General features: G+C 39.1%; 54 protein-coding genes (1 of these 54 running past the window's edge). 30 read left to right on the forward strand and 24 right to left on the reverse strand.

Annotated elements, in window-relative coordinates; translation table 11 throughout:
• Positions 1-200 precede the first annotated feature (200 nt).
• The 8 genes from I6F48_RS17070 (at position 201) to I6F48_RS17105 (ending at position 10,425) form a co-directional block, all read left to right on the forward strand.
• Positions 201-4,964, forward strand: coding sequence for a PAS domain-containing protein (locus I6F48_RS17070; protein ID WP_197119906.1), 4,764 nt, complete (start codon positions 201-203; stop codon positions 4,962-4,964).
• A 12-nt stretch (positions 4,965-4,976) separates the two neighbouring features.
• On the forward strand, positions 4,977-5,459 hold the full coding sequence (locus I6F48_RS17075) for a GNAT family N-acetyltransferase (protein WP_197119907.1): 483 nt from the start codon (positions 4,977-4,979) through the stop codon (positions 5,457-5,459).
• A gap of 80 nt (positions 5,460-5,539) precedes the next feature.
• Complete coding sequence (locus tag I6F48_RS17080; protein WP_197119908.1) at positions 5,540-6,046, forward strand: hypothetical protein; 507 nt, start codon at positions 5,540-5,542, stop codon at positions 6,044-6,046.
• Between the two features lie 16 nt (positions 6,047-6,062).
• Positions 6,063-6,713, forward strand: a complete 651-nt coding sequence (locus tag I6F48_RS17085) for a superoxide dismutase (protein ID WP_197119909.1) — start codon at positions 6,063-6,065, stop codon at positions 6,711-6,713.
• A gap of 35 nt (positions 6,714-6,748) precedes the next feature.
• Entirely contained in the window at positions 6,749-8,101 is a 1,353-nt protein-coding gene (locus I6F48_RS17090) for a DNA-3-methyladenine glycosylase 2 family protein (RefSeq protein WP_197119910.1), read from the forward strand.
• The gene (locus I6F48_RS17095) at positions 8,101-8,571 is read left to right on the forward strand and encodes a methylated-DNA--[protein]-cysteine S-methyltransferase (protein ID WP_197119911.1); all 471 of its coding nucleotides are present in this window, start codon (positions 8,101-8,103) and stop codon (positions 8,569-8,571) included. The genes I6F48_RS17090 and I6F48_RS17095 overlap by 1 nt, the downstream gene beginning before the upstream one ends.
• Positions 8,572-8,646: 75 nt before the next feature.
• A complete protein-coding gene (locus I6F48_RS17100; protein ID WP_197119912.1) occupies positions 8,647-9,489 on the forward strand; it encodes an amino acid ABC transporter substrate-binding protein in 843 nt (280 codons plus the stop codon).
• 342 nt (positions 9,490-9,831) lie between these two features.
• Complete coding sequence (locus tag I6F48_RS17105; protein ID WP_007582344.1) at positions 9,832-10,425, forward strand: thymidine kinase; 594 nt, start codon at positions 9,832-9,834, stop codon at positions 10,423-10,425.
• On the opposite strand, the gene ltaE is transcribed toward I6F48_RS17105, so the two are convergent.
• Both ltaE and rlmF read right to left on the reverse strand, forming a co-directional pair.
• Positions 10,399-11,403: a low-specificity L-threonine aldolase gene (ltaE, locus tag I6F48_RS17110; RefSeq protein ID WP_024608839.1), complete on the reverse strand. Its 1,005-nt coding sequence runs from the start codon at positions 11,401-11,403 to the stop codon at positions 10,399-10,401. The two genes, I6F48_RS17105 and ltaE, sit on opposite strands and share 27 nt — an antisense overlap.
• A 40-nt stretch (positions 11,404-11,443) precedes the next feature.
• Positions 11,444-12,376: a 23S rRNA (adenine(1618)-N(6))-methyltransferase RlmF gene (gene rlmF, locus I6F48_RS17115; RefSeq protein ID WP_165741400.1), complete on the reverse strand. Its 933-nt coding sequence runs from the start codon at positions 12,374-12,376 to the stop codon at positions 11,444-11,446.
• Between the two features lie 128 nt (positions 12,377-12,504).
• Between rlmF and I6F48_RS17120 the strand changes: the two genes are divergently transcribed.
• Positions 12,505-13,407, forward strand: a complete 903-nt coding sequence (locus I6F48_RS17120) for an alpha/beta fold hydrolase (RefSeq protein ID WP_197119913.1) — start codon at positions 12,505-12,507, stop codon at positions 13,405-13,407.
• A gap of 165 nt (positions 13,408-13,572) precedes the next feature.
• On the opposite strand, the gene I6F48_RS17125 is transcribed toward I6F48_RS17120, so the two are convergent.
• The 3 genes from I6F48_RS17125 to I6F48_RS17135 all read right to left on the reverse strand — a co-directional run bounded on the left by I6F48_RS17125 (position 13,573) and on the right by I6F48_RS17135 (position 18,161).
• Complete coding sequence (locus I6F48_RS17125; protein ID WP_197119914.1) at positions 13,573-15,006, reverse strand: tetratricopeptide repeat-containing sulfotransferase family protein; 1,434 nt, start codon at positions 15,004-15,006, stop codon at positions 13,573-13,575.
• Between the two features lie 90 nt (positions 15,007-15,096).
• Positions 15,097-17,679: a TonB-dependent receptor plug domain-containing protein gene (locus I6F48_RS17130; protein ID WP_010553992.1), complete on the reverse strand. Its 2,583-nt coding sequence runs from the start codon at positions 17,677-17,679 to the stop codon at positions 15,097-15,099.
• A gap of 311 nt (positions 17,680-17,990) precedes the next feature.
• Positions 17,991-18,161, reverse strand: coding sequence for an oxidoreductase-like domain-containing protein (locus I6F48_RS17135; RefSeq protein ID WP_010553991.1), 171 nt, complete (start codon positions 18,159-18,161; stop codon positions 17,991-17,993).
• Positions 18,162-18,273: 112 nt separating this feature from the next.
• Here I6F48_RS17135 and I6F48_RS17140 point away from each other — a divergent pair, with 112 nt between their 5' ends.
• Both I6F48_RS17140 and I6F48_RS17145 read left to right on the forward strand, forming a co-directional pair.
• On the forward strand, positions 18,274-18,696 hold the full coding sequence (locus I6F48_RS17140; RefSeq protein WP_007582356.1) for a hypothetical protein: 423 nt from the start codon (positions 18,274-18,276) through the stop codon (positions 18,694-18,696).
• A gap of 87 nt (positions 18,697-18,783) precedes the next feature.
• Complete coding sequence (locus I6F48_RS17145) at positions 18,784-20,148, forward strand: leucyl aminopeptidase family protein (protein ID WP_024605692.1); 1,365 nt, start codon at positions 18,784-18,786, stop codon at positions 20,146-20,148.
• 38 nt (positions 20,149-20,186) lie between these two features.
• On the opposite strand, the gene gloA2 is transcribed toward I6F48_RS17145, so the two are convergent.
• A complete protein-coding gene (gene gloA2 / locus I6F48_RS17150; RefSeq protein ID WP_197119915.1) occupies positions 20,187-20,573 on the reverse strand; it encodes an SMU1112c/YaeR family gloxylase I-like metalloprotein in 387 nt (128 codons plus the stop codon).
• 70 nt (positions 20,574-20,643) lie between these two features.
• Entirely contained in the window at positions 20,644-21,723 is a 1,080-nt protein-coding gene (locus I6F48_RS17155; protein ID WP_008133848.1) for a ketoacyl-ACP synthase III, read from the reverse strand.
• Positions 21,724-21,876: 153 nt separating this feature from the next.
• On the opposite strand from I6F48_RS17155, the gene I6F48_RS17160 reads away from it, so the two are divergent.
• The 8 genes from I6F48_RS17160 to I6F48_RS17195 all read left to right on the forward strand — a co-directional run bounded on the left by I6F48_RS17160 (position 21,877) and on the right by I6F48_RS17195 (position 27,432).
• Positions 21,877-23,184: a metal-dependent hydrolase family protein gene (locus tag I6F48_RS17160; protein ID WP_197119916.1), complete on the forward strand. Its 1,308-nt coding sequence runs from the start codon at positions 21,877-21,879 to the stop codon at positions 23,182-23,184.
• Between the two features lie 8 nt (positions 23,185-23,192).
• Entirely contained in the window at positions 23,193-23,597 is a 405-nt protein-coding gene (locus tag I6F48_RS17165) for a nuclear transport factor 2 family protein (RefSeq protein WP_197119917.1), read from the forward strand.
• A gap of 61 nt (positions 23,598-23,658) precedes the next feature.
• Complete coding sequence (locus tag I6F48_RS17170) at positions 23,659-24,900, forward strand: sensor histidine kinase (RefSeq protein WP_197119946.1); 1,242 nt, start codon at positions 23,659-23,661, stop codon at positions 24,898-24,900.
• Positions 24,897-25,424 (forward strand): response regulator transcription factor, encoded by a 528-nt coding sequence (locus tag I6F48_RS17175; RefSeq protein ID WP_197119918.1) that lies wholly within the window; start codon positions 24,897-24,899, stop codon positions 25,422-25,424. The genes I6F48_RS17170 and I6F48_RS17175 overlap by 4 nt, the downstream gene beginning before the upstream one ends.
• Positions 25,425-25,451: 27 nt before the next feature.
• Positions 25,452-25,874, forward strand: a complete 423-nt coding sequence (locus I6F48_RS17180) for a thiol-disulfide oxidoreductase DCC family protein (protein ID WP_197119919.1) — start codon at positions 25,452-25,454, stop codon at positions 25,872-25,874.
• A 102-nt stretch (positions 25,875-25,976) separates the two neighbouring features.
• On the forward strand, positions 25,977-26,255 hold the full coding sequence (locus I6F48_RS17185) for a peptidylprolyl isomerase (RefSeq protein ID WP_008171402.1): 279 nt from the start codon (positions 25,977-25,979) through the stop codon (positions 26,253-26,255).
• A 157-nt stretch (positions 26,256-26,412) separates the two neighbouring features.
• Positions 26,413-26,919, forward strand: a complete 507-nt coding sequence (locus I6F48_RS17190; protein ID WP_101164276.1) for a hypothetical protein — start codon at positions 26,413-26,415, stop codon at positions 26,917-26,919.
• Between the two features lie 309 nt (positions 26,920-27,228).
• Positions 27,229-27,432 carry a hypothetical protein gene (locus I6F48_RS17195; RefSeq protein WP_101226490.1) on the forward strand — a complete coding sequence of 68 codons (204 nt, stop codon included), beginning with the start codon at positions 27,229-27,231 and terminating at the stop codon, positions 27,430-27,432.
• 62 nt (positions 27,433-27,494) lie between these two features.
• On the opposite strand, the gene I6F48_RS17200 is transcribed toward I6F48_RS17195, so the two are convergent.
• The 6 genes from I6F48_RS17200 to I6F48_RS17225 form a co-directional block, all read right to left on the reverse strand.
• Positions 27,495-27,842 carry an energy transducer TonB gene (locus I6F48_RS17200; protein ID WP_197119920.1) on the reverse strand — a complete coding sequence of 116 codons (348 nt, stop codon included), beginning with the start codon at positions 27,840-27,842 and terminating at the stop codon, positions 27,495-27,497.
• Positions 27,843-28,009: 167 nt separating this feature from the next.
• Positions 28,010-28,669 carry a DsbA family oxidoreductase gene (locus tag I6F48_RS17205; protein ID WP_197119921.1) on the reverse strand — a complete coding sequence of 220 codons (660 nt, stop codon included), beginning with the start codon at positions 28,667-28,669 and terminating at the stop codon, positions 28,010-28,012.
• Between the two features lie 120 nt (positions 28,670-28,789).
• The gene (locus I6F48_RS17210) at positions 28,790-30,010 is read right to left on the reverse strand and encodes a M24 family metallopeptidase (RefSeq protein ID WP_197119922.1); all 1,221 of its coding nucleotides are present in this window, start codon (positions 30,008-30,010) and stop codon (positions 28,790-28,792) included.
• A 73-nt stretch (positions 30,011-30,083) separates the two neighbouring features.
• A complete protein-coding gene (locus tag I6F48_RS17215; RefSeq protein ID WP_197119923.1) occupies positions 30,084-30,695 on the reverse strand; it encodes a flavin reductase family protein in 612 nt (203 codons plus the stop codon).
• Positions 30,696-30,704: 9 nt separating this feature from the next.
• Positions 30,705-31,433 (reverse strand): SDR family NAD(P)-dependent oxidoreductase, encoded by a 729-nt coding sequence (locus I6F48_RS17220; protein ID WP_197119924.1) that lies wholly within the window; start codon positions 31,431-31,433, stop codon positions 30,705-30,707.
• Positions 31,430-31,828 (reverse strand): thiol-disulfide oxidoreductase DCC family protein, encoded by a 399-nt coding sequence (locus I6F48_RS17225; RefSeq protein WP_197119925.1) that lies wholly within the window; start codon positions 31,826-31,828, stop codon positions 31,430-31,432. The genes I6F48_RS17220 and I6F48_RS17225 overlap by 4 nt, the downstream gene beginning before the upstream one ends.
• A 120-nt stretch (positions 31,829-31,948) precedes the next feature.
• Between I6F48_RS17225 and ppc the strand changes: the two genes are divergently transcribed.
• Both ppc and cdd read left to right on the forward strand, forming a co-directional pair.
• Positions 31,949-34,594: a phosphoenolpyruvate carboxylase gene (gene ppc / locus I6F48_RS17230; RefSeq protein WP_197119926.1), complete on the forward strand. Its 2,646-nt coding sequence runs from the start codon at positions 31,949-31,951 to the stop codon at positions 34,592-34,594.
• A 160-nt stretch (positions 34,595-34,754) separates the two neighbouring features.
• On the forward strand, positions 34,755-35,681 hold the full coding sequence (gene cdd, locus I6F48_RS17235) for a cytidine deaminase (RefSeq protein WP_197119927.1): 927 nt from the start codon (positions 34,755-34,757) through the stop codon (positions 35,679-35,681).
• A 67-nt stretch (positions 35,682-35,748) separates the two neighbouring features.
• On the opposite strand, the gene udp is transcribed toward cdd, so the two are convergent.
• Positions 35,749-36,504, reverse strand: a complete 756-nt coding sequence (udp, locus tag I6F48_RS17240; RefSeq protein ID WP_007582384.1) for a uridine phosphorylase — start codon at positions 36,502-36,504, stop codon at positions 35,749-35,751.
• Between the two features lie 454 nt (positions 36,505-36,958).
• On the opposite strand from udp, the gene I6F48_RS17245 reads away from it, so the two are divergent.
• The 7 genes from I6F48_RS17245 to I6F48_RS17275 all read left to right on the forward strand — a co-directional run bounded on the left by I6F48_RS17245 (position 36,959) and on the right by I6F48_RS17275 (position 47,078).
• Positions 36,959-38,068: an arginase family protein gene (locus I6F48_RS17245; RefSeq protein WP_007582386.1), complete on the forward strand. Its 1,110-nt coding sequence runs from the start codon at positions 36,959-36,961 to the stop codon at positions 38,066-38,068.
• A 129-nt stretch (positions 38,069-38,197) separates the two neighbouring features.
• Positions 38,198-38,887 (forward strand): amino acid ABC transporter substrate-binding protein, encoded by a 690-nt coding sequence (locus I6F48_RS17250; RefSeq protein ID WP_169045147.1) that lies wholly within the window; start codon positions 38,198-38,200, stop codon positions 38,885-38,887.
• 147 nt (positions 38,888-39,034) lie between these two features.
• Positions 39,035-40,336, forward strand: coding sequence for a hemolysin family protein (locus tag I6F48_RS17255; RefSeq protein ID WP_007582388.1), 1,302 nt, complete (start codon positions 39,035-39,037; stop codon positions 40,334-40,336).
• Between the two features lie 289 nt (positions 40,337-40,625).
• Positions 40,626-41,795, forward strand: a complete 1,170-nt coding sequence (locus I6F48_RS17260) for an efflux RND transporter periplasmic adaptor subunit (protein ID WP_010553970.1) — start codon at positions 40,626-40,628, stop codon at positions 41,793-41,795.
• A 12-nt stretch (positions 41,796-41,807) separates the two neighbouring features.
• Positions 41,808-44,942, forward strand: a complete 3,135-nt coding sequence (locus I6F48_RS17265; protein WP_007582390.1) for an efflux RND transporter permease subunit — start codon at positions 41,808-41,810, stop codon at positions 44,940-44,942.
• Positions 44,939-46,357, forward strand: coding sequence for an efflux transporter outer membrane subunit (locus I6F48_RS17270; protein WP_197119928.1), 1,419 nt, complete (start codon positions 44,939-44,941; stop codon positions 46,355-46,357). The genes I6F48_RS17265 and I6F48_RS17270 overlap by 4 nt, the downstream gene beginning before the upstream one ends.
• Positions 46,358-46,454: 97 nt before the next feature.
• On the forward strand, positions 46,455-47,078 hold the full coding sequence (locus tag I6F48_RS17275) for a TetR/AcrR family transcriptional regulator (RefSeq protein ID WP_197119929.1): 624 nt from the start codon (positions 46,455-46,457) through the stop codon (positions 47,076-47,078).
• A gap of 64 nt (positions 47,079-47,142) precedes the next feature.
• On the opposite strand, the gene I6F48_RS17280 is transcribed toward I6F48_RS17275, so the two are convergent.
• From I6F48_RS17280 to I6F48_RS17305, 6 genes are all read right to left on the reverse strand, one after another.
• Positions 47,143-48,255: a HupE/UreJ family protein gene (locus I6F48_RS17280; RefSeq protein WP_197119930.1), complete on the reverse strand. Its 1,113-nt coding sequence runs from the start codon at positions 48,253-48,255 to the stop codon at positions 47,143-47,145.
• Entirely contained in the window at positions 48,252-49,277 is a 1,026-nt protein-coding gene (locus I6F48_RS17285) for a hypothetical protein (protein ID WP_197119931.1), read from the reverse strand. Before I6F48_RS17285 ends, I6F48_RS17280 begins: the two co-directional genes overlap by 4 nt.
• A 65-nt stretch (positions 49,278-49,342) precedes the next feature.
• Positions 49,343-49,852 (reverse strand): Ig-like domain-containing protein, encoded by a 510-nt coding sequence (locus I6F48_RS17290; RefSeq protein ID WP_197119932.1) that lies wholly within the window; start codon positions 49,850-49,852, stop codon positions 49,343-49,345.
• 11 nt (positions 49,853-49,863) lie between these two features.
• Complete coding sequence (locus I6F48_RS17295; RefSeq protein WP_197119933.1) at positions 49,864-51,456, reverse strand: DUF4331 domain-containing protein; 1,593 nt, start codon at positions 51,454-51,456, stop codon at positions 49,864-49,866.
• A 158-nt stretch (positions 51,457-51,614) separates the two neighbouring features.
• Positions 51,615-52,295 (reverse strand): anti-sigma factor, encoded by a 681-nt coding sequence (locus I6F48_RS17300; protein ID WP_197119934.1) that lies wholly within the window; start codon positions 52,293-52,295, stop codon positions 51,615-51,617.
• On the reverse strand, positions 52,292-52,816 hold the full coding sequence (locus I6F48_RS17305; RefSeq protein ID WP_197119935.1) for a sigma-70 family RNA polymerase sigma factor: 525 nt from the start codon (positions 52,814-52,816) through the stop codon (positions 52,292-52,294). The genes I6F48_RS17300 and I6F48_RS17305 overlap by 4 nt, the downstream gene beginning before the upstream one ends.
• A gap of 349 nt (positions 52,817-53,165) precedes the next feature.
• On the opposite strand from I6F48_RS17305, the gene I6F48_RS17310 reads away from it, so the two are divergent.
• Positions 53,166-54,785 carry a diacylglycerol kinase family protein gene (locus I6F48_RS17310; RefSeq protein ID WP_197119936.1) on the forward strand — a complete coding sequence of 540 codons (1,620 nt, stop codon included), beginning with the start codon at positions 53,166-53,168 and terminating at the stop codon, positions 54,783-54,785.
• A 50-nt stretch (positions 54,786-54,835) separates the two neighbouring features.
• Here the strand turns inward: I6F48_RS17310 and I6F48_RS17315 are convergent, their stop codons facing one another.
• Together I6F48_RS17315 and I6F48_RS17320 are read right to left on the reverse strand one after the other, a co-directional pair.
• Positions 54,836-55,144, reverse strand: coding sequence for a VF530 family DNA-binding protein (locus I6F48_RS17315; protein WP_010553962.1), 309 nt, complete (start codon positions 55,142-55,144; stop codon positions 54,836-54,838).
• A gap of 54 nt (positions 55,145-55,198) precedes the next feature.
• Positions 55,199-55,501 (reverse strand): DUF1496 domain-containing protein, encoded by a 303-nt coding sequence (locus tag I6F48_RS17320; RefSeq protein ID WP_165728355.1) that lies wholly within the window; start codon positions 55,499-55,501, stop codon positions 55,199-55,201.
• A 137-nt stretch (positions 55,502-55,638) separates the two neighbouring features.
• Between I6F48_RS17320 and I6F48_RS17325 the strand changes: the two genes are divergently transcribed.
• Positions 55,639-55,872: a TIGR02647 family protein gene (locus tag I6F48_RS17325; RefSeq protein WP_007582405.1), complete on the forward strand. Its 234-nt coding sequence runs from the start codon at positions 55,639-55,641 to the stop codon at positions 55,870-55,872.
• A gap of 33 nt (positions 55,873-55,905) precedes the next feature.
• On the opposite strand, the gene maiA is transcribed toward I6F48_RS17325, so the two are convergent.
• Positions 55,906-56,535 (reverse strand): maleylacetoacetate isomerase, encoded by a 630-nt coding sequence (maiA, locus tag I6F48_RS17330; protein ID WP_024593138.1) that lies wholly within the window; start codon positions 56,533-56,535, stop codon positions 55,906-55,908.
• A 2-nt stretch (positions 56,536-56,537) separates the two neighbouring features.
• A protein-coding gene (gene hmgA, locus I6F48_RS17335) for a homogentisate 1,2-dioxygenase (protein WP_197119937.1) crosses the window boundary here: on the reverse strand, positions 56,538-57,671 show its 3' portion. Its footprint extends 168 nt past the window's final position; the window shows 1,134 of its 1,302 coding nt (coding positions 169-1,302); its start codon lies beyond the right edge, outside the window; its stop codon occupies positions 56,538-56,540.

Genomic DNA, 57,671 nt, shown 5'->3' on the forward strand with positions numbered 1-57,671 from the left:
GAAACTTGAAAAAAGCTGTAAAAAAGGTCTGAAAGCTAAGCGTTTCAAAGCTGCACTCGATACTGATTATGCAGATAAAGTTTTACAGCTTATTTATTGAGCTTACGTAATCTTACCCTGAGCTCAAAACTTGCGTCTTTATATATTTAGTGCATTAATGTAAGTAATATTAAATGATTAAAAGCTGCTGGGTATTAAGCATGGACAAAGGTTTAAACTTTGGTGAATTAACAGGTAAAGGACAATCTGTTCGAAGTAAGTTAATTATAACCTTTATAATTATAGCCTTAGGGCCACTTTGTATACTTACGTGGTTTAGTCTTGAACACGTAAATCGCACCCTTAAACAAAATGCAGACACTGAACTAAACGAGCTCAATAATATAGGTAAGCAATTTGCTGATATTTGGTTTGCGGACCATGTTAAAGACTTATATTTGCTCAGGACACAATTTGATATTAGCCCTGCTAAAAAGCAAAAATTAATCAGTCAATTTGTTGAGCAGTACGACTTTGTTAATAATGTAGAGCTTATTGATGTAGACCTCGTTAATTCACTCCCCACATCCCCCTTTTTTAATGTTATTAAAGATCAACGCTTTAACGACATTCGTTCTGGTATTAAAAATACAGGAGAAATTCAATTTCAGTCAATGACTGTCTCAGGGCGTGAGTATCATATTATTGGTTTACCGGTATTAAATGACGAAAATAAGTTACAAACCATATTGCTCGCAGATATAAATTTAAACGGCTTATTGAATAATCTAAGTAAAATACACACAGCTAATAAAGACATAACATTTTATGTTATGCACAATAATAAAATTCAAAAGAGTAATAATACAGACGATGCCCAACCACTATTTTTCTCTCAGAATGGCTCACCAACACAACGTGTTTTTTCTTATAGTAATAAAGATGAAGCCACTTTATATGGGTATATTAATTCTTTAGAGTTTTTAAATGAATCTGGTTGGCAATTACTTGTATCAAAACCAAAAGACGTTGCATTGCAAGGGTCTAATTATTATAAGCAGCTCGCTATATTAACAAATATGGGGGCGTTACTACTTATATTAACGTCGTCGTGGTGGTTTGGTCGTCGGCTTTCTCGTCCTTTAATTAACTTAGCTAAAATTGTTGAAAACATCACCAAAGGTGATGTGGTTAAAGTGCCAATAATAAACGACAGCATAGAGTTTAATCAGCTTTCATTAGGCCTGCGTAAGTTAGTGGCCGTAAAAGCAGAACAGCAAAGCATACTGCAAAAACAACGCTCTGCACTTCAAATTGCATTAAAACAATTAGCTGAGCAAAAAAGCGCATTAGATGAACATGCCATTGTTGCAGTAACTGATCTGCATGGCACCATTACTTTTGTAAATAAGAAATTTTGCGAAATTAGTGGCTATGATGAATATGAATTAATAGGTCAAAACCATCGTATTTTAAATTCAGGAAAGCACGAAAAAGAATTTTTTAAAAATATGTATAAAACCCTCAAACGCGGAGATGTATGGAACGGGCAAATATGCAATAAAGCGAAGCATGGTGGTTTTTATTGGGTAGATACGACCATTGCGCCATTTTTAGATGAAAGCGGTAAACCGCAAAGCTATATTGCTATTCGTACCGATATGACATTTCTTAAACTGCAAGAACTAGAACTTGAGCAGCATAAAACACAGTTGCAGTTAGTGATAGATACAACTGCTGTAGGTATTTGGGATTGGTATATTGATACTAACGTAGCTGTTTTAAATAACCGTTGGGCTGAAATTATAGGGTATAAACTGAGTGAAATAGAGCCTTGTACAATACAAACTTGGTATAAATTTATTCACCCAGAGGATTTAATTGAATCAGACTTAAAGCTAAAAGCGCACTTTGCTGGTGAAACAGATTACTACGAAAGTGAAGCGCGTATGAAGCATAAAAATGGCCACTGGGTGTGGGTGCTTGATACAGCTAAAGTGGTTGAATGGAATAGTGATGGTTCGCCTAAGCGAATGATAGGTACTCACTTAGATATCTCAGATAAAAAAGCAACTGAACTTGAACTGCAAGGAAGCCGAGATAGATTTGCATCTTTGGTATCAAATATACCGGGTATTATTTATCGGTGTAAATTTGATGATAAATTAAGCACACTTTATATGAGTGAGCAAGCAAGTGAGATAACAGGCTATTCACCTGATGAGTTGATAGGCAATGATGCTCTAAGCTTTTTTGATTTAATATGCGAAGACGATTCTAAAAAAATAAAAGCTGAAATTTTACGCTGTGCCAGTGCTAAGCAGTCATGGTCTGTTGAGTATAGAATTACAGCTCGCGATGGCTCTTTGCATTGGGTAAATGAAAAAGGCCAAGCAATTTACGATGAAACTGGTAACGTTTTGTATTTAGATGGATTTATTTTAGATATTACAGAGCGATACAATACGCAATTAAAAATAAATCGTCAGCAAAGCTTGCTAGAGTCAATGAGTAAGCAAGGGCAGATTGGTGCATGGGAAATTGACTTAGAAGCACATACTCTTTATTGGTCTGATGAAGTTAAAGTTATCCACGAAGTACCAGAGGGATTTGAGCCGAGGATAGATACCGCAATTGATTTTTATAAACCAGGAGTGCACCGAGATACTATAAATACTTTGTTTGAATGCGCAGTAACATTAGGTGAAAGCTGGAGTGTTGAACTTATTATTTTAACCTATGCTGGGCAAGAACGCTGGGTTAAATCGATGGGGCAAACAGAGTTTAAAGATGGTAAATGTGTGCGTGTTTTTGGCTCATTTCAAAGTATTGACGCACATAAACGCCTTGAACTCGAAAGCGAAAAAGCAAACCGCTATAACAAAAATTTAGCCGCGCTTACAGTCGCACCTGAAGTGCAAAATAGTGATGTAGAGCAAGTTAAAAAGCTAGCGGTTAAATCTATGTGTGAAGTGCTAAATATTGCACGTGCGTCGGTATGGATTTTTAACGAACAACGAGACGTGATGGCGTGTCATAGCTTATATATAGATGGGCAAGGGTTTGTAGATACAGATGCTGTTTTAACTGCTAAAGACTATCCTGCATATTATAACGCCATTTATGAGCAAAACTTAGTGGCTATTGATGATGTTTATACTCATCCGGCAACTGTTGATTTTATAGAAGCGTATGCAAAACCACTCAATATTAAATCAATACTTGATGCAGTTATAGCAACAGGCGATGGTAATTTAGGTATTTTATGTGCTGAAACTGTTGGCGAGCACCACTATTGGACGCAAAGTGAAGAAACCTATCTTCGATCATTAGCTACTTTAGTGGGCAGTACGTTGGTTTCTCAAAAACGAAAAGTAATTAGTGAAGAGCTTAAAGTTGCGCTTGTAAAAGCAGAGGATGCAGCTATTGCTAAGAGCCAGTTTTTAGCAACGATGAGTCACGAAATAAGAACGCCAATGAATGGTGTACTCGGTATGCTAGAGCTTGTTCAATTAGAGTCATTACCTAAACCAATAGAAACTAAAGTCGATATAGCCAAAACAAGTGCACATTCTTTATTGGGTGTCATTAACGATATTTTAGATTTTTCTAAAGCTGAAGCGGGTAAAATTGAGCTTGAAGAAATTAACTTTAATGCCCGCGATTTAATTGGTGAAGTTGCTGCCGCGCAAGCATTTACAGCTCAAGACAAAGGGATTGAAATAATTTTAGATTTGGTTGCACTTGAACCTTCGCAGTTATGCGGTGATCCTGGGCGAATTCGCCAAGTACTTACTAATTTACTAAGTAACGCCGTTAAGTTTACGAGTAAAGGCGAGGTTGTTGTAAGTGCGAAAGTTAATAAAGTGGCTCAAGGCTTAGAATTTATTGTCAGTATAAAAGACTCAGGTATAGGGATCAGTTTAGAAAAACAGCAGCAATTATTTACTCCGTTTTCTCAAGTAGATGCATCAACAACGCGTGAATACGGGGGCAGTGGCTTAGGGCTGGCTATTTGTAAGCAGCTTTGTGAGCTAATGGGTGGGGCAATTTCTCTTAGTAGTGAAGCCGGCGAAGGAAGTACCTTTACTGCCACTATAATGCTGACCCCTGGCGATCAAAAAGAGCGTTATATTCCTAATATTAATATGAAAGAGTTAACGGTTTTAGTTGTTGATGATAACGAAACAAATCGGATAGTAATTTTACAACAGCTTGAGCATTGGGGCGCTAAGGTTGCGCTTGCATGCGATGCACATCAAGCACTTGATATGTGCGCGCAGCAATATGAAAGCAAAAATTGTATGTACGATATTGCAGTGCTTGATATGCAAATGCCAGGAATGGACGGCATAGAGCTTTGTAAAGCACTAAAAGCACATGCACATTATAAATCAATGCCACTTGTAATGATGACTAGTATTGCTGGTATGGAAGGCGCTCAGCGTTATTCTGACGCTGGCTTTCAGGCATATTTTCCTAAACCTGTGACCACTGCCGATTTAATTTCTGCACTGTCGGTTATAACGAGTAATGATGCAGGCGAGACACTTCCACTTGTTACGTCAGGCTATATTTCGTCACTTAAAAAAGAAAAGGTGCAGGAATCTGCCCAAATACTACTTGTAGAAGATAATCCCATTAACCAACAGGTGGCTAAATTAATGCTCAAAAAGCTTAATTGTGACGTTACGATTGCCGGGAATGGTCAATTGGCAATTGATATATTAAAAGCGCATGATTCAGGATTCTTTAAGCTTGTACTTATGGATTGCCAAATGCCAGTTTTGGATGGCTTTGGGGCAACTGCAGCTATACGCGAAGGGGTCGCGGGTGAGCAGCACAAAAATATAAAAATTATTGCCATCACTGCTAATGCAATGGACTCCGATAAAGAGCGCTGTATAACTGCTGGAATGGATGATTACTTGAGTAAACCTATTCAATTAGATATTTTAAAAGATAAATTAGAGCTGTATATTTAAGGTCAAAATACAATGAGTAAACCCGTTATAATACGTGATGCAAAACCAAGTGACGCAAAAACAATTTTGCACTTTATTACCGAACTTGCCACATACGAAAAAGAACCTGATGCGGTAAAAACAGATGAACAAGCAATTCTAGATACTTTGTTTAGCGAAGGATCAACCGCGCACAGCATAATTTGTTTAGAAGGCGATGAGCCAATTGGTTTTGCAGTATATTTTTATAATTACTCTACCTGGTTAGGTAAAAATGGCCTGTACCTAGAAGATTTATATGTAAGCCCTGATAGTCGTGGCAATGGTGCAGGCAAAGCCATTATGAAGCACTTAGCTAATAATGCGATTAGTAATAACTGTGGCCGTTTTGAATGGGTGGTCCTTGATTGGAATAAACCCGCTATCGATTTTTACAATAGCATTGGTGCAAAGCCACAAAACGAATGGATTATATATCGCTTAACAGGGCAGGAATTATTAGATTTCGCTAAATAGTTAATGAAAATCATTTGCATTTGCGTTGTTGGGTGTGTAAGTTAAATACACACTCAATAATTAAATGTGCAGATGATTATATGATCTCAAGTCAAAAACAGCCCCAGCCAGATCTACTCTATCTTGAACAAGCATTAAGCCCTTGGCAGTCGAACATAATGCAAGGTAATTATGCATTTGAACAAGGTGCTTTACTCGAAGCACGCGATAAATACTTATTAGCCAAAACACTCGCAGATCATCTCCTTCAGCAGTTTTTATACGCTCAGATTAATAATAATGCCATTCATGCTATTGAGCATTGTATACCCGCACTTGTTGTTGCTTCACATAATTTAGCTGATACCTATATTGCTATGCAACAGCCTGAAAATGCATGTAAATGGTTATGCGAAGTACACTTAACACTCTCTTCATTAATTAAGCATACTCATTACGATATACAAAAAGTGAGTAAGCATCATTACATTAAAACTTCCTCTGAACTTGTATCATTTGTACAGCGTTATCCTTCTTTTCCAGAACTGATTGAGCAAGTGAATTTTTGCTTATGCTCTAAAGACTCAACAAACAGCCTGCTACATTAAAATAAAGGAGTAATTTATGGCGTTTACCTTGCCAGCACTTTATTATGAATACGATGCGCTTGAGCCTCATATAGACAGTAAAACAATGTATATTCATCATACTTTACATCATCAAACCTACATAAATAAGGCTAATATAGCATTAGAGAACACTGAATATGCCAACGTAAATGCTGAGGAGTTACTTATTAATATAAGTAAGCTGCCCACTCAATTGCAAAAAGCGGTTCAAGAACACGTAGGTGGGCACTTTAATCACAGTTTGTTTTGGCAAGTAATGAGCCCGCAAGGAGGTGGTAAACCTGAAGGTATTGTGGCCCAAGCTATAAATGAGCAACTCGGCGGTTTTGATGAATTTAAAGAGGAATTTACAGCCGCTGCAATTAGCCAATTTGGTAGTGGCTGGGCGTGGTTATGCGTCATGCCAGATGAAAAGCTGATTGTACAAAATAGCGCTAATCAAGATTGCCCTTTAATGCAAGGGAATATCCCTATTTTGGGACTTGATGTATGGGAACATGCCTATTACTTGAAGTATCAAAATAAGCGCCCTGAGTATATCGCTGCTTTTTATAATGTAATTAATTGGACTGAAGTTGAAAAGCGCTACTTAGCTGCTATTAGTAGAGTTCCGAATATGGCTAGTAAAGTGAGTTTTTTTCTATAAGCTAGACTCTATTAGGTTATTTTACAGAGCCGCTTATGGACAATTCACATTGGCAAAAAGCACGTCAGAGCCGCGATCCACGTTTTGACGGGCTTTTTTATGTTGCTGTTAAAAGTACGGGCATATATTGCAGACCAATATGCCCAGCTCCTACCGCACACGAAAAAAACGTCACGTATTATCAGTTTGCACATAATGCAGCCCAAGCTGGGTTTAGGCCATGTATACGATGCAGACCCGATAGCGCACCAGGCAGCGCTGCTTGGCAGGGTACAAAAACCACAGCTCTGAGAGCTAAGCAATTAATTGATCAGCACGATGAGCACGACTGCGAAAAATTAGCAGCTCGTTTAGGTGTAAGTAGTCGTTATTTAAGACAGTTGTTTAAGCAGTATTTTGGCGTGTCGATTACGCAATACCGATTATTTAACCAGTGTCACTTTGCTAAAAAGCTGATTCAAGAAACACATTTACCTCTTACCGAAATAGCATTTGCCGCTGGCTTTAAAAGCATTAGGCGCTTTAATGATGCTTTTTTACAGCAGTTAAATATAGCTCCCTCAAAGCTGCGCAGTGGCGATAAAAAACCAACATCAACACTCACTTTAACGCTACCATTTAGGCCGCCTTATAATTGGCCTGCTTTGCAGGGCTTTTTACAACGGCGCTTGATAAAACCAATGGAGTGGATAACACAAACGAGCTACGGACGTACTTTTGCAAGTGAGGAATATAAAGGAAGCTTTACCGCTGAATTTATAGCGAGTAAAAACCACTTTAGTGTATCTATCAATATAGACAATACGGTGTACTTACAACCCGTTATAAATAATATACGCCGTGTGCTTGATTTAGATGCCGATATTAATTTAATTGAAACGCATTTAAGCGCCAATATTAACAATGCGTTTACAGTGTGTGAAGGGCTCAGACTTCCAGGGATTTGGTCAAGTTTTGAAGCCGGTATAAGGGCGGTACTCGGACAACAAGTGAGTGTTACTGCGGCGCATAATTTAGTAACAAAGTTAGTTGATGAATTAGGCGAAAAAGAGGGCGGTGTTATTTACTTCCCTACGGCTAAAATTGTCGCTAATAGTGATTTTGCATTTTTTAAAATGCCACAAGCACGCAAAAATGCGCTACACAACTTAGCCCAGTTTTGTGCACTAAATCCTGAAAATGACGATTTAGACGAATGGCTTAATTTAAAGGGAATTGGTCCTTGGACAGTAAATTATGCAAAGTTGCGAGGGCAAAGCCAGCCCGATATATTACTTGATGGCGACTTAGGTGTTAAAAAAGCTCAAGCGGCGGCAAACCCTTTCGTACCTGCTAACAGCGCTCCTTTTCGCTCTTACTTAACTTTTCAACTTTGGCAGCAATTATAATGATCATTCAAACATCCATTTCGAGCCCTATAGACGACATAATTATTCAAGCGACCGAGAAAGGCGTGAGTTACGTTGGGTTTTATCCACCAGTTGAACACCCTCATACGCCATTTGAGCAAGTCGCTAACAAGGCGGTGCTTATTTGTGCTGCGCAGTTAAATGAGTACTTTGCAAAAAAACGCACTACTTTTGATGTACCACTTGATACAAACGGTACAGCATTTCAACAAAGCGTATGGCAAGCACTATTAACGGTGCCTTTTGGGCAATCACAAACATACGGCTATATTGCAAACCAACTCAATAACCCAAAAGCAGTGAGGGCAGTAGGTGCTGCGAATGGTAAAAATCCGATTAGCATTATAGTGCCTTGCCACCGAATTATTGGCGCAAATGCAAAGTTAACGGGCTATGCTGGTGGGCTTGATAGGAAACTTTGGTTGCTGAAACACGAAGGATTAATGTAAATTAATTTAACGAATATTTTGTATGTTTAGTTCTACATACTACACTGTAGATTTAGTTTATAAATAAAAATCACTATGAAAATTAGAACGTTACTTTATATTTTTGTTTTGAAGTGTATTGTTTTTTGCGATGGCGTTACGGCCAAAGAATTACTTTTTTGTTATGAAGATAAAAATGCAGCACCACTATTTTTAGGTGTTGATAAGGCTATACCTATTGATCAACCTGATGCCTCAGTTGAGGTTTTAAGTTTATTAGATAAAGCGATTGATGGTGTTGAGATTAAGTTTGTTAGAAAACCATGGCGTAGATGCTTAAGCGATTTAGAATTTAATCGAGTTAATGCTGTTATTGCCAGTTACCGCAAAGAACGAGAAAACCTTGCTGTTTACCCTGTTGATCAGCAAGGTAAGTTACAAGATGACTATGCAGTAAGTGAATTTAGTAGCTGCCTTATAGGGCGTTATAAATTTCATAAAGAATGGGAGACTCGCGAAGTATTTCAAAATAAAGCATTTACGATAGCTATTCCTAATGGCTATGGACTAAATAGCGCGTTGAAAGAAGAACCATTTTTTATTCATAATACGTTTTCTAAAAGCAAAGCTTTTGAGTTGCTAGATAAGGGCGTGGTGCAGGCGAGCGTTGATATATGCCAAGTTGATGGTTTAAAAGTGTCGAGTTATCCGTATAAAGGTAATAACGTTAAACCGATTTACCCACCGTACGAAACAAGCCATGGTTATCTTATTTTTTCAAAACAATTCTACGAAGAAAATAACGCTCTAAGCTTGCAAATGTGGCAGTGGTTATCAAAATTTGAAAGTGCACCTATCTATATTAAATATTTACAAACACTTAGGGCCTGTTTATCTTTCGAGGTTGAATTTGCAGCAGACTGTTTGGTATTTAGGTAAGGCAGAGCCTATATATGTGGTTATTCCCCATAAATAGGCGATAACGCAGCATAAATGCCAAACATGCGCTGCCCGAAGGGTTCTGCCTAGGGGCAATTTACTCTTTGTTGCCTACATGGATGTAGGTAAGGGGCGTGAGCAGGACGCGGAAGCTTTGCTCGGTTTTTACTTAGCCCGCTAGGTTACAAACCTCACGCCGCGATTAAATAGCCCCTAGGTTGAACAAATTTTAATCCTGAAAGGTCAGCAGGCCCTAATAACCTCGTTAAATTCGCGTTTGTAAATTGGTATTAATTTAATATTAAGGTAGCATAAGCGCACTTTTTATAAAATGGCACTGCAATGGCTCAATTATACTTTTACTACTCTGCAATGAATGCAGGTAAATCAACCACGTTATTACAATCTGCATTTAATTATAAAGAACGTGGCATGGAACCTGTGATCCTTACTGCTGCCATTGATGATAGACAAGGCGTGGGTAAAGTATCGTCTCGTATTGGCTTGCAAGCAGATGCGCATGTATTTGATGCTAGCAAAGATGTTTTTGATCTTATTCAATCACTCAACAATGATAAAAAACGCCATTGTGTATTAGTTGACGAGTGCCAATTTTTATCAAAAGAACAAGTAATGCAATTAACCGATGTGGTTGATGAATTAGGTATACCGGTATTGTGTTATGGCTTGCGTAACGACTTTAGAGGCGAGCTATTTATAGGGTCGCAATATTTGCTTGCGTGGGCTGATAAGTTAGTTGAGCTTAAAACTGTATGCCACTGTGGACGTAAAGCAAACCATGTACTGCGTACCGATGAAAATGGTGAAGCAATAGCCGATGGTAACCAAGTAGAAATTGGCGGCAATGACCGATATGTTTCGGTATGCCGCAAACATTATAAAGCCGCGTTAAATATGGGCCGACAAAGCATTTAAAAATGTATCAATATCTTCGCGCGTAATATCTAAATGCGTTACTAGCCTAAGCTGCTTGCTTGGGCTAAATAGTATACCTTGTTGTTTAAGTGCCTCAGCAATCTCTTCAATGTTTATACTGCTAGTGTATGTTGCGTAAACCATATTAGTGGTGTTACTCATATCTACAGTAAAGCCACTGATTTCACTTAATTGTTGAGCCAAATAACGTGCATTTGCATGATCGTCTTTTAAGCGCTCTACATTGTGCTCAAGTGCAAACTGCCCGGCAGCTGCAAGCATTCCGGCTTGGCGCATACCGCCACCAAGTACTTTTCTCCATCGTCTTGCTTTATTAATAAGTGCTGGTGAGCCTAATAATAAAGAGCCTACGGGCGCCCCCAAACCTTTAGATAAACAAATAGAAATTGAGTCAAAGTGCTTTGTGATTTCAGTGATATCAATATTTAGCTCAACAGCGGCATTAAAAGCACGTGCGCCGTCTAAGTGCAGCGCTAAATTATGCGTATTAACAAAGTCACGAGCTTGGGCTAAGTACTCAAGCGGGAGCACTTTTCCGCCTATGGTATTTTCTAAGCTAAGTAATCGCGTGTTTGCAAAATGGCAATCGTCTGGTTTTATTGCTGCAGCTATTTTACTGAAGGGGATGCTACCATCGGCTTCATTTTCAATAGGCTGTGGTTGCACAGACCCTAAAACAGCTGCTCCGCCACCCTCAAACTTATAATTGTGAGCATTTTGGCCACAAATGTATTCGTCACCTCGCTCACAATGCGCCATTATTGCAAGTAAGTTGGCTTGTGTACCTGAGCTACAATAAAGTGCGGCTTTAAAGTTAAAACGCTTACACGCATAGGCTTCTAGTTGGTTAACGCTTTCATCATCACCGTATACATCGTCACCAACCGGTGCGCTGTACATAATATCGCGCATTGTGTTTGTTGGTTTTGTAACTGTATCAGAGCGAAAATCTATCATGATTGCCTTATCCTTTTTATTGTTTTTAATAAAATTGGTATTAATCAAGCTCGCTACAAATTTGCTCACGAGTGTCTTTATCAAAGTAAGTCCATGCAATAAAGCGGCTGATTTTTTGACCTTGTGCCATATCAACTATTTTATATTGTGCTATTGGGTGGGCTTTTAATACTTCTTCAAGAGCTGCAATATTATCTTTTTTGGATACTAACGACGTAAACCACAGTACTTGCTCTGCAAAGTCTTCGCTCTCTTTAATCATGTTAGAGATAAACTGTACTTCACCGCCTTCACACCATAATTCATTATTATGACCACCAAAATTAAGTGCGCTACTGGGTGTTTTTCCTAGGTTTTTCCACTTACGTTCACTGCCTTTACTTGCCTCTTCTTCGCTTGCATGAAACGGAGGGTTACAGAGCGTTAAATGATATAGATCTTTTTGATTTACAACGCCTTTAAAAATATGTGATGCGTTTTTTTGTTGTTTTAGGGTTATTTTTAAACTATTAAACTGAGCAATTTGCTTTGCTATTTTTACCGAAGCTGCATCAATATCAGTCCCTGTAAAATGCCACTTATATTCACTTGTACCAGTAAGCGGATAAACTAAGTTAGCGCCAGTGCCAATATCAAGCACTTTAATTTGCTTACCTAAAGGTATTTGTTGTTGATTATCATCACTTAATAAGTCAGCTAAGTAATGAATGTAGTCAACACGCCCAGGTATAGGTGGACATAAATTGTGCTCAGGAATATCCCAAAAATCAATATTATAATGTGCTTTTAAAAGAGCTTGATTGAGTGTTTTAACGGCTTTGTTATCACTAAAATCAATACTTTTAGTACCTGCAGGTGTGGTTATAACAAAAGGCAGTAGAGCAGGGTGCTCTGTTGTTAATAAATCGAAGTCGTACCCATTTTTATGTAGGTTACGAGGGTGTAATTTTGAACGTGCTTTATTTTCTTTCATGGCTTCATTTTAACAACAGATATGATGTGGTGATTGTAACAAATGCTGATGAGTAAAGTGCAGACATTTCCTTTGGTATATTTAATATTGCTGGTAGGATGAGTTGAAAATAATAAAAAGGAATAACTGTGGCGATTTCTCAGCAATCAATAATTATCAATTTAGACGCTCACCAAACACTTCATTTACGTCGAATCAGCGATGATAATCAGCAAGGGCCTGTCGTATTTTTTATGCATGGAGCTGTAGAAAACGGTAAAATTTTTTACACCCATTCTAATAAAGGGCTTGCCCCTTTTTTGGCTGAGCATGGGTACCGATGCTATGTGGCTGATTTACGTGGACGAGGTGATAGTAAGCCAATTATTTCGAGCGAGTCCGAATATGGACAAACTGAGTCTATCCTAGAAGACATCCCTACCTTTATTAAGCAAATAGAGTTGATTGAAGGCAAGAAGCCTGACTACTGGGTCGCTCACTCTTGGGGCGGGGTATTGATGAACAGCGCGTTTGCACGTTTTCCAGAGTATATTAATGATGTAAAAGCGTGTGTGTATTTTGGCTCTAAGCGTTCTTTATTTAATAACCATCCTCAAAAATTATTACAAGCCAATTTAATTTGGTATTTTATGGCACCTTTACTTGCTAAAAAACACGGCTATTTAAATGCTAAAGGTTATAAGTTGGGAAGCGATAACGAAACTCAAAAGTCGCATTATCAAAGTATGCAATGGGCTAAAAAGAAGCCATGGATAGATTCTGATGATAATTTTGATTATGCAAAAGCTCTAAACAACCTGCATTTACCGCCAACGCTTCATATTGCTGCGGTAAAAGATAAAGCATTAGCGCAACCAATCGATATTCAAAAGTTTATGGACGAATCAGGGCCTGGCATTCAACAAATGCGAATTTACGGTCGTAAACACGGGCATAATTTTGATTACGATCATATTAATATGCTTACCCACCCAAGTGCGCGTGATGATCAATTTAAAGATTTACTTAATTGGTTTAAAGCACATCTGTAGGATCTGTTGACCTTTCAGGGTTGAACCCAAAAGGCAGCGCATGTTTGGTCTTTATGCTACGTTATCGCCTATTTATGGGGAACAACCACACTACATAGGCTCTGCCTTGCCTAAATACCAAACAGCCTACTGCAAATTTAACCTCGAAAGATAAACAGGCCCTAATTAATTCTCATCAAGTAACTTTAAAAGCGGTGTTTTGTAACGCTCCCACTTAGCGATTGCGGCGTTATTAATAGGTTGGCGAATAGCATGTTTACTCAACGTGGTTACCGGTGTTTTTTGTTTATAAAACGCTAAGCAACGCTGTTCAAAATGACAGTTTAAAAAACCAAGTAACTGCGTTAGCTGCTCTTTTGGGTTGCTCACTAAATCTTCGTAACTGACATCATAAATTGGCATACTTTTAAAGGAGTACCAATGGCTCATCAGTTTTTCATACACACTATGGTAAAGCTTAAACTCAGGTAGTGAGCAAAAATAAGGCTCGTTTTCGGCAAAGTAATTAGTGAAAATAGAAAACGCAGTAGCATTAAAGTTGCGACTTAAGTTTATAAATTTGGCATTTGGAAATAGGATATATATTAGTCCGAGCGACTGATAATTACTCGGCAGTTTATTTATTATAAAAGGTCTGATGGGCGATGCTGTTTTTAATGTTGCGATATAAAGCTCGCGGGCTTTTTTGATTAAGTCAGGCGTTAAATGCGCTAAACATTGCGGGTAAGCAACTCCCGTTTTTTGCTCGATAAAAGCAACCGCGTTATTACTAATACTCGTACTTTCTCCTAGGCTCGAAAACTGACTATGGCTTGCCAACATTTGCTCCAGGAGGGTAGAGCCACTACGAGGCATACCAATAATAAATACAGGTGTAATATTACCTGTAAATTTTTTATCGGCAGAGGCAATAAATTCCTCGGTGTTGTATTTTATTATTTCATCGTAAAAAGGGATTAAACCTTTAGTGTTAAATTCACTTAATTTTCTTTGTAATTTATTTGCCAATATAAAATAATTAAATGCTTGCTCGGTATCTTCAAGTGCATCGTAACTGTTTGCTAATGCGTAGTAACACACCATTTTTAAACGTAAATTGCTCGTTTGAGTTAGTAAGTGGTGCAAATTACTTACATAATTATGCTCTTTATCAAACCGGCCTAACTGCACAAGTTCAAATAAAATATAAGCTGTTACAGGGTATACCCCAATACTGAGTGCATGAGCAAAGGTTGTATGGGCTTTATCTAACTCGCCATGTGTTAAATAGTGCTGTGCTAAGTAATAATGAGGCTCTGGGTTATGACTTGCTAATTTTTTTGCGTATTCGAGCACCGTTAACGCATCGTTTGGCGAATTAACACCGTTAAATGCATCAGCAAGGGCATGTAATGGTTCAAGCATATGAGGCATGCGCTCACACGCTTTTTGGAGTAAGTACACGGCAGCGTCATAACGCTCTAATCGTAGGGCAATTCTGCCTAAGCCAAATAAAGCTTCACCATTTTCGGGATTACTATTTAATAGCGTTTTAAAATGAAACTCAGCTTCTTTGAGTTTATTTTGTTGAAATAATTGGTTGGCTTTATTAAGTAACATAGTTAGACATTATTATTATTTTTATTAACTATAAAATTAAAAAGGCGAAATGTCTTTAACATTTCGCCTTTGGTTCTTCATGAAAATAGTTTAAAAAGTATATGTTGCTTTAGCGTAGTAAAAGCCACCGTTAATACCAAACGGAGATGTTTCGTAGAACTGACCACCCCAGTTGTTATTAGGGATACCCGTTGCATCTGCAAAATCAAGTTTTTCAGCATCTTGGTCGAATAAGTTTTGAGCGCCTACAGAGAAGCTAACTGATTCATTTAAGAAGTAAGTTACTTCAGCATCAATAGTGACTGCAGCATCTGCTGTTTTAGCTGTTGCATCATAATCAACGTGAACACCTTGGTATTCGCCGTAGTAGTTTGCACGAGCAAATGCAGAAACTGATTCCCATTGTTGAGACAATGTGAACGTTGCACGATGGTTAGGTAAATCTTCTTCTAAGCGTTTAACTTTAAACGCACCTGTAATCTCACTAAATTGAGTTACTTCAGTATCATTCCAGTTATAAGCAAGACTAAATGTAGAGCTACCGCCCATTAGTTCAGCAGTATAGTTTGCAACTAAATCGATACCTTGAGTTGTTGTATCAAAGTCATTTGTAAAAAAGCTTACCTGAGCAAGACCTTGTACATTAGGAACTCCAGCGGCTGTAAGTGTATCTTTATCTGCTTGGCTTAAGTTGATTTTATCTGATTGGCTAATACGGTCATCTACTTGAATGTTGTAGTAATCAAGCGTTAAAAATAACTCGCCGATTGTGTATACAGCACCAAGTGTATAGCTTTGTGATTCTTCCGGCTCAAGCTCTGTACCACCTAATTGCACTGCAATAGGGTTTGTTGGTGGAAGAAGCGCTGAATCTTGTAATACACCGCTGTCTAAGCTTGTTTGTACGTTACTTACGTTAGCTTGACCAACTGTAGGTGCACGGAAACCGCTACTTACAGAACCACGAATATTTAAATCTTCAGTTAAATGGTATTGAGCCATTACCTTGTAGTTAGTTGTAGTACCAAAGCTGTCGTAGTCTTCAAAGCGAAGCGCTACGCCCATTAAAAAGTCTTCAGTAAAGGGTGCTTCAACATCAACATACGCTGCATAGTTACGACGAGAAAACTCACCTGCTTGTGATGGTTTAAAACCAGGGAAGCCGTTAGAGCCAATACCAAAACCTTGTGCTGTTAAAGGGCCTGCTGTGTAAGATTCTTCATCACCAGAAATGATAGTGAATGTTTCTTCATGCCATTCAAAACCACCGGCAATGTTTACATCATAAGCTAAACCAAAGTCGACACCCTTTGATAAATCAAAGTTAAAGTTTTTCTCTAGCTGTTCATATTTACCCGGACTGAAGTCACGTGGCGTATCCGCACCTAAAGAAGCATTAACCGTGTCATAGATGAAGTAACGTGATTCATTTAAACCCACAGTACCGCTTAAGTCATAGTAAGTATCTTTTAAGAAACCACCAGTGAATCGCCCTTTAGTACCAATAGTTAAAGACGTATCAGTAATGTTGCCGCCAAAGTTAGGTGTAAAGCCACCTGGAAGCGTTTCGTTAAAGGCAAAACAATCTGGGTTGTTCGCTACACCATTTATATAAGCAGGATCATCTAATACGTTGCCATCTGTTATTGCAATAGTAGGACAGTTAGCGCTCATATCAGGTGTTAAATCTGCAACAAGTAGTGTTTCGCCACCATCATTTGAGTAAACGCCAGAACGTGTTTGCGGGTTACGGTAGTAAAAGCCACCACGTACATCACGTTCAGAGTAATTACCAAACATGTAAAATTCAGAATCGTTTGTTAGCTCTAAACCTACGTTACCAAAAATTGTAATATCGTCGTTTACTTCTGGTGCGCCCCATACTTGTGCAAGAGAAGATACATCAGGAACACCGGCCGCTGAAAGTGCTGCGGCATCGGCACGTTGAACTGAACGGCTTGTTGCATCAGCTGTTTTATATTGAAAGCTTAAGTTAGCAAAGCCATTGTCGGTAAACGGTAAACCCACGTTACCCGACACTTGTGTTGTATCGCCGTCGCCTTCATAAAATTGACCATGGCGGATTTCTAATTTACCACCTTCAGAAGCGTCTTTTAGTTGGAAGTTCATTACACCGGCAATCGCATCAGAACCATACTGAGCTGCTGCGCCATCACGAAGTACTTCTACTTGTTTAATAGCAATGCTTGGAATAACTGAAATATCTGCGCCTTGCGCGCCATCGTTAATACCACCGCCTAAAAATGCAATTACAGAAGCACGATGACGACGTTTGCCGTTTAAAAGAACCAATGTGCTGTCTGATGGTAAACCACGTAAGTTAGCTGGGCGAACAAGAGAGGCCGCATCACTAATAGGATTTTGATGTACGTTAAAAGATGGCACGGCACCTTTTAAAAGCTCAAGCATGTCGGTATTGCCTGATCTTTCTAATTCTTCGCCGCCAATAATATCGATTGGAACTGGTGAGTCACCGATTGAACGTGGAGCTGAGCGCGTACCTACTACGGCAATTTTCTCTACGTTTTTATTTACTTTAGTTTGCTGTTGCTCGTCTGCTGCAATAGCAGAACCCGAAAAAAACAACCCTGCAGTGGTTGTAGCTAAAGCAAATTTGATTGCTTGGTTTAGCGCATTATTTTTTAATTTCATTCTAATTTTCCCCAGTTAGAATAATTCTTATTTTTGATGCTAATTTCACATCATTTATTTTTAACTTAATTTTTTGTTTCACATAAGTTTGAGGGTTTAGCTCAAAAGCCTAATCAATTAAGCTTACTTTTTGTGAAGTCCTATTTACAGACTATAGGTAAAAAACGGGAAGGGCAATTACTAATTAACCATTTGATAACAAAAAGATTCAATTTAAGAAAAAAATGCAACAATGGTGCAAAGTAAAGCTAAAATGAACTAAATAAGTGCAAATAGGGTTGTTGAGAGGAAAATTAATGCGTTATCAGTATTTAAATGTTATTTATTTGTTTCTTTTTGGTGGGGTTTTCAATGTTTTGTGCACATCGCCAAGTTGCTAATTTTTCTTTATATTCATCCCACACGCAGGGGCAGCAACTGCCACCACCACAACATTCATCAGATTTTGGTTTTTCAGGTTTTTGCGGTAGTTGGTTTGTCATATTCAGTGTTGTTGTATGTATTTAATACTAATTTGGTGCAAAGGATAAGTTAAAGGATGTTGTAAGTAAATTATTCTTTGTGAACCCGTGCTGCTGTGTGAAAATAAAAGTTATGCGATTATATAAAGTTATTCACCGTGCACCTTGGCGGGTAGTTAAAATTAGTAAAAAACGCCAACAGCTGCGTTTTCGCCGTGCTATGGTGGCGCTTAAAATTGCACTTGCGCAAGAAAAACAAGAAACCAAAGAAATGCTCTCTATTTATAGGCGCTACACTCAAGGCCAAACAAGTAAAGAGGAGTTAAAACGCGCCAATGAACAGTTTGTTGATATTTTAAAAGGGTTAGGGCTCGGTGTGTTTGCAGTATTACCTTTTGCCCCGCTTACAATTCCTTTAGTTGTTAAATTAGGGAGTTTAGTGGGAGTTGATGTACTGCCAAGTTCGTTTAATATGAACAAATCTATTAAAGAACTTGATGCTAAAATAGATCAAGAAAATCAAAAGCAAGAATCCAAAAATAGCTTAAAAAAGTAGCTAAAATCCCTTCAAATTAGCGATACCTTTTAGGTGCGCTTATTGATATGCTCTTAAGTACCATTTTTATATTATATGAGCTTTTTAATGAGTGCATTACTACGTCATACATCTTCTGGTATTCCTTTATCTTTTATTCTTAAAAACGAATTATCTGACTGGCAAGCACAGCAGCCTGCATTTATACAAAATTGGTTAACTAATACAGGTTTCGAAAAGCAAGGTGTTGCTTTAATCCCTGATGCTAAAACGGGCGAGTTAAGCCAGGTATTTTGTTTAATGCAAAGTAGCGATGATTTTTGGGCTGCGGGTAATTTAGCAAATACACTTCCTACTGGTACTTATCAAATTCAAGGTGAGAGCGCTTTTGTAGAGCAAGTTGCTTTAGGGTTTGTGCTTGGTGGTTACGAATTTAGTGAATATAAAGAAAAACCAACAGCAAAAGCGCAATTAGCCATTAGCGATAAAGCGTTGTTTGAGCGTATTAGCCAACAAGCTGATGCTATTACACTTGCACGTGATTTAGTTAATACGCCAGCGGTAGATATGATGCCGCAACATTTATCGCAAGTAATGGAAGATTTAGCTGCAACTTACAATGGCGAATTTTCACAGTGGATTGGCGATGAGTTACTAGAGCAAAACTACCCGACTATTCACATGGTGGGTCGTGCAAGCGAAAATAAACCGCGTTTACTCGATTTAAAATGGGGTGCAACAGATGCTCCATTAATTACACTAGTAGGTAAGGGCGTATGTTTTGACTCAGGTGGACTTGATTTAAAACCAAGCTCTGGCATGCGTAACATGAAAAAGGACATGGGCGGTGCCGCGCATGTTATTGCTCTAGCACAGCTTATTATGGCAGCTAACTTACCAATTAGATTACGAGTGCTTGTACCCGCTGTTGAAAATGCGGTATCGCGTAACGCGTTTCGTCCAGGCGATGTTGTTAAAACACGCAAAGGCATTATGGTCGAAATTGATAATACAGACGCAGAAGGGCGCTTAGTATTGTGTGATGCATTAAGCGAAGCACAGAATGATAACCCTGAGCTAATTATTGATTTTGCTACCCTTACGGGTGCATGTCGTGTTGCCTTAGGCACGGAGCTTCCGGGCTTTTTCTCAACAGAGCGCGATGTAGCAAACGGTATTATTGATGCAGGTTTAAGTGTACATGATCCTGTTTGGCAACTTCCGTTGTTTGAGCAATACAAAAACTTACTAAAAAGTGATGTAGCCGATATGGCAAACTGTGCAAGCACACCGTTTGGTGGTGCTATTACTGCAGCGCTTTACTTAAAAGAATTTGTTGAGCCAACAACACCGTGGGTACACTTTGATGTAATGGCGTGGAACTTACGTGCATTACCAGGTCGTCCAACGGGTGGTGAAGCATTAGGTATTCGTGCAGTGTTTAACTACTTACAAAATCGTTTTAATAAATAAGTTTTTGATTCAATAGTAAGAACTTGAGCTTATGAGTTTTAAACCTCATAAAGCTCAAGTGGCAAGTTATCTGGATCGGCAAAAAAGGTAAACTTTTTGCCGGTTATTTCATCCACTCTAATATCCTCAACGTTTACATCGCACGACTCTAAATACGTTTTTGCACTCTGTACATCCGCTACCTTAAAAGCTAAATGTCTTAAGCCGTGTGCTTCGGGATAGCTTGGTCTTGCGGGCGATCCATTAAATGAAAATAGCTCTATTTGGCTACCATCGGGCATGGCTAAATCTAATTTATATGAATTACGATCAGCTCTAAAGTGCTCATTAATAAAGTTAAGTTTAAGTACATTGCTATAAAAGTGTTTAGAACGTGCATAGTCACTACAAATAATAGCAACGTGGTGAATACCTAAAAGTTTCAAATTTAATTCCTTAAAAAGCAAAAACGCACTTAATTAAGTGCGTTTTATATGTGACTTATTACATGTTGTGTTAGCTTGGCTGCGCTTCTTTACATGCTTTAACGGCCGGTGCTACAAGTTCTAAACCTGTTTTATCACATGGCGGTAAAGCGGCATCGCTTACACTAATAGGCGTTACGCGTTCGCCCCATTTTATGTAACTTGCAGCCCAGGTAAGGCCTGCACCAAATGCAGCAGACATAATGTTTGAATGCGGTTTAATTAACCCTTGCTCAACGGCTTCACATAACGCAATAGCAATCGTAGCAGCAGAGGTATTACCATACTCACCAATGTTAACCATTACTTTTTCGTCAGGTACTTTTAAACGATGCTGAATAGCTTGAATAATACGTAAGTTAGCTTGGTGTGGAACGAGTACATTAATGTCATCAAGGCTCAAATCGGCTTGTTTAAGTACATCGTCGCACGCTTCGCTCATGCCTTTGACAGCACGTTTGAAAATTTCACGACCTTCAAATAATAAATCAGATGGACCAATTGGCTCATATTTATTTAAATCACTACCAAAGTTAGTGATGTGTAAAATATCGCGGTCTTCACTGTCGCAACCAGTTTTGGTTGCTAGTAAACCCGCTGGCGTATCTGCCGCTTCAAGTACGACAGCACCTGCGCCATCGCCAAATAAAACAGCGCTGTCGCGACGTGCCCAGTTTACATACCAGGTCATACGCTCAGCGGCAATGACCACTGCTTTTTTGATCATACCCGCTTGAATTTGTGCTGTAGCAGCTTGCAATGCATATAAAAAGCCCGAACATGCCGCGTTTGTATCCATTGCGGCAGCGCCTGTTGCACCAATATTTTTTTGCACTTGTGAGGCAGTATTTGCCACAACTGTAGAAGGTGTACAGGTTGCTAATATCACTAAATCAATATCTTTAGGATCAACGCCTGCGCACGCAATAGCATGCTTAGCTGCAACGGTTGCCAGCTCGGCGGTACTTACATGGCTCACTCGGCGAGATTTAATGCCAGTACGCGTGGTTATCCACTCGTCGGTGGTATCAACTATTTCACTAATTTCATCGTTGCTAATGCTTGCTGGTGGAATGCATTTACCCCAACCAGTGATATGTGCGTAAGGCATAGTATGTTCTCTTAAGGTGGTCTGACATGTATTACTAATGGGTGAGTTATACCAAAAAACGGCTTTCAAGACTAGTTTATAGCATGTTTTGTATCGTAAATATTAGCAATTACAGGTTATTTAGGGTAATGCTAGTATAAAAAAGGAGCAAGTATGAAAACAACACTAATAACAACATTCACTTCAATAACGCTGGCATTAATAACAAATGGAGCATTTGCTCAACAGCATAAAATTATTTATGCGGGCAGTTTACTTACATCCGAGGAGCAAAAAGTAAAAACAGAGCAAACGCTAGTCATAACAGATAATACAATAACAGTAATTAAAAACGGCTACCTCACAAAAGCAGAACTTAACCTACCTGACGCCGATATTATCAATCTTAAAAATCAATTTGTAATGCCTGGTCTTATTGATATGCATGTTCACGTTACGTTTGAGCGAGATGCTAAAGCAAACCCTCATCGCTGGGCAACAGAATATGACGCCGATTATGCTTTGCGCTCAATTAAATATTTACAACGTACGCTCGATGCGGGTTTTACATCAGTGCGAGATTTAGGTAGCGATCACAAAGTTATATTTCCGCTAAAACGTGCTATTGAGCGAAATGATATTAACGGCCCTCGCATTTTTGCAGCGGGTAATACAATATCGCCTACCGGTGGACACGCAGATATGCACGGTTATCGAAAAGATATTACAGATGCAGTTACAGGCGGGATTGGTATATGTAATGGCGCGGATGATTGTAGCCGTGCGGTACGCGAGGTAATTAAAAGTGGCGCTGATGTAATTAAAATTACTGCCACGGGTGGAGTACTAAGTAATACCGCTGCTGGTGTTAACCAACAACTTACAGATGCAGAGCTGATTGCAATTGTTGATACTGCTCATCACTTGGGTCGTAAAGTTACAGCGCATGCACACGGTACACAAGGTATAAAAGCGGCCTTAAAAGCCGGTGTAGATTCTATTGAGCATGGCTCTTATTTAGATAAAGAGGCAATAAAGTTATTTAAAAAAACGGGAGCTTATTTAGTACCGACGCTTTTAGCGGGTGCAACGGTAAGTGAAGAGGTGCTAACAAATCCAAATATGCCACCGGCAATAGCCGACAAAGTGCGTGAAGTGACTCCAAAAATGCAAGCGTCGTTCAAGCTTGCACTGAAAAATGAGGTTAATATAGCTTTTGGAACAGACTCTGGTGTGTCGCGTCATGGGCTCAATGCTAACGAATTTAGTTTAATGGTAAACAATGGAATGAGCGAAGCCCAAGCTATTAAATCAGCAACTATACATGCAGCTAAACTGCTGGGGCAAAGCGCACTCATTGGCGACTTGAGTGTTGGTAAACAAGCAGATATTATCAGTGTGAATGGCTCACCGCTTAAAAATATCGACGTACTTAAAAACGTGCAATTTGTTATGAAAGCCGGGCAAGTTTATAAACAATAGGGAAGGTTATGAGCAGCAAAATAAAAGTGTCGTTGTTTAATCATTTGATTGACGCTGAGCGCCAGTTACTAGACCCAGAAGTTCGCCAATCTGAGCGCGCATTAGATGCTTTACTCGATGATGAATTTATCGAAATTGCTGCCAACGGCACTACGTTCAATAAATACCAAGTGCTTACCCGTTTACCTACCGAGGTTGTACCACAATTTTATAATCAGCATTTTAAGGGCCGAATGCTGAGCAATGATGTAGTACAACTTAGTTATCAAGCTGCTTATAGGCGCTCTGCTTGCAGTGAATTTAATTATTCATTGCGTATGTCGCTTTGGCGCCAAACTAATGAACAATGGAAAATGGTGTTTCATCAAGGAACGCCTTGTGCACCGTTTTCAATTTCGATGGATGATGATTAAAAATCATATAACCGTTAAAATACCTTTATTAAACATTTGATTGGGCAATTACCTCTTGTTAATGCGTACCGACCCCACTATTAGTCGACTATTAATGCTGCGAAGCGGCGCAATTGCCGTGCAGTTAATCGCTGTGCTTAGCGTTTATTTTTTACTAGAATATCAAATTGCGTTACTGCCTTTACTGATTGTTATTGCGTTAGAGGCTGTTTTTCAGCTTATTAGCCTGTTTGCTTATCGTAATGTGAGCCGCGCTAAACCTGTGGGTATGTTGATGCAGCTAACTGCAGATGTATTATTTTTAACGGTTTTGCTTTCGCTAAGCGGCGGTGCAACTAATGCATTTGTATCGTTGTTATTGCTCCCGATAATGATAGCTGCTGTTACGCTGCGAGAAAAAGGATTAGCTTATATTGCAGTATTAGCCATTGCCGCATACAGTTTTTTACTGATAAAGATGCCCGATCACAGCATGCATCAAATGAATATGAGTGGTCACTTTATTGGTATGTGGGTTAATTTTGTTTTAAGTGCTAGTGTAATCGCATTAGTGATTGGCGCAATGAGCAGGGCGCTTAAAGAGCGAGAGCGAATTATTGCAAACGTGCGTGAAAAACAATTACGTAATGAACAGCTTGTTACCCTTGATGGCGCCGCTGCACAAATAACCCATCAACTTGCGACCCCTATAGCAAACTTACAGTTACTGTTTGAAGAGTTATTAGAAGATCAACCAAACAACCCTATTGTTAAGCACATGCAAGCGCCGCTTACTCAGTGCAGTACGCAACTTAACGACTTTAGAAAACTATCAAGGCAGTTACGCCTTAAAAATTCACAAGAACATGTAACAGTAAAGCAACTGCAAACACAAATTACAGACACACTTTTACTGCAATACCCTGATCAGCATATTAAATGGATTACGCCACCTATTGCGGCAACGCTATTGAGTGATGCGATGTTATTGCCTGCTATTTTAAATTTATTGCAAAACGCAGCGCTCGCTAATCAAAAACAAGGTCAAACTCAATTAGAGCTGAGTTGGCAGCAAGACAACTTACATAGCGAATGCGTTTACTTGTTAATTCGTGATTTTGGCCGTGGCTTTTCATCATCGCAATTAGCAGAGCTGGGCGGGCAACTTATGCCAAGCGATCAAGGAATGGGGCTTGCTGTGCTTTTATCAAATGTTACTTTTGAGCGTTTAAATGGCTCGCTTACCTTGTTTAACCATGCAGATGGCGGCGCTGTCGCCAAAGTTAAACTCGCTATTGTAAACACTGAGAATAACGCCTCATGAAGTTACTTATAATTGAAGACGACATTAATTTAGCCAGCACACTGGCAAGGCGCTTAACTAAACAAGGCTTTACCTGCGAGGTGGCGCATAACCAAAGCGATGCGTTACTTGTTGCGCGCAAACTATTGCCCGACTTTGTTTTATTAGACATGAAACTAGGCGACGATAACGGACTTGCACTCATAAAGCCGCTGCGTAGTTTGCTCCCCCAAGCTCATATTGTTTTACTAACTGGGTTTGCAAGTATAGCAACCGCAGTAGAGGCAATGCGTTTAGGCGCAAACGACTACCTTACTAAGCCGGTTGATATGGCAACATTATTAAAAGCGCTTAACACCGAGCCTGTGGCATCGGCATCGTGTGCTATTGATGATGCGGTTATGTCGCCGGAGCGCTTAGAGTGGGAGCATATTCAACAAGTGCTTCACAGCAATAATGGCAATGTGTCGGTTACCGCAAGGCAACTTAATATGCACAGGCGTACTTTGCAGCGCAAGTTACAAAAAAAGCCGGTGCAGCAGTAATTTAGTACTTAATTTAAGGAAAGTGTTATGAGCGATGATGCAGTGACAATAATGCAAAATCAAAAAATTATATTATTTGATGCGCAATGTAAGCTGTGCAGCGCGTGGTGTAATTTTATTATTAACAATGATGCCAATACCATTTTTAGATTATGTAGTGTGCAATCTCCAAAAGGAGAACTGTTGTTAGCACACTTTGGTTTTTCGACGAATGAATACGCCTCAATGGTGCTTGTTGAAAATGGTAAAGCATTTACACAAAGCCATGCTTTTTTTAACGTTGTTAAGCAACTAGGTTACCCATATAAACTAGCAAACGTATTTAGTATTTTGCCAAATAGGTTTAATAATTGGTTATACGATAGGGTTGCTTTAAACCGCTATACCTTATTTGGAAAATATCAGTACTGCAGAATTCCCAACCCAGATGATGCTAAACATTATTTATAAATTAGGCATTAATACACTGCAGTATAAGTAGATGCTAGGTTTATGGGGTTGTGTTAAAATCGCCGCGTTTAATTTTAGCTAACGGTATAAAAGGCTTCTTTCATGGCAAACACAGCACATGCACTTCATATTTTGGTTAAGCACAAAGAAATTGCAGAAGATATTATTAAGCAATTAGGTAAAGGTGCAAAGTTTCAAACCTTAGCTAAAAAGTATTCGTCATGCCCGTCGGGCAAAAAAGGCGGTGACTTAGGTGAATTCGGACGCGGACAAATGGTCCCACAGTTTGATAAAATTGCATTTAAAGGTGCAATTTTAGAACCCCACCTAGTTAAAACAAAATTCGGCTGGCATGTTATTAAAGTGCTTTATCGTACTTAGTTAACTTGAGCTGTTTGGAAAGTTGACGCCGTATTGGGGAGTGTCCATCTCATCACCTATCCTAAATTTTATATTTTGACGAACTAAGAATTAGGATGGGTGTCATCTTAATTTATTCCAATATGGGCAGAATATGAAAAAATGGGAGGGGTAAGTCATGTTGATTTTTAGACTTTACATATTATTCAGTTTTTTTCTATTAGTGTCGTGTGGCGCGGATGAAAATTACGAACCTATAAGAGAGAGTTTAATTTTAGAAAGTGAAAATATAGCTTCTAAAATAGTTTCTAATAATCATAAAGAATTAATTGCAATATTGAAATATTTAAAAGAAAACTCAAATGAATATATAGCAGGAAGCAACTTTCCTTTAGTCAGTAGTGATTTAAAAAAAATCGATGTGGAGCTATATGAGATCACTAAGATAGCAAGCGAAATTGGGGTTTTATCTGGAAAAAGAAACTCATATGGGATTTATGGTTTAGAGGTTATTAGAAAAGATACTAAAGACTTTAAGTTTACCTATGCTATAGCAAGCAAGAGTAAGGATAATATAGATAAAAATACCTTCACAAACACTTGTAACCCTATTTCTAAAGAGGGCCTATGCTTACATAAGAAAAGTGATAACTTTTATTTTATTTACAGCTTCAAGAAAAAGTAAATAAATAGAGTCAGGTCTTTTTGTTTTTAGGTGATGAGGTTTATTTTTAATAAGGATATTAAATAAAATGTTATTTAGAGTATTTATTAGTTTTTTATTTTCTGCCAATGCAATTGCTGCTATTTGCAAATGCTAAATAACACTGACACCTCCCCTTATTTCTTAGGGAAAAATGGAAAGGAAAAAGATGAACTCTAAGTTTAAAAAGTAAATTTAGTAGCACAGTTTTGTTAGTCCAAATAACGTGACAGTCTATTTTAATTATTGAAGCAGCTATTAAACAACCAAGGATCTATACATGGTAATTAAATGATTGAAAAAATTATTGGTTTTGTCCTTTTATTTTTATTCTTAGTATCATTTTTAAGTGTGCTCGGCAATTTATTAGCTGCTTTAATGAATCCTCTTGAAATGAAATTAATTGCATTCAAAAGGTTGAGTATATCCTTGGCTATACTGATAGTTGCATTTTTAGTCTCATATAAATTAGGTTATTTTATTGATAAGTATTAATAAATAAAGGAAATTATGAAGACACAAATGAATGTTCCCTTTTAGTCAAAATGAGTTAGTTATTATTTTGCTAAATTAAAATCTATAGTCATTTCTAAGTCTTCATCAACTACCGCAATACCATTAACTACTTTAGGTGCGTAACGCCATTTAGAAAGAGAGCGAGTCGCTGCTTTATCAAAAATTTTCACAGGCTCAGCTTTAATCACTTTAATATTAATGGGCTTACCAGATGTATTTACATCAAAAGACATTGTCACACTACCTTCAATTTTTTCACGGACACTTTTAATTGGATACTCCGGAGGACTGGGCATTATTAGCGTAGAGTGAGGGTTATCAGCTAAAGGTGTTGTCGAACATGCGGTTAAAAGAAACAGTGAAGTTAATGTTGTAATTATATATTTCATTATAAATCCCTTTATAGATATTGTTATCGATTTGTTAGATGTCGTTTCTATAATGACACCAAAAGAGATTTAAGGTAAATAATAAATTTGTATTGTTTTTGACCTGATGAATATACAAGAAAGGCTGCAATAAGCAGCCTTTTTTAGTTTTAAACTTTATTTGTATATTAAGCGTCTTCCTTGGCTTCTTCTTCACTAATTTGTTTTAGTGCTTGAATGAATGAGTCGCTTGGTTGTCCGCCAGTAAGCGCATACTTATCATTTATGATAAATGTAGGTACTGAAGTAATACCCATCTGTTTAAAGCGGTCTTGCTCTTGGCGTACGTCTTGTACGTATTTGTCTGAATGTAGAATGCCGCGCGCAGTTTCTTTATCAAGACCCACTTTTTCAACAACGTCGAGCAGTGCTTCTTCTTGATTTAAGTATTTTAAATCGGTGAAGTGCGCTTCAAAAAAGGCGAGTTTTAACTCGGTTTGCTTACCTTCTTCACGTGCCCACATTAATAAACGATGCAAATCAAAGCTGTTGATCATGATGCGTTTGCCATCAAAATTAAATGTGAATCCAGCACGTTGACCTGCTTCGAACATGTTTTTACGATTTTCGTCGCCTTGCTCTTCACTTAGGTTGTACTTTTGCATTAAGTGTTCGTTTAAGTCTTGACCTTCAATTGGCATATCTGGATTTAGTTCAAAAGGATGCCACGTAATATCTGCGCTCATTTCGTCTTTAAGTTGCTCTAGTGCAGTTTCTAGGTTTTTGTAACCCACTACACACCAAGGGCACATTACGTCTGAAACGATATCAATTTTAAAGTTTTTCATATTTATCCTTTTGAGGATTGCTTATAACTAAGTATAAAAAAGGATATTGGGATTAATTTAGCTTTATCAATACCAAACTAAAAAGAGCAGCTAAACAGCTGCTCTTGAAGGCACTCGGTTTTAAGCGTTAAGCCCAAATGGGTCGTCAATGCTATAACTTGGTTGTGTAAACCAACGAGGGCCATTGTCAGTCATGTAAAAATGATCTTCTAAACGCACGCCAAATTCATCAGGTATAACTAACATTGGCTCGTTACTAAAGCACATGCCTGGGGCAAGTGGGGTTTTATCACCGCCAACTAAATACGGCCATTCGTGAATATCGAGCCCAATGCCATGGCCCGTTCTATGCGGGCAACCCGGTGTTTGATACTGCGGCCCGAGCCCTTGCGCCGCTAAATAAGTCCGTGCGCCAGCATCTACGTCTTCGCAGGTAGCACCAATTTTAGCTGCATTAAACGCGGCCATTTGCGCTGCTTTTTCGTGATCCCAAAACATGCGTTGGCGCATTGTTGGCTCGCCAAATACATAGGTACGGGTTATATCTGATAGGTAATCGTGCACTTTACAGCCTGTATCAATTAATACCATATCGCCTTTTTTAAGCACTTGAGCGTCTTTAACACCATGCGGGAAAGACGTTGCAACACCAAACAATACAATACAAAAATAGTTACCTGGTGCGCCTAATTTTTGGTGTGCTTGCTTTATAAAAGCTTCTACTTCGGTGGTGGTTATTCCCTCATAAAGCATGCTTGCTGTGGCTTGATGCACGGCTAAGGTCATATCCATAGCGCGCTGCATTAAGCTAAGCTCGTGAACTGATTTATGCATACGGCAATGCGCAGTGACAGGTTGTGCGTTTATGAGTGTTAAACCCGTTTGCGCTTTATTAATACCATCGAATATAAAAAATTGCGCGCTTTCATCAATACCGATGGTTGCGTTTTCATTAATGTTTAGTTTTTTTAGCACTTCTACAAAAAGTGCGTAAGGGCTCTCGTGCTCTTGCCATCCGTGAATAGGCCCATCTATCACTTTAAACCCGTTTAACGAGCCAATCTCAAAGTACGGTGCTATATATTGCACGTCACCAAGGGCGGGTAATATTGCGCCAACCATACGCTCGCTCGCGTACCATTTCATGCCTGTAAAGTAGGTTAGATTGGTGCCAGCGTTTAAATAAATTGCATCTATGTTGTTTGCTAGCATATACGCTTGCGCCTTGGCTATGCGCTCTAAGTGTTCGTCAGCAGCAATAGGGGTTAGCGTTTGCGTCATATTACTTAGGCTGGCAAGCGCTTGCTCGCTTGATTGTGTACCTATACCTATGGTGGTCATGTTTTTCTCCTTGGTTTTTAGGCATTGTGCGCAATGTGAAAAGGGAATTCAATTTTATGAGATAACATGCATGCTAAGGTTTTTTCGCATAAGGCAGGCGCATTAATTTATTACTGGTGTGGTAGCTATCAAGCCCGGTTACTGCCACTGTTTCTATTGCTTGTAAATCTAAAAAGCCATCACTTTGTAGTGCTGCTTTATCTACATATACATCCATAATTTCGCCAATAACAAGCTCGGTACCATTGATGGCTAAATGTTGGTTTTCTACAAATTTAACCGAGTACTTTAAACGGCTTTCTTTTACAAAAGGCGCTGCAAAGTCGTTTAAGTACTCAGGTGTTAAGCCTGTAGCGTCAAACTCAGACTCGTCTTTATCGTAACGGGCTGAGGTTTGATGAGCTTGCTTATAAATTGACTTATTCACTTGGTTTATGGTGTAAGTGCCCGTTTGTAAAATATTTTCAAACGTATGGCGCGGCACACTGTGAGGGCGCATTATCATTGCGACTAACGGTGGATTTGCACCTAAGTGAATAACGGAGCTGACAATAGATAGGTTGGTATTGCCAAGCAAGTCTTGCGTACCAATTAAATTAGCGCTTTTAAAACCCGAAAGAGAATTAATTAAATGAGTACGGGTATGTTTTTCAAGTGCGTCTATTTGCGCTTTAGTAAAATGCATTAAAAGTCCTTACCACGGTATTGTAGAGCCTTGCCAGTCTAAATAAGCAGGTTCACCGTTGAGTTTTAAATCGGGGTTATTGTTTGTTAATTCAAAAAGTTGCTTAGCTACAAATTCAGGCGTAAATAATTTACCTGCAGGTACGTTTTTTTGAAAAGGCTTAGAGAGTTCTGTATCTGTGGTGCCTGGATGAAACAAAATGAGTTTGGTGTTTTTAGCACGACGAGCAAGTTCAATAGACGCCGTTTTAAACAACATGTTAAGCGCGGCTTTAGACGCTCTGTAAGTGTACCAACCACCTAATTTGTTATCGTTTATGCTACCTACGCGAGCACTTAGTGCTGTAATTGTGCACTGCGTTTTATGGGTTAACAGCGGCAATACACTTTGCAAGCACAGCAATGGGGTGAGGGTGTTTGCACTTATAATTTCATTAAAATAATCAGCATTAAAATCTTCTAATTTTTTCTCTGGCATGTGCTGAGCGTTATGAAGTTTACCATTGAATATAATAACTTGGTGTAAATCGGCTTGCGTGTCTTTTAAGTGCTGGGTAAAAATAGCCAAGCTTTTAGCACTGTAGTCTGTGCTAAAGTGCTCAATATTCGTAGAGGCACTACTGCGATATTCACTTGAGCTTACACACAGTACTTTAAATTGCGATGCATGGTTATTTAAGTGCTCAACATACGCTTTTGAAATGGCGCTACTAGCGCCAAATAAAACAATGGTTTTCATTTGTCACCTTTTGTTTTTATACCACATTGGCCATTACTGCACTGAGTATTTGGCATTAAAAAGCGACTGATGGGGTGCCGATACTTAGCAAATAATAGGTATCCGCAGTCAGCGAAAAAGCGAATTATTGGCAAGCGAAAAATTTTCAACCAGCTGTGTTTACCCACTATTTTCCATGCTTCGTAAGTTATATCAAGCCCATAAATCATTTCACCTGATTGCTTTTGAGCTTGAAGGTAGTTCATTGCTTTGTCTTTATCAATATACGGGTAGCGCTCACTGAAGTCGCTCGCGTTAAGATCTTCAAGCGTAATTAAGTTTTTGTTATCAGCGTGTTTTAGTTGCTGCATCTCGGTGCTACAAAGAGGGCAGTTACCATCGTAAAAAATGATCATGTGAATGCTTTGTGATTATTTTATATATACTTTTTTACGACAAGACATTGCAAATGGATCTATTAAATATCTCTTCATGATGATATTAATAGTGTCCTACGAAAAAATGGAGACTGATAAATGAGTGAACAATACGCCGCCTTGCGAGGTAATGTAAATTTACTAGGGCAACTACTAGGACAAACAATCAAAGATGCCCAAGGTCAAGCGATTTTAGATAAAGTGGAAGAAATTCGTGCTTTATCAAAATCATCTCGCAGTGGTAACGAAGACGACAGACAAGCGCTAATAGATGTTTTACATGCGCTTAGTGATGAAGAGCTTTTACCGGTTGCCCGTTCATTTAATCATTTTTTAAACCTTGCTAATGTAGCAGAGCAATTTCATACCGTTTCGCGTTTTAACGACGTTGGCCTTGGTCAACAAAACCCTCTCACTCAAACATTAAAAACGTTAGCTACAAAAGCAGAACAAGGCCAGTTAGACAGTAATCATTTGGCCGAAACACTCTCAAAACTCCACATAAACTTAGTACTGACCGCTCACCCAACCGAGGTTACGCGCCGTACTATTATTAACAAACACGTTGAACTAAGTGATTGCTTAGCGTCATTAGAGCGAAAAGATAACTTAGTGCAAGAGCGTGACAATATTTTAAATCGTATTGAACAGCTGATTAGCCAAGCTTGGCATACCGACGATATTCGTCGTTCTCGCCCAACGCCTGTAGATGAAGCTAAATGGGGCTATGCAGTTATAGAAAATAGCCTTTGGCACGCCGTTCCGCGTTTTTTACGTGAGTTTTCAGCTAATGTTAAAGACCAGCTCAGCTTGGAGTTACCAATAGATTACAGCCCAATTGAGTTTACGTCTTGGATGGGAGGAGATCGTGATGGTAATCCGTTTGTAACTTCGCAGGTTACAACAGAGGTACTTGATCATGGTCGTTGGATGGCACTTAATTTATATATTCAAGATTTAAAAACATTATGTGCTGAACTCTCTATGTCAGATGCCAGTGATGAGCTTATTGAGCTTGCAGGGCAAGAGTTTGAACCTTACAGAGCAGTAATTAAAAAGCTTAAAAATCAAGTTGCAGAAACAGTGGCGCACTTAGGTGCTAAAATTAAAAATAAGCGTAGTGATTCACAAGACTTAATTACTAATATTAATCAGCTTAAGCACCCAGTAGAGGTGTGCTACCGCTCATTATTAAAGTGTAATATGAAAGTAGTTGCCGATGGCCTATTGCTTGATTTATTGCACCGTATAAATAGCTTTGGATTGCGTTTAGCTAAACTTGATGTTCGCCAAGATTCGTCTCGTCACGGCGATGTGTTTTCTGAGCTGACTCGTTATTTAGGTTTAGGCGACTACAACCAATGGCAAGAGCAAGACAAACAAGCATTTTTACTTGCAGAGCTTAACTCACGCAGACCGCTTATTCCAAAACATTGGCAACCAAGCCCTGATGTACAAGAAGTACTTGATACCTTTGATGTAATTGCCAAGCAAGACGAAGCAACATTTGGTTTGTATATTATTTCGATGGCACGAACAGCGTCAGACATTTTAGCAGTACAACTATTGCTAAAAGAAAGCGGCTGTAGCTTTGATTTACCAGTAGCACCGTTGTTTGAAACACTCGACGATTTAAACGCAGGCAGTGATGTAATTACCACATTGCTTGATAATGTTTGGTATCGCGGGCACATTAAAAACACCCAAAACGTAATGATTGGTTACTCTGATTCTGCCAAAGATGCTGGCATGATGGCAGCAGGTTGGGCGCAATACGAAGCAATGGATAAGCTAGTACAGCTTGCTGATGCACGTGGTATTGAGCTTGTTTTATTCCACGGACGTGGTGGTACAGTAGGACGTGGTGGTGCACCCGCTGCACAAGCGCTGCATTCACAACCGCCTGGCTCATTAAAAGGTGGCTTGCGTGTAACCGAGCAAGGCGAGATGATTCGCTTTAAATTTGGTTTACCCGATGTAGCACTGCAAAGCTTAAATATTTACGCTGGCGCAGTTCTGCAAAGTAACTTATTACCGCCGCCGGAGCCAAAACCGCAGTGGCGCGAAGTAATGAAGCTAATAAGTGAGGAGTCATGTGAGCATTACCGTAATGTAGTTCGCCATGATGAAAACTTTGTACCTTACTTTAGAATGGCAACACCTGAGCTTGAACTGTCTAAGTTACCGCTTGGCTCGCGTCCTGCAAAACGTAATCCTAATGGTGGCGTTGAAAGTCTACGTGCTATTCCATGGATTTTTGCGTGGAGCCAAAACCGTTTAATGCTTCCTGCATGGCTAGGTGCGTTAACAGGCTTAAAAGCTGCGCTTAATAAGTACGGCGCAGAAACCCTAAACGAAATGAGCTTACAGTGGCCGTTCTTTAGATCGCGCCTAGAAATGCTAGAAATGGTATTTAGTAAAGCCGATTGTTGGTTGAGTGAGCATTATGATAATGCGCTGGTGGAAGATATGTACAAACCACTGGGTGTAACACTTCGTAAAGAGCTTCAAGAAGCCATTAGCTTGGTACAATCACTTAGCCCGCAAAAAAGCCTACTAGCCGAACAACCTTGGATTAAGGAGTCGATTAGTTTACGTAACCCGTACACCGATCCACTTAACTTACTACAGGTTGAGCTTTTACGTCGTGCTCGCTCAGAGGAAAAACGCAACGAAGGTGACATTGATAATGCATTAATGATCACGATGACAGGTATTGCAGCAGGTATGCGTAATACCGGCTAACATGTTATTTTGTTAGGTATACCAATTAATTATTTTGTTGGGTATATCAGTTAAAATTAAAGGGAGCACGCGATGTGCTCCCTTTTTTTGCGTTAAATAGGCTGGTATTTAACACCCTAACCTTTTAAACTACTTAGCCATTGAATAATTAAAAAATGTTATGGCTTCAGCAACTTTTACTGTACAGCAAGATACAGCACTTACAAATTCGCACATCACATTAAACGTAGCGCAAACAGCGTCATTACGTAGTCAATTAAAATCACAACATGGCATATTAAATTCTAATAATATTAAACAGTTATGCGCACAACTCAATGTGTCTGATGATGCATTATTACAAGGTTTAGTACCTTTGGCTTCTGAGTATGCTGTTGCGCCGATATCAGATTTTCATGTAGGCGCAATTGTTAAAGCACTTGATGAAAACGATGAGGTAAACTTTTACTTTGGTGCAAATGTAGAGTTTGATCATCAAGCATTGAGTTTAGTGGTTCATGCAGAGCAATCGGCTATAAATAACGCATGGTTAAACGGCGCTAAAAAAATAGTTAAAATAGCGATTAGCGATGCACCGTGTGGGTATTGTCGTCAGTTTATGAACGAACTCGCTGATGCGAAAGAGTTTGATATTTTATTGCCAGAGCAACACTTTAAATTGGCAGAATTACTGCCGCACTCGTTTGGGCCGACTGATTTAGGTAACGCGTTTAGCTTGTTTAATCCAGAGCCTCACCAGCAAGTATTTGCAAATGCTCAACTAGATGAAAAGCTAGCAAGTACAGCATTAAACGCATACGTACCCTATAGTAAAAACTTTAGTGCAGTAAAAATTAGTACATTTGAAAATGGTGATTTTTACGGAAGTTACGCAGAAAACGCAGCGTACAGCCCAAGCTTGTCGCCACTGCAAAGTGCGCTTAGCCAATTATTTATCGCAGGGCTTAGCTTTAACGAAAGTACAGTAAAATCAATTACACTTTTAGAAACCGCAGGCCATGAAAACCAAGCGGGTGTAGCACGTGCTGTACTTGCAAGTTTTAAAAACCTACCGGCAATAGAAGTAATTAGTGCGCAGCTAAAATAACCTTTCAAAAACAATAAAGCACAGCCAAAGCTGTGCTTCATAATGTTACTAATTAATAGAATCCGTATTAATCAAGTAATACTTTAGCCGCTTCTAATACTACCGCTACAGATTTACGCTCAATTTCACCATGGTCAACATTTGGTATTTCTTGGCGAGTACGATTAACAAGTACGCCTGCTACACATGCTGCTTGTAAACCAAGGGCTGCACACATAGTGAATAATGTTGCTGATTCCATTTCGTAGTTCATCACGCCCAGTTTTTGCCACTCTTCGCAGCTACCTTGTAGTGATTTAGGAACGTAACCAGAATGCGTATCGTAACGCTCTTGTCCTGGATAAAATGTATCGCTTGATGCAGTAATACCAATATGAAAATCGATATTTAAGTTTTTACATGCTTGTACCATAGCTTGTGTTGCATAAAAGTCAGACACAGCAGGGTAGCTAAGAGGAGCAAAATGCTGGCTTGCACCGTCTAAACGTACAGACGCTTGGCTAATTAAAATTTCGCCTTCGTTGATATGTGGCTGAATCGCACCTGTTGTACCAATACGTAAAAATTTACGCACGCCAAGTTGTGCTAATTCTTCTACTGCAATCGACGTAGATGGACCACCAATACCCGTGGAACAAACAACCACCGAATGGCCGTTTAGTTGACCTAAGTAAACATGAAACTCACGAGTTTGAGCAAGGCAAGTTGGGTTGTCTAGGAATTGTGAAATGCGTGCAGCACGATCTGGATCGCCCGGTACAATCGCAAGTTTTGCACCTTTAAGATCGTCAATACATAGTCCTAAGTGAAATACCTTTTCCATAGCTAAGCCTTTTTATAATAAATTGTGTCAATCTAGCATCATTGCTAGAAACGTTTATCAAGTACAGGACGATTGTCCGTTTTATCTTAACTCCTCCAATTAAACCTTAATAATTTTAAGTACTCATTTGATTTATTCACCAACTATGAATATTCAATCAAGTGCTTATACAAGTAGCTTTGTTGTGCTGTTGACATGTTCAAGCAGACATAATAAGTATCAACCAAGCGCGTAACTACAATTAAATAGTTTATGGTAAATATTCATTAATATTAAATTAATTCAATGGCTTAAATTTGTATTAAGCACGTAAAAGATAACGTGTTTATTTATATTAGGCACAGACTTATTTAGCAAAGTGGAATTTATTTGAAGTTTAGGCACTTTTGGTGATTTTGCATAACTAATCAAAAGTAATTAGCTACGTACAGAATAAAAATCGAAGGAGTTTATTATGAGCACACAATTTGAAGCATTTAAAAACAAAGTTGAGCACTGTTTGTGCGCACCTGGTGATGGCGTATACACAGTAAATACTGCAAAGGAGCGCAAAGCCGCACTGCGTAATAAACTTTATGGACAAACTGAAAACGTTGATAATTTGTGGCGCGAGTCTTTAAATGAATTACCAAATTCTCCACATAAAGCCGTTATGTTAGGTATTAGCTCAGACTGTGGCGGTGGTATTTTACGCGGTGCAAACTGGGGGCCACTGTTTGTGCGCTCAGCTTTAATTGATCAGCAACCGCAGTGTCACTCGTTTGATTTAGGCGATGTACGTGTAATCCCACATTTACTTCATGATAAATACCTAAATGATGCAACCATTTCTAATTGCCAAAAAGCCCTATACGGTAATGAAGATAACGACTACTACGTAAGCCCATTATCAATCACTGAGGATGTATGCGACAGTTTTTACGCAACATTTAAAGATAAAGGTATATTTGGTATTGGTGGCGATCACTCAATAAGTTACCCACTTACCAAAGCGTACTTAAAAGCAAAACGTGAGCAAGGTAAGCGTACCGCTATTATTCACTTTGACGCGCATACCGATTTACTTGTTGAGCGCCTAGGCATAGATTTATGTTTTGGCTCGTGGTGTACACATATTTTAGAATTTTTACCAGCACCACATCATTTAATACAATTTGGTATACGCTCAAGTGGCAAGCCTAAAGCGCACTGGGAAAGTACCTTTGGCGTTAAGCAACATTGGGCACATGAAATCATTGAGCGCGGCGCAGCAGCGGTTGCTGCCGACGCTATTGCACAATTAAAAGCTGATAACGTTGATGAAGTATACGTAAGCTTTGATATTGATGCGCTTGATGCAGAGTTTGCATCTGCCACAGGCACGCCAGAACATAATGGTTTAACACCACAGCATGCGCTTGATATTTTATCAGCCATTGCGGATGAGTTTCCGATTACGGGTGCTGATATGATGGAAATAGCGCCATTTACCGACAGCTCTTTAGTTGGCCAATCAAGCTCTGAAACGACACTTAGAGAAGGCGCTAAAATTTCAGCCTTTTTAATTAGTGCGATGAACAAGTAAGCTGTATGAGCTATAAATACTAGCACTATCAGCGTATAAGTGTGCATTACATGACTAAAAACTAGCAGTTCATAAAGCCTCAGCTATATTTATTAAATACTTATAATGAGTTAGTTGAGGCCTTGCTAAATGAAATTATTGATCTTTTTATTGTTCATTAGCTGTATTAAAGTTGATGCAACTGAAATCACAATAGTAACGGAAGTATTTCCGGATTTTCAGTATCTCAATGAAGATAATAAACTCGTTGGCCGCTCTGTCGAGAAAGTTCATAAAGCGCTAGAAGGCACTGGTATAAAATACACTATGTTGGCGCATAGTTGGGCCATATCTTACAATGCAGCGCTACGCGATAAAAACACCTGTATATTTTCAATTGTTCGATTACCTAATAGAGAAAGTAAGTTTAACTGGGTAGGTGAACTGGAAAGCTTTGATTCAGCCATTTATGGTCTAAAGTCCAGAGGTATAAAGTTAAATACTCTCAATGATGCTAAAAAATATAAAATAGCAGTACTGCGTGATAACTTTAGTCATCACTATTTGCTTGAAAGGGGCTTTAGTGAGAACAAGCATTTATTACTCATCGATAGCCTAGATAAAATAGATAAACTTATAAGCACTCGTCACGATATTCTTGATTTTGTTGTTCTTAGCAAAAAGCAATTTAGCTATCGAATAAAAACTGAGCCTAGGCTTGAGCTACTCGAGCCATTACTAAATCTAAATACAGCTCAATCTCCATTATTTTTTGCTTGTAATATAAATATGGATCCGGCCTTAGTTGTTCAATTAAAAGTCGCCTTTAAAGGCAATTAAACAGTTTAAAAAACAGTTTAATCAATGTAACCTCATGAAATTAAATTACTTTAATATATTTTATAAATATAAATTGCCGCATTTTAAAAACCGATTATAATCCAGCTGCTTTTTGTTTAAAAAAGCACTAACTTTTTGGAGCGTTAAATGGGTGATTTAATCGGGATTAGCTTATTGATCTTGATCAGTGCGTTGTTTGCTATGTCAGAAATAGCAATTGCAGCGTCGCGTAAAATAAAACTGCGAGTAATGGCAGATGAAGGGAATATAAAGGCAGCAGCGGTACTAAAGCTACAAGAAAATCCAGGGGCTTTTTTTGCCATGATCCAAATAGCACTCAACGCGATAGCGATATTGGGTGGTATTGTGGGCGAGCAGGCCTTATCGCCTTATGTTGAAAGTGTGTTGGTATTGTTTTATCAAGGTGCGCATTTAGAAAAAATTAGCTTTTTATTCTCGTTTTTTACTATTACATCCTTATTTATATTATTCGCCGATTTAATGCCAAAGCGTTTAGCGATGATCATGCCAGAAGCGGTCGCTGTTAGAGTGGTTACAATAATGCGCTGGGTTACCTTTGCATTAACCCCGCTGGTAATGTTTTTTAATGGTGTCACTAACTTTGTGTTGCGCTTATTTAAAGTACCCGCTGAGCGAGAAGACAATGTGACAACTGAGGACATTGTTGCCATGATGGAAGCAGGTGCTGCATATGGCAGTTTACAAAAGCAAGAGTATGAACTCATTGGCAATGTGTTTGACCTAGAAGCACGATTTTTATCAAGCGTAATGACGCCACGCGACCAAATTGTATATTTTGATTTAAACGAATCTAGCCATGATATTGCGACTAAAATTATTGACCATCCTCATAACCACTTTTTAGTGGTGTCAGGAAATTTAGATAAGTTGCATGGCTCTGTTGAATCTAAAGATATTTTACGACAAGTACTAAAAGGCGAAGCCGCCAATATAAACGACGACCTAATTGATAAAGATGTTTTTTACTTACCGGAAACATTAAGCCTATCAGAAGCTTTAAATGCGTTTAAAAGTGCAGCAAAACCATTTGCTGTTGTCGTAAACGAATATGCGCTTTCGGTGGGTATTGTAACGGTAAAAGATTTAATGAAAGGGTTTATGGGTGATTTAATCACTCATCAAGGCGACGAATTAATCATAGAACGCGATAAAAATTCATGGCTTGTAGATGGCTTAACCCCAATTACCGATTTAGCAAAAGTACTTGATATAGAAGAATTTCCTGACCAGATGCACTATGAAACGGTCGCTGGTTTTTTAATTTACAATATGAAGCGAATACCTAAACGCGCGGAGCATTTAACTTTTTCAGGCTTTAAGTTTGAAGTTGTTGATGTAGAAGGAATTAGGGTAGAGCAGTTGTTAGTTTCAAGGGTTATTAACCCGCAGAGTGCTAATATCCTTTAAAATAAGGTGTGCGCTTTAGTTTTTATATAAATAGCCAAGCTGTATTTGCTTGGCTTTTTTGTGTCTGTTAAAAGCTTTGTTTCTAAAATGAGATATTATTTCAATATGTTAAGTTGTTTTATTTTCATACAGTCTTGATTCTATTTTCATCTAATTAACATTAAATGCAACCTAAGACGTATATTGTACTGAGGAGTGTAAGTTTGTGTAAATTTCTTCTAATTAAGATTCATTATCAGCGCGTTTTAATTTAGAATGATCGTTCACTCTAAACTAAAAGGTATTTAACATGCAGCGTTCCCGCATCGCTTTATTTGTATTGTCAGCCCTCGTCGGTTCTGTTGCTTTAACTGGTTGCGATCAGGCTGCTGAGCAGTCACAAGCTTCAGCTCCTAAAGCTGTACCAGTGGGTGTACTTACATTAAAAAGCCAAGCGCTTACTCTCAAAAAAGAACTTCCTGGTCGTATCAGTGCATTTCAAATTGCAGAAATTCGCCCACAAGTAAGTGGTATTGTGCAATCTCGTTTATTTGTTGAAGGTAAAGAGGTTAAACAAGGCCAGGCTCTGTATCAAATAGACCCTGCGACATTTGAAGCAGACTTAGCAGCAAGTGAAGCAAGTGTTGCACGTGCTCAGGCGAGTATTTCAAGTAGTAAAGCTAAAGCATCTCGTTTTAGCGAGCTTTTAAAAATAAAAGCGGTAAGTCAGCAAGACTTTGATGAAGCAGATGCCGCATACAAACAAGCAAAAGCAGAATTATTAACGGCTAAAGCGCAGTTAAAATCGGCGCAAATTAACCTTGATTACAGCCATGTGTCGTCACCAATTAGTGGTCAAATTAGTAAATCAAGCGTAACTGTAGGTGCACTAGTTAGTGCTAACCAAAGTACTGCACTTGCTACAGTGACTCAGTTAGATCCAATTTATATCGATTTAACACAATCAAGTAATGAGCTTACCAAACTTAAAAAAGCAATATCATCAGGTGCTCTAAGTGTTGATTCGACTAGCCAAACTGACGTTGAACTTATTATGGAAGATGGCTCTGTTTATCCTCATAAAGGCACATTGCAGTTTTCTGAAGTGACAGTTGATCCAAGTACTGGCTCAGTAATACTACGTGCTAAATTTTCAAACCCAGAAAAATTATTACTGCCAGGCATGTATGCCCGAGCTTCTATTGTGGAAGGTGTTAAGGCGGGTGCTATTTTAGCTCCGCAACGTGGTGTTAGCCGTAATTCAAAAGGCGAACCAACAGCAATGGTTGTCAGCAAAGATAACACAGTAGAAAGCCGCGTATTAAAAGTAGATAGAACGATTGGTTCTGATTGGCTTGTTACTGATGGCTTAATGGATGGCGATAAATTAATAGTTGAAGGTTTACAAAAAATCCGCCCTGGTGCACCAGTGAATCCATCTGAAATTCAATCGTCTACTAAAGCCGATCAAGCGCAATAACGGAGAGTTTTAATGTCACGATTTTTTATCGATAGACCGATATTTGCTTGGGTACTCGCTATTGTAGTGATGCTTGCAGGTATTTTGGCAATTAGGAGTTTACCTATTTCGCAGTATCCTTCAATTGCACCACCTGCAGTGAGTATTACTGCAACGTACCCTGGTGCATCTGCACGTACACTTGAAGATACGGTAACGCAAGTTATTGAGCAAAAAATGAAAGGACTTGATGGCCTGCTTTATATGTCATCTACGTCTGAGTCGAGTGGTTCTGCTACGCTTACACTTTCGTTTAGCGCTGAAACTGACCCTGATATTGCACAAGTCCAAGTGCAAAATAAACTAGCAACAGCGACTCCACTATTACCAGAAGCCGTTCAAAGGCAAGGTGTTGTAGTTGCAAAGTCAGCGCGTAACTTTTTAATGGTTTATGCTTTTGTGTCTAAAGATGGCAGCATGACCAATATTGATATTGGCGATTATGTTTCATCAAACGTGCAAGATATTGTCTCACGTGTTGAAGGCGTAGGTGAAGTGCAGCTGTTTGGTTCTCAGTACGCGATGCGTATTTGGTTAGACCCTTCAAAGTTACAAAATTATAAGCTGACACCTGCTGATATTAGTGCATCAATTAGTGCGCAAAATGCACAAGTATCTGCCGGTCAACTTGGCGGTATGCCTGCCGTTGATGGTCAGCAACTTAATGCAACAGTAACGGCTCAAAGTCGATTACAAACGCCAGAGCAATTTGAACAAATATTGGTTAAAACCAATCCAGATGGCTCTTTTGTACGTCTAGAGGACGTTGCTAGAGTAGAGCTTGGCGGTGAAAGCTACCGCGTTGTTGCTCGTTACGATGGGCAACCTGCATCAGGATTAGGTATTAAATTAGCCAGTGGTGCTAACGCACTTGATACTGCCGCTGGAGTTAAAAAAGCGATTGAAGAGCTAAAACCGTTTTTCCCTGAAGGGTTAGATGCTGTTATACCTTACGACACAACGCCGTTTGTATCGTTATCTATCGAAAAAGTTATTCACACCTTAATTGAAGCTGTTGTACTTGTTTTTGTAGTTATGTATTTGTTCCTACAAAACTTTAGAGCGACACTTATACCAACAATAGCAGTACCAGTGGTTTTACTAGGTACGTTTGGTATTTTGTACACCTTTGGTTATTCAATAAATACGCTAACGATGTTTGCGATGGTACTTGCCATAGGCTTATTGGTAGATGACGCAATCGTTGTTGTAGAAAACGTTGAGCGCTTAATGACCGAGGAAAAACTCTCGGCACTTGAAGCTACGCGTAAATCTATGGATGAAATTAAAGGCGCGCTGGTAGGTATTGCCATGGTGCTTTCTGCGGTATTTATCCCAATGGCATTCTTTAGTGGCTCTACCGGTATTATTTATCGTCAGTTTTCTATAACACTGGTATCGGCGATGGGGTTATCTGTTTTAGTTGCTCTTATTTTAACGCCTGCATTGTGTGCAACGCTTTTAAAACCAAGCCATGTACATAACAATGAGACGTTATTTGGCCGATTTTTTACAGGCTTTAACCGTGGTTTTGATAAAACAAATTCAGGTGCACAAAGCTTTGTAGGCCGTATGCTTACGCACTCTAAACGCTACTTACTTATTTATGGCGTGATTGTGGGCGGTATGGTTTATGTATTCTCAAGCTTGCCAACAGCATTTTTACCTGACGAAGACCAAGGTATTTTGTTTAACCAAGTATCATTACCGGCAGGCTCTACAACACAGCAAACGCTTGAGGTTGTTAAAAAGGTAGAAAATCACTTTTTAAACGATCAATCTGAAGCCGTAAACGGTATTTTTACCGTTACTGGTTTTAGTTTTGCAGGCTCTGGCCAAAACTCAGCAATTGCCTTTGTTAACCTTAAACATTGGGATGAGCGTCAGCGTGACGAGTTATCTGTTCAAGGTGTTGCAGGTAAAGCAATGGGGTACTTTTCAACGATAAAAGAAGCGTTTGTGTTTGCATTCCCGCCACCTGCAATTGTTGAACTGGGAACTGCTAATGGCTTCAATATTTTCTTACAAGACCGTGTAGGCCTAGGGCATGACGCACTTTTGGCTGCACGAAATCAGTTATTAGGTTTAGCAAGCCAAAGTCCAATTTTAGCGGGCGTACGTCCAAATGGACAAGAAGATATGCCAGAACTACAACTTGATACAGATTTGGCAAAAGCCGAAGCGCTTGGTGTGTCGCAAAACGATATTAACAGTACACTTTCGACAGCATGGGGTAGTAGTTATGTGAATGACTTTATTGACCGTGGTCGAGTTAAAAAAGTGTATATGCAAGGTGATGCACAATCGCGCATGGTGCCTGAGGACCTAAATAAGTGGTATGTGCGCAATGATAATGGCGATATGGTGCCGTTTTCAGCGTTCGCTAGTGCTTACTGGACGTATGGTTCGCCACGTTTAGAGCGTTACAATGGTTTTTCAGCAATGGAAATTCAAGGTAGTGCAGCGCCGGGTTATAGTACAGGCCAAGCAATGGATGAAATGGAGCGTTTAGTTAAACAGCTGCCTAATGGTATTTCGTCTGAGTGGACCGGTATTTCATTCCAAGAGCGCTCAAGTAGTGGTCAAGCACCTTTACTATATGGCTTATCGCTATTGTTTGTATTTTTATGTTTAGCTGCACTTTATGAAAGTTGGTCGGTACCGTTTGCGGTAATGATGATTGTGCCACTGGGTATATTTGGTGCAATTATGGCAGCGCTAGGCGGTGGTTTATCAAACGATATTTACTTGCAGGTAGGCTTGTTGACCACCATTGGTTTGGCATCTAAAAATGCGATACTGATTGTAGAGTTTGCGATTCATAAAATGGATGATGGGCTTGGCTTAGTTGATGCGGCTATTGCAGCTGTACGCTTACGTTTACGTCCAATACTCATGACTTCGATGGCCTTTATTTGTGGTGTTTTACCACTTGCAATAGCCTCAAGTGCGGGTTCTGGTGCGCAAAATGCGTTAGGTATTTCGATTATTGGCGGCACACTCGCATCATCAATATTAGTTGTTGTATTTGTACCGTTGTTCTTTGTGTTAGTTCGCCGTGTATTCCCTGGTAAAACTAACGAGACAACAAAGGAGAGCGCAGAATGAGCATTAAAACATTCAGCCTAAGTGCAATTGCTTTATTGGTGCTAAGTGGTTGTCAATTAGCGCCAGAGCAAAAAGACCTTGCTCTACCAGTATCTGATGCTTATGCATCAGGTACTGAGCAAAGCGCTGCGCAGCAATTAAATTGGCAGCAGTTTTTTAATGATGAAAAACTACAAACGTTAATTAGTCAAAGCCTTGAGCACAATAAAGACATGCAAATTGCAGTGCTTAATGTGCAGCGTGTTCGTGGTTTGTATCAAATTGAAGACTCTGCTTTGTATCCGTCGCTTGATTTAAACGCATCTGGTACGCGCCAGCGTTTACCGGCTGATTTATCGGGTACTGGCGATGCAGCTATTAGCTCGCAATACAGTGCAACGGTAGGTATTACCTCATACGAGTTAGATATTTGGGGCAAAGTGCGCAATCAATCAGCGCAAGCATTGCAAAATTTATACTCTACAGAGCTTAGCCAATACAGTACGCAGGTGTCTTTAATTTCAGAGTTGGCAAATGCATGGCTTAATTACGCAACAGACTTACAACTGCTAGAGCTTGCAAAAGAAACGTTAACCTCTCAGCAAGAGTCATTATCGCTTACACAAAAAAGCTTTGATTTAGGTGCAACGTCTTCTATTACGCTTGAGCAGCTTAGAAGTACAGTTGCTACAGCAAAAGTAGACATAGCAACGTATAAGCGTTTATTAAAGCGTGATAAAAGCGCTCTAGATTTATTAGTGGGTAAATCTGTTTCGGCTGATTTACTGCCAAATAAAGACCTTACCAACTTGATTACCATGCCAGAAGTACCGGTTGGCTTACCGTCTGATTTGCTATCGCAGCGCCCAGATATTAAAGCCGCTGAGCATTTACTGCTTGCTGCAAATGCCAATATTGGTATTGCACGTGCAGCGTTTTATCCAAGTATTAGCTTAACGGCCAATGCAGGGTCTGCTTCAAGTGATTTGAGTGGCTTGTTTGATTCGGGCTCAGGTACATGGAGTTTTGTACCGTCAATTAGCTTACCTATTTTTAATATGGGACGTAACCAAGCAAATCTTGATGTAGCAAAAGCAGATCAAGAAATTGCAGTGGCAACGTACCAGCAAAAAATTCAAAATGCGTTTCGCGAAGTGGCCGATGCACTCGCCGACAGAGAAGGCTATCAAGAGCAATTAAGTGCGCTTGATATGCTTATAAGTAGCCGACAAACCACGTTTTATTTATCAAAAATGCGTTACGAAAAAGGCGCAGATAGCTACTTACAAGTACTTGATGCTCAGCGTACATGGTATGGCGCGCAGCAACAGTTAATTAGCGGCCAGCAATCATATCTTGCTAGCCAAATTAACTTATACAAAGCGCTTGGTGGCGGATGGAATACGAGCGACAAAACAACTCAGGAAGAGCAGTAATATTAGCAGCTCGCTGGCGAGCTGCATTTTAATGATACAGCGAGGCTATTTATAGTGCTCGCTTTACTGAGTTTAAGACTTAGTAGTGGAGTTGAACATGAAGCCTAAAGCAAAAAGGCAAACAGATCCCGCGATAGCGCAAGCTAGGCGCGAACAAATACTAACAGCTGCTGCAGAGTGTTTTCACCGAAAAGGTTACCACGGTGCAGGCATGGCTGAAATATCTAAAACAGCAGGGATGAGTGCAGGCCATATTTATAATTACTTTGAAAGTAAAGAAGCAATTATAGAAAGCATTATTGAAAAAGACATGGAAGAGATGTTTTCTATCTTCCAACAGTTTGAAGATCATCCTGGTGATGTACTTCAAGCGCTCATTGATGGCTTAAACATTGGTGTGCAAAGGCACATGGACACGGGATCGTGTGTTATTGATTTAGACATGATGGCTGAAGCAGGTCGAAATGTTAAAGTGGCAACACTTTTACGCGAAACTGATGTTCAGGCAAGAGATCGCATGAGACAGCTTTTAACAAGTGAGCGAAGTGCGCTAAAAGATATTGATGAACTTGAACTTGAAAGCCGAATTAATGTTATTTTTTCGATGATGGCAGGGTTATTACTCAGAAAGTTACTCTACCCAGAGTTAACCGAAGAAACAGTATTAATAGCGCTTCGTCCAGCGATGAAAACATTACTAATGCCATTTGATAAAGCATAGTAAAGCGCAAAATAGATAAACTAAAAAGTAAGCTAGCCAATTATTGGCTAGCTTTTTTTATACTTTAAAAACGCTCTATTGACCATTGCAGAGCAATTATTGCTATTGCTACAGAACCCATAGGCATAAGCCACTTTTTATACCAGGTGTAGTTACGTACATAAATAAGCAATGGCAGCGCAACCAGTAATATACTGAGCTGACCGATTTCGACACCTAAATTAAATGCTAAAATGCTCAATAATTGATAGTCGCTCGACAAGCCAAGCTCGCCAAGTACGCTGGCAAACCCCATCCCATGTAGTAAACCAAAAGCAAAAGTAAGCCACCCTAAACGAAGTACCAACGGCCAAACATTATTTAATGCTGCAGATAAAACAGATATAGCAATTCCAAGCTCTACCCAACGACTATTTGGCGAGACTAAGTTCATAGCTGTTGCTGTAAGCGTAATAGAGTGCGCAAGCGTAAACGCGGTTACTATCCATGCTGTGTGTTTAATAATTTGTTTTTTAGAGCTAATACCTTGCCATGCTTTATCGCTGCGAGTTAAAACACAGGTAAGTAACAGGGCGATTAAAAATAAAATATGATCAATACCAATCCAGATATGTAAAACACCCTGATACACGTATTGATTAAACGTACTTAAATAACTTGTTTGCTCAAAGCTAAATGTTTGCTGAGCCTCGTTGATATTAAATACACGAGATACACCGTTTATATTTACGATAGATTTATGGTTAGCATCAGTCTTAAAAAAAGCAGAATAGGAAAGGGAGATTATTTCACTGTCATTGCAATTAAACATTAGCGGAATAACCAAATAAGGCTGGTTAAAATGGTTATCTAACTGATAGATACCTTCACTTGTTAAAGGGCATGCTTGCTCGTTTTGCGTGATATTTAAATTTTCTGTAATGAAGTTATTAATTGAGCTGCGCTTTGCTTTTATTTCTGCCCATGAAATTTGCCCGTCTTTATCTAAATCCAAAGGCACTGCGTGCTCTAAGTCGGCTATATTTATTTGCCAGGTACCCGTGTATTGTTTTTTGTTGGTGTCGTTATCGTTTTTGCTATTTAGGGTTATATAACTTGTACTTAGTTGATGGGCCAAGCTGTAAGTTGAGAAAATACACAGCATTAAAGTGAGTATAAATAGATAAGGCGTTTTCATAGTGTATCTCGTTGCATCGCTTTTGCTTGAGTAAGTAATTGCTCATCGGTGCTCATTTTAGCCTGTTGCCAATTAATATGAGCCCAGTAAAGTGCTTTTTCGCGATTTGGTTGTACATCAAGGTAATATTTAGCTAAGTCACTTGCATGAAATGAATCTTTGCGAAGCTCTCGTAGTGTAACTCTTTTCGCCATTGTATTTTGCCATTTTTTATCGCGTTTATTTAGTTTTTTTTCTGCGATTGAAAGTCTTAGCAAAATAGCATCCTCTAAATTACTTTTATCAGGAAGCAGTACGCTTAATGTATTTAATACTTGTTGTGGTTGATTAAGAGCAAGTTGAATATCGGCCCATAAAACAATGAGGCTCACAGGAGCTTGAACTAAATCTACGCTTTGTAAGTGAGACATAGCTTGTTTGTAGTTATTTAAACGGTAGCTCATTTCACTTAAAACATGGTTTGTAGCTAGACTAGTTTGGTTATTGTTTATAATTTTAACTAATGCTTGGTAGCTGTCTAAAACGCTTTCATGTTGGCTTTGTACATCGAGTACACAGGTGCTAGCAGTAATAGTGCTTACTTGCCCAATTAAGGCTACGCAGTGTTTTTTTGCTTGTGCGAACTTACCTTGAGTCATAAATATATTGGCTAGCAATAAATGGCTATTATTATGTTTTGGCTCTCCAATCAAAACGTTGTTTGCAATATCAATAGCTTCGTCAAAAAGGTGCTCTTTTTGTAAAACCCGAGCATATAGGTAACCAATTTGAGATGTAGGTGTTTGTTTATATAGCTGGGCTAAACGGGTTTTAAGTAGCCCCTGTAAGCGCTCTGTTTGGCCTGCATATTGGCTATTTGTTACTAATGTATTTATTTCGTCGACAGAGAGTGAAGCACTCAGTGTTGAATTACTTGAGGCAATAACTGCGTCATCTTTTGGGATAAAAGGAGCCGCACTCACCGCAAGAGAGGTTAAGCAAATAGCAATAATAGTGAGGGGGTTAAATACTGATAAATGCATTGTAAATATCCTTTGAAAAAAGCCATCCATGGCCTGTCAGCTTAATTACTTGTTTAGTTGCTAATTTAGTTACCGTTTGTTGAAATCAATCCATCAACATCGGTATCGGTGTTTGTAAACACCCGACCGTTAACAGTTAACGGCTCTGCATTTGGGGCTTGATTAAATGCATCGGTTGCAAATTGAGCAAAGTCGACTTGTAGTGCGTCAATTGTAATGTTCACTGTTGCAGTTACTTGCGAATTAACGCCATCACTTACACCAAACATAAAACTATCTGAACCTGTCACTTCTTTATTCGGTGTGTAGGTAAAGTTACCATCGCTATTAACGCTAACAGTTCCAAGAGTTGGCTCACTTGTTAACGAGTAAGTAAGCGAATCGCCATCATTGTCGGTTGCGCTGAGCATATCGGTAATGCTTACTTCAGTTTGTGTTGTTAGCATTGCATCACTTGCTGTAGGTGCGGTGTTTACAACCGGTGTAGGTTGTTTTTTATCGTCATCGCTACTACATGCACCCAATGTTAATGCACTGAGGAGAACACAAATATGGGTAGTTTTTAAATTACGCATTAGTTAACTCCTTATTTAGATCCTGCAATAGGTGTTGCAAGGTATGGGAATGTTGAGTCCATCATTGTTGCATCAATAGGTGCGCCATCAGTAAATGGAACTGTACCCGTATTAGCATCCTCTGGTGCACAAAGACCTAAGTCAGTGTCTTCACCATTTACAGGAATAGGATGACATAAACGACCCATCACAACGCGCAGTGCAATATCAACCACATCATCACCCGGGCGACGACCATTTGGGAAACCAGCTAAGTCATTGCCAGCTACACCAAATGCAGATTGATCAGCTTGCGCTGTTGCTGCAATGGCTGTGTTTAAACGCAGCATTTCTGAAGGTGTTACCGTTGCTTGTTGATTAACGCCTGCAAAACCCGTTAAAAATGCAGTGATTAAATCAGTACGCGGAAAGTTAGTGGGTGCTAGTGTTTCAAAGCTAGTATCAAGGGTAGAGTTAACAGCATCTTTAAACAAAATGTTTAATAACTCTGGTAGTGCTGGATGAGATACATAATCTAAAAATTGTGCATCATCTTTAGGATGAGCTGTAGAGAATGTATCTTTATCTTTAATACCAATTACAAGCTCGTTTACAAGTGGGCTACCAAGGCGTGAAACCTGAGTTAATGCACCGCCGTTTACCGCATTATTAGCAAATTTAGCATTTGGGTTTAATACACGTGCTTGGGGTAAGCTTGCTGTTGTCCACGAGCCAATTACTTTATTTCCATCACCTACAATACAACTCTTTGGTATTTCGATAGCAATTGATGTGACGTTTTTATCTGCAAGGTCGTCGTTATCTGCCGATTGTGTAATACCACCTGGAAAACCGCCGCCGTCACCAGCACCTGGGGCGCTGTCACCCTCTACAGGTACATAGTTAACTAAATCAAATGTTTTACCTAGGTTAACTACAAACGGGTCTTTACGCTGTCCTACAAAAACTTGTGCCATGCTTTCACAGTTAGGAATTGAAACCTGATACACAAATTGATCCGCATAAGTTTGGTAATCACTCATCGATCCAAATGTCTTATCACCTACATAATCAAGTGGTTTAGAGAATGTGCTTGAGTTTGAGGCTGTGTTGTTTAATACAGTAGCTTCGCCAGTACGCTGTGCGCCGCTAATCATGCTCATTGTGTATGATTCGCTAAAGTTAGCTGCGCTGTCATCACCTGCAGCCACGCCGCCAACATTTTTAAGTGGCACAGAAACAGTGCGTTGATTTCCTTCAGGTCCAACCGTTAATTGCACGCCTTGATTATCGTTAGGGAGCATGCTTTTAAAGTTAAACGCAAATGTAATATCTTCAACAGCATCGCCATCGTTATCGATATGAATGCTGTAAGTTGCATCCGGATCCATTGCAAAGTAATTAGGGCCGCCGTATGCGTCTTGTAGCGGGATGTAGTTAGCTATTAGTGTTACAAAATCGCCACGGCCTTGCTCGTAACTATTAAATACATAAAAATCGGTTGAATCTAAAGTCGGGAAACGGCTTATATTTGGCGCTTCTCTGTGGCTAGATGCTTCACTTGGTGCACTTACAAACGTACTACATATTACTACTGCGAGTATTGATGGAGTTAAAGCTTTCATGACTTTGTCCTTTAGTTTTGATTGAAGTCATAGCTAATAACGGGGCAGGATTTAAATTGGATGCAAAAAAGTTAAATTAAATTTATATTTTGTTAAAAAACTTGAATTAAGGGTTGGCTACTTTATACAAGCAGCCAACATTGGTCATAATAGCAAGGTTATAAAAGTACCAGCTCTGTGGTGTATAACACCTCAGTCGGTAATCCATTTGGCGAGCCACCAATAGGCTCTAAGCTTACTGCAAGCAACGCTATGTCGGTTGCTTTAAAGCGGCTATCTTTGAAAAGTATTTTATTGCCTTGTTTTGGAAGTAAACCCAATGAAATAGGCGTATCCTGCCCCTTTAAAATCATCCACAGCTCGTAATCTTTATTTGATTGAGCAACCAATTGGCTACTGGCTTTAATTGAAAGCCCTTGCTCGTTAACATCAATAAACCACAATGATTGCTTATCTTGGTTTTGAACCAAGGCAATTTGTTGCGTTTGAACAACATTAGTAGAGGGTTGAATAACCAAAAAGGCTAAAACAATACATGCGGCAGTTGCCACAAAAGACCATGTACGCCAAATAGAGGGCTTAGTATGTATCACCGTTTTGGTGGGTTGCTGGTTTTCAATTCGCTGTAATATATTTATCCATACATCGTCACGTGGCGTTTGTGGTGTAATAGCACTTGCCAAGTTATTTAGGTTCTGCTCCCACATACTTGTTGCTTCACGTGCTTGGTTTGAACTAAGCAACAGACGTTGAAAACGCTTACGGGCAAGCCCTCTAAGTGTGCCAAGCACATACTGCCCAGCAAGTGCGTCTAATAGTTCGGGTTTATTATAATTCATAATGTTAAACACCTTTGCAGCTGCATAAGCCCACGCCTGATCCAGCTTTTAACTGTACCTAATGGCGTTTCTATATGATCCACTAACTCGCTATGACTCAGCCCTTTGTAATAAGCTAAGTGAATAGCCTGCTTTTGTTGCGGCTCAAGTTGTTCTATACAATTAACTAGTTTTGTTTCTTCATCGTAATTAATGTCAATGCTTTCATTCTCATATTCATCATCGCCTAGCGACTGTTCTTTTCGTACCTTGTGATAGCGCAGCGAATCAAGACTTCTATACCTAACTATACTTATCATCCAACTAATAACAGTGCCTTTAGAGGCGTTATATTCAGATGCGTTATGCCAAATTTTTATAAAAGCGTCTTGTAGTGCTTCCTCAGCATGTACTCTATTTGTGAGCATGTTTAAACTAATCGCAAAAAGTTTGCCGCTAGTTTGTTGATACAAACTCGAGAAAGCATTTTTGTCTCCTTGTGCTGTTGCGCACAAAAGAGGGAGTAAATCATCGTTATCCATAGGGGTCCTGTTTTTCTTATTATCATTGAGAAAACGGTTGAGAGTGTGATTTGGATGCAAAAAATTTAATTGATTTTTAGATTAGCTGCTTTATACGTTAGTACAAGCAATAACCGATCAGTGTTTGAAATTTAGACGTGTAAGTATAATTTATTCACATGTTTGTAAAAAATGCACAAAGAGCAGATTGCACTTAAATTTATTTTATTATTAACATTATATATCAATAGCTTATAATTTTAATTTGAATTTAAAATGCCATTTATATGGCGTGATATTTGCAAAAGAGTACATAAAGCCGTTTAAATTAAAATTAGAAAATTGGAATTATTTACACAAAGGAGAAACTATGTGGGCTGCAATTGGTTATTCACTTTTAGCATTACTACTTATTTTTATTGGTTGGGAAGTAAACTCTGTTTACTTTGCTATTGTTTTTTATTGGACTGCACTGTCACTTTTATTAGTGAGTACCGCATATATTTTTAATACAGCAAAAATATTTAGAAAACGTGAAAATGGGGTGATCCCATTTTATATACGTTGGGCGTTTGTGCCATTTTTATTTGGTGTGCAAATTTATAATGCCTGGTCACGTAAGCGCGATAAAGTGCCGCCAATTCAAAAAATAAACGAAAACCTATTTTTAGCTTGCCGATTATTTCCCTCAGACATAGACACATTAAAAGATAACGGAATTACTGCAATTTTAGACGTTACGTGTGAATTTGACGGACTCGAGTGGAGTTCAACACAAGAGAATATAAATTACTTAAACATTCCGGTGCTCGATCATAGTATTCCTACCCATTCTCAGTTAAATCAGGCTATTAATTGGATACATCATCATATTAAAGAAAACCGTCGCGTAGTTGTACATTGTGCTTTAGGCCGTGGGCGGTCAGTTTTTGTAATGGCGGCTTATTTATTGAGTCAAAACAAAAATGCAGATGTACATGAAGTACTTGCACAAATAAAGGAAACCCGCGAAACCGCAAACTTAAATAAGCATCAGCTGCGTCATTTAGCTAAGCGCCATAAAAAAGGCGAGCTGCTGATTAAAAACAAAGCAGTTTTAATTGCAAATCCAGTATCTGGTACACGATTATGGCAAGAAAAAGAGCACTTAATTGTTGCGCGGTTATCGGCCTATTACGATTTAAAAGTACTTACTACTTCACAAGACGTAAACGGTATTGAGCTTGCTAAACAGGCAATTGCGCAAAATCCAGACATGATAATAGCGTGTGGAGGCGATGGTACAGTGGCCGAAGTTGCAAGCGTACTTGTAAATACACAATGTAAGCTAGGTATTATACCAATGGGGACTGCAAACGCACTTGCGCATGTATTGATGGGGATTAGCTCTAAATTTATTCCTGTTGAACAAGCCTGTGATTTAATAATTGATGGTCAAACAAGCACAATAGATACCGCTTATTGTAATAACGAATTAGTACTTTTATTAGCGGGTATTGGTTTTGAGCAATCTATGATAGAAAGAGCAGATAGAGAGTCGAAAAATAAGTCGGGGCAACTTGCCTATTTAAATGGTTTTTTTGAAGCCTTTGGTGAGCAAAAATCACAGCTACTTAGTGTAAAACTCGATGATAATGAGCCGAAAGAAATATGTACAAATAGCTTTATTGTGGCTAATGCTGCGCCTTTTACAACGTTATTGGCTCAAGGTGGTGGGCAGCCAGATCATAGTGACGGGCTTCTTGATGTAAATTGGCTAACACCAAATAATGAAAATTCTACGACAATATTGAGTATTGCAGAACTGATGTTTAGCAGTTTAACGCAAACACATTTAGCTATAAATTCGCATCATACAAATGCTAAAAGAGTCGAGGTGACAGGCGAAGGAGAGCTTAAGTACGTACTTGACGGTGAAGTTAAAACTGCTCACAGACTCGTTATTACTATTGAGCCGGCCTCATTAAATGTGATTTGCAAAGAGCAATAAATCGCGCTAGTTACAATTAAAAAAGGAGCTAAATTAGCTCCTTTTTTACATCATTTTTTAATTGATGGCCAAACAAACCCTGTTGTATCCGGCGCTTGAGAAGATGTTTCTCTCGGTGCACTTTTTGGTCTACGAATAGGTTTGTTATTTATAGTGTGAATATAAAGTGCTTCCACTTTATCGCGAGCCCAAGGCGTTTTACGCAAAAACTTTAAACTCGATTTAATGCTCGGTTGATCAGTAAAACACTTAATTTTCACTTGCTCGCCAAGGGTTCTCCAGCCAAGTCGCTGTTCTAACTCAACAAGTATTTGTTCTAACGTTACCCCATGTAAAGGGTTTTTAGGTTGATTATCCATAGCCATACTACTTATTTAAACTGCGTGCATTGTAGCTCAAATCAGCTTTTAGCGCTAATTCACAGTGATTGTTTTAGGAGCGGTTGGGTAAATAGCATTACCTTGTTTATCTATTTTAAGCCAAATGAGTTGACTGTTACTGTGTTGAGGGTTTTTAGCACCGCATAAAAGTGTAAAAGAGTGAATTTGTATTAACGCGCCTTCGCTATAGCGTTTGTTGTCGTACCAACAGTTTGATTCTTCATTTACAAACTGGTTTGCATCAATAATTGAATGGGTTTTAAGGGTTGTTGCTTCACTAAATATTGAATACGATAAGCTGCTAAAACAAAAGCATAGAATTAAAAAGTTACGCATTAGAGGCCTTTAAATAGGGAGGGTTAAAAATAATACATTAAGCTAAAAAACGTGCTAGTGTAAAGTACACAAAGTGATTTTAATTATAAACTTAGTTACTCACAGAACAACTTGGATTCAAATAAAAGGTGCACACAATGCAATTTAATCAAACAATGATCGAAGAATTCACACTATTAGCGAAGTTTCCTCGCGACAGTAAAATGCAGGGTATTAAATTACACTCAGACGCAGAGCCAAGCTTACTTAGTGCAGCGCAACGTTTATTTGAAAAAGGGATTATAGATAGCCCAGATGGCGGATATTTAACTGATCTGGGCTTAGATTTAATTGAGCACATTACGGTTATTCATAGTGCGCTACAAAGCTAGCTAACCTGAACTCTAGTTAGTTACTGAACTAGCTTAATTTGCATCGGGTTGATTTTGCGGTGCAGCATCATTAAATGCAGCTAATTTATTACAGTGTTCGTAAATAGCTGCAATTTTTGGATAAGCGCTCATATTTACGTTAAAACGAATTGCATTAAATACTTGCGGCACTAAACAAATGTCAGCAAGTGTTGGTTGATTACCAAAACAGTAGTCATCATTTTCGTTTAGCATCAGTTCTATTTTTTCAAAACCAACTTCTATCCAATGTCGATACCACTTATTTTTAGCCTCGTCATCAACACCTAATTCGTTCGATAAATACTTCAGCACGCGTAAATTATTAACAGGATGAATATCGCAGGCAATGGCAAAGCTTAAATTTCTTATTTGTGCTTTTTGCCACGCAGTTCCTGTAATTAATGGCGATTGCGGATAAGTTTCATCAAGCCATTCCAGTATTGCAAGCGATTGTGCTAAAACACCATTATCGGTTTCAAGTGCAGGTAGTAACCCTTGCGGATTAGTCGCTAAGTATTCTTCCCCAAGCTGCTCCGATTTTAAAAGGTTAACAATAGCAAGTTCATGATCAATTGCTTTTAAGTTAAGCGCTATACGTACCCTATAGGCCGCTGATGAGCGAAAGTAGCTGTATAATTTCATAATTAATCCTGTGAACCTGTAAATTGTTTTTTAATAGTACGCCAGCAATCGGTATAGTTTGGTTGGCGCTCTTTGCCTTCTAGTGCATATTTTGTTGGTGAAATTATATAGCGCGACTCAAACATAAAGGCCAATGTGTTTTCGTATTTTTGTGGTGTAAGCTCAGCATTTGAGGCTTTTTCAAATACGTCGGCTTCAGGTCCATGTGGCGACATACAATTGTGTAAACTTGCACCACCAGGTACAAAACCATGCTCTTTTGCATCATACACACCCTCAATCAAGCCCATAAATTCACTCATAATATTGCGGTGATAATAAGGCGGGCGAAATGTATTTTCGGCTACCATCCAACGTGGTGGAAATATCACAAAATCGACATTTGCCATACCCTCAGTAGCAGAAGGAGAGGTTAGCACAGTGAATATAGATGGGTCGGGATGATCAAAACTTACTGTATTCATTACATTAAAACGCGATAAGTCGTATTTATAGGGGGAGCTGTTACCCGTCCATGCAACCACATCAAAAGGAGAGTGCTTAATTTCACAGCTAAATAAATTACCGTTGAATTTAGATACAAGCTCAAAGTCACCTTCTTTATCTTCAAAGGCAGCAACGGGGTATTGAAAGTCTCTGTCGTTGGCGTAACCGTTTGCACCAACAGGTCCTCGCTCTGCAAGCTCTAACGCATGGCCATAATTTTCACAAATATAACCACGGGCTGTATCATCAATTAAATCAACAGCGAACTTAATTCCTCTGGGAATTACAGCAATTTCACCTGGTTTAATGCTTAACTTACCGCACTCGGTGTGAATTAATAACTCACCTTGCTGAGGGACAAACAACATTTCGCCATCGGCATTGCAAAAGTAACGTCCTTGCATTGACTGATTAGCGACATATACATGAATGCCAATACCAGATTGCCCATTAGCACTGCCATTAGCAGCCATAGTTACCAAGCCATCAATAAAATCAGTAGGCTGTGAAGGCATATCAATAGGATTCCAACGTAGCATTGTTGGTGGTGTTACGGCCTCAGTAATTGGGGCTGTTCTTATTAGGCCGTTATCAATTGCTTGGTAATCACCTTGCACTACCGACGGACGAAGGCGGTAAAACCAAGTGCG

This window comes from Pseudoalteromonas sp. SWYJ118 (assembly GCF_015864505.1).
GTDB lineage: Bacteria > Pseudomonadota > Gammaproteobacteria > Enterobacterales > Alteromonadaceae > Pseudoalteromonas > Pseudoalteromonas arctica.

Bases quoted from the DNA above. Each gene is read 5' to 3' on its own strand.
- I6F48_RS17070 (WP_197119906.1), top strand. From the start codon at position 201: ATGGACAAAGGTTTAAACTTTGGTGAATTAACAGGTAAAGGACAATCT.
- I6F48_RS17075 (WP_197119907.1), top strand. From the start codon at position 4,977: ATGAGTAAACCCGTTATAATACGTGATGCAAAACCAAGTGACGCAAAA.
- I6F48_RS17080 (WP_197119908.1), top strand. From the start codon at position 5,540: ATGATCTCAAGTCAAAAACAGCCCCAGCCAGATCTACTCTATCTTGAA.
- I6F48_RS17085 (WP_197119909.1), top strand. From the start codon at position 6,063: ATGGCGTTTACCTTGCCAGCACTTTATTATGAATACGATGCGCTTGAG.
- I6F48_RS17090 (WP_197119910.1), top strand. From the start codon at position 6,749: ATGGACAATTCACATTGGCAAAAAGCACGTCAGAGCCGCGATCCACGT.
- I6F48_RS17095 (WP_197119911.1), top strand. From the start codon at position 8,101: ATGATCATTCAAACATCCATTTCGAGCCCTATAGACGACATAATTATT.
- I6F48_RS17100 (WP_197119912.1), top strand. From the start codon at position 8,647: ATGAAAATTAGAACGTTACTTTATATTTTTGTTTTGAAGTGTATTGTT.
- I6F48_RS17105 (WP_007582344.1), top strand. From the start codon at position 9,832: ATGGCTCAATTATACTTTTACTACTCTGCAATGAATGCAGGTAAATCA.
- ltaE (WP_024608839.1), bottom strand. From the start codon at position 11,403: ATGATAGATTTTCGCTCTGATACAGTTACAAAACCAACAAACACAATG.
- rlmF (WP_165741400.1), bottom strand. From the start codon at position 12,376: ATGAAAGAAAATAAAGCACGTTCAAAATTACACCCTCGTAACCTACAT.
- I6F48_RS17125 (WP_197119914.1), bottom strand. From the start codon at position 15,006: ATGTTACTTAATAAAGCCAACCAATTATTTCAACAAAATAAACTCAAA.
- I6F48_RS17130 (WP_010553992.1), bottom strand. From the start codon at position 17,679: ATGAAATTAAAAAATAATGCGCTAAACCAAGCAATCAAATTTGCTTTA.
- I6F48_RS17135 (WP_010553991.1), bottom strand. From the start codon at position 18,161: ATGACAAACCAACTACCGCAAAAACCTGAAAAACCAAAATCTGATGAA.
- I6F48_RS17140 (WP_007582356.1), top strand. From the start codon at position 18,274: ATGCGATTATATAAAGTTATTCACCGTGCACCTTGGCGGGTAGTTAAA.
- I6F48_RS17145 (WP_024605692.1), top strand. From the start codon at position 18,784: ATGAGTGCATTACTACGTCATACATCTTCTGGTATTCCTTTATCTTTT.
- I6F48_RS17155 (WP_008133848.1), bottom strand. From the start codon at position 21,723: ATGCCTTACGCACATATCACTGGTTGGGGTAAATGCATTCCACCAGCA.
- I6F48_RS17160 (WP_197119916.1), top strand. From the start codon at position 21,877: ATGAAAACAACACTAATAACAACATTCACTTCAATAACGCTGGCATTA.
- I6F48_RS17165 (WP_197119917.1), top strand. From the start codon at position 23,193: ATGAGCAGCAAAATAAAAGTGTCGTTGTTTAATCATTTGATTGACGCT.
- I6F48_RS17170 (WP_197119946.1), top strand. From the start codon at position 23,659: ATGCGTACCGACCCCACTATTAGTCGACTATTAATGCTGCGAAGCGGC.
- I6F48_RS17175 (WP_197119918.1), top strand. From the start codon at position 24,897: ATGAAGTTACTTATAATTGAAGACGACATTAATTTAGCCAGCACACTG.
- I6F48_RS17180 (WP_197119919.1), top strand. From the start codon at position 25,452: ATGAGCGATGATGCAGTGACAATAATGCAAAATCAAAAAATTATATTA.
- I6F48_RS17185 (WP_008171402.1), top strand. From the start codon at position 25,977: ATGGCAAACACAGCACATGCACTTCATATTTTGGTTAAGCACAAAGAA.
- I6F48_RS17190 (WP_101164276.1), top strand. From the start codon at position 26,413: ATGTTGATTTTTAGACTTTACATATTATTCAGTTTTTTTCTATTAGTG.
- I6F48_RS17195 (WP_101226490.1), top strand. From the start codon at position 27,229: ATGATTGAAAAAATTATTGGTTTTGTCCTTTTATTTTTATTCTTAGTA.
- I6F48_RS17200 (WP_197119920.1), bottom strand. From the start codon at position 27,842: ATGAAATATATAATTACAACATTAACTTCACTGTTTCTTTTAACCGCA.
- I6F48_RS17205 (WP_197119921.1), bottom strand. From the start codon at position 28,669: ATGAAAAACTTTAAAATTGATATCGTTTCAGACGTAATGTGCCCTTGG.
- I6F48_RS17210 (WP_197119922.1), bottom strand. From the start codon at position 30,010: ATGACCACCATAGGTATAGGTACACAATCAAGCGAGCAAGCGCTTGCC.
- I6F48_RS17215 (WP_197119923.1), bottom strand. From the start codon at position 30,695: ATGCATTTTACTAAAGCGCAAATAGACGCACTTGAAAAACATACCCGT.
- I6F48_RS17220 (WP_197119924.1), bottom strand. From the start codon at position 31,433: ATGAAAACCATTGTTTTATTTGGCGCTAGTAGCGCCATTTCAAAAGCG.
- I6F48_RS17225 (WP_197119925.1), bottom strand. From the start codon at position 31,828: ATGATCATTTTTTACGATGGTAACTGCCCTCTTTGTAGCACCGAGATG.
- ppc (WP_197119926.1), top strand. From the start codon at position 31,949: ATGAGTGAACAATACGCCGCCTTGCGAGGTAATGTAAATTTACTAGGG.
- cdd (WP_197119927.1), top strand. From the start codon at position 34,755: ATGGCTTCAGCAACTTTTACTGTACAGCAAGATACAGCACTTACAAAT.
- udp (WP_007582384.1), bottom strand. From the start codon at position 36,504: ATGGAAAAGGTATTTCACTTAGGACTATGTATTGACGATCTTAAAGGT.
- I6F48_RS17245 (WP_007582386.1), top strand. From the start codon at position 36,959: ATGAGCACACAATTTGAAGCATTTAAAAACAAAGTTGAGCACTGTTTG.
- I6F48_RS17250 (WP_169045147.1), top strand. From the start codon at position 38,198: ATGAAATTATTGATCTTTTTATTGTTCATTAGCTGTATTAAAGTTGAT.
- I6F48_RS17255 (WP_007582388.1), top strand. From the start codon at position 39,035: ATGGGTGATTTAATCGGGATTAGCTTATTGATCTTGATCAGTGCGTTG.
- I6F48_RS17260 (WP_010553970.1), top strand. From the start codon at position 40,626: ATGCAGCGTTCCCGCATCGCTTTATTTGTATTGTCAGCCCTCGTCGGT.
- I6F48_RS17265 (WP_007582390.1), top strand. From the start codon at position 41,808: ATGTCACGATTTTTTATCGATAGACCGATATTTGCTTGGGTACTCGCT.
- I6F48_RS17270 (WP_197119928.1), top strand. From the start codon at position 44,939: ATGAGCATTAAAACATTCAGCCTAAGTGCAATTGCTTTATTGGTGCTA.
- I6F48_RS17275 (WP_197119929.1), top strand. From the start codon at position 46,455: ATGAAGCCTAAAGCAAAAAGGCAAACAGATCCCGCGATAGCGCAAGCT.
- I6F48_RS17280 (WP_197119930.1), bottom strand. From the start codon at position 48,255: ATGAAAACGCCTTATCTATTTATACTCACTTTAATGCTGTGTATTTTC.
- I6F48_RS17285 (WP_197119931.1), bottom strand. From the start codon at position 49,277: ATGCATTTATCAGTATTTAACCCCCTCACTATTATTGCTATTTGCTTA.
- I6F48_RS17290 (WP_197119932.1), bottom strand. From the start codon at position 49,852: ATGCGTAATTTAAAAACTACCCATATTTGTGTTCTCCTCAGTGCATTA.
- I6F48_RS17295 (WP_197119933.1), bottom strand. From the start codon at position 51,456: ATGAAAGCTTTAACTCCATCAATACTCGCAGTAGTAATATGTAGTACG.
- I6F48_RS17300 (WP_197119934.1), bottom strand. From the start codon at position 52,295: ATGAATTATAATAAACCCGAACTATTAGACGCACTTGCTGGGCAGTAT.
- I6F48_RS17305 (WP_197119935.1), bottom strand. From the start codon at position 52,816: ATGGATAACGATGATTTACTCCCTCTTTTGTGCGCAACAGCACAAGGA.
- I6F48_RS17310 (WP_197119936.1), top strand. From the start codon at position 53,166: ATGTGGGCTGCAATTGGTTATTCACTTTTAGCATTACTACTTATTTTT.
- I6F48_RS17315 (WP_010553962.1), bottom strand. From the start codon at position 55,144: ATGGATAATCAACCTAAAAACCCTTTACATGGGGTAACGTTAGAACAA.
- I6F48_RS17320 (WP_165728355.1), bottom strand. From the start codon at position 55,501: ATGCGTAACTTTTTAATTCTATGCTTTTGTTTTAGCAGCTTATCGTAT.
- I6F48_RS17325 (WP_007582405.1), top strand. From the start codon at position 55,639: ATGCAATTTAATCAAACAATGATCGAAGAATTCACACTATTAGCGAAG.
- maiA (WP_024593138.1), bottom strand. From the start codon at position 56,535: ATGAAATTATACAGCTACTTTCGCTCATCAGCGGCCTATAGGGTACGT.